The organism is bacterium (assembly GCA_021108215.1).
Lineage (GTDB): Bacteria > Oederibacteriota > JAAXVQ01 > JAAXVQ01 > JAUVAV01 > JAIORK01.
In genome coordinates this window covers 115,344-167,396 of record JAIORK010000026.1, presented here as the reverse complement: position 1 = coordinate 167,396, position 52,053 = coordinate 115,344, and the positions used below count along the sequence as shown (strand labels likewise).

Here is a 52,053-nt window from a genome sequence, read left to right as displayed (position 1 = left end):
GCATCACGAAAGTAGCTTTACATGCGGCTTGAGGTCAAACTCGCTGAAATACTCCGGTCCACTAAATCAGGGGAAGTTTAAATCTATAAAATGTTAAAACCAAAACAGGACATGTGTACAGAGCTAGTATTCGCCTGACACCCGGTATGTACCGGGCAGGCCTGGCCTTAGCTGGGGCGGAGTGATCTTCCCTCGATGAAATGGACATAATTTCAAGATGCTTTTCGCATCCTCTCATATTCAGCTGGATTTTTAAATCCCAAATACGAGTGACGTCTACACCTGTCTCGCTATAATCAAATAAATTTGTTGCGGCTTCTGATCTTGCTTGATAGTGGCGCCAGTACACGTGTTCCGTTTTCAGTGTATGACAAAATAATTTCACAACTGTGTTGTCCCGGCAATTACCTTGGTGATTCATGATTGCAACAAAACCGTTATCACTCCGGAACTCCCCCATTTTGACCTCAATATGCTCACTAAAAAAAATATAAATATGTGCTTTTATATGCATGGATTTCTTTAAAAATTAGTCTAACGGAATAGGAAGAAAAAACATTATTATAAGGGGGTATTGTATGTTTCGGATTTTATCATTCGCTAAAGGAGGAACGTATGAGAAATAAAAATATTCTATTAGGATTAATAGTTATTGTTCCACTGCTGAGTTCTTGTGCGTCAGTAGGATTGAATAAAAGCACGGTTAATCCCATTTACCTGCAGCAATTAAAAAAAATCGCGGTTATGACAGTTTACTGTGACAAACGAATTGATACAAGTGAGCTGACTTCAATTGTTTTTGATATCAATAAGCGCTCGAATCAGAAAAATTTTGATTTATTTCCCATGGCAATGAAGTTGCACAAGACTATTTTTACCCTATATCCTTCGATTTTACCCAGCGAAATTGCCGATGAAAAAAGTATTATTATGAAACCACATTATCGGGCCATCAAAAAAAATGAAAATTTCTTTTTAAAGCCATTTAATGTAGCGACTCCTCCCGGATATATTGCGATTTCAACCTTTGATTTAAATCCTATTAAAGCCAGTCTCGAACAGATGCCCGATATTGATGGTGTGCTTTTTTTATCCGCCGAATACCGTTTATCTAAAATAGGTGGAGAGTTTTTGGGTTTTGGTAAGTTGGCGGTTAAGTGCACTGTTACTTTATCAATTCTTGATCGGGAAGGAAACGTTGCGATTAATCATTCCGTCGAAGCTGAGTCCATGAGCAAAATTAAATATTCATTTGGAGGTGCATTTGATACTGCTAAAATTATTCCTCTGTGTGATGAAGCAACCGAACAGGCTGATTTGTGGATGCAATATTGGTTGAAGAAGAATGTCGTAAAATAAAGCGGGGATAAAAAGCACGCTTTGATAAATGATGCGTGTCGGAGTTCAAATGTCCGGTTAATACCTTATATTTGAACTCCGGCAGCAACAAAGAAAAGTCGAAAAGAGAAATCAGAGGGGTGGTGTGATCTTCCTCCGGTCCGTGGATGCCCGGAAATGAATGAAATACAACCAGAGAATTTGTTCTATATTATGTTGGTTTAATTTTGTGATTTTGCTACAATTTTGACACTTAAATGAAGAGGGATATCATGAAATATTTATTAGTTTTAATGTTGTTTCTAATTTCGTCTTCCGTCAGTGCGATGCAATCTGCGATTTATGTTATAGATGAGTCTATTCTCAATGCGGGTGGCAATACATCTACGTCGGCTACATATGATATTGTGGATTCGATTGGTGAGCCATTGATCGGTCAGTGCAATGATGAGATATCGATACTGCAATCCGGTTATTATAATGATTTTGTTGTTCCTCTGCCGACGGCGACACCCACAGCAACGATTACATCAACCCCCTCACCCACGCAAACACCTATAAGGAATTTTGGGGAAGAGATTTTATCGAAAAAATGGGTGTATGCAGCACCCAATCCGATTCGCGGACATACCGCGCATATTTACTTTCATTTATCAGAAGCCGCAGATGTTGAGATTAAGGTGTATACCACCAGTAATCAATTTGTGATTTCCAAGCGATGGGATATGAAACCGGCGGGGAAAAATTATTGGCGGTGGAATGTGTCCAATCTTGCAAATGGCGTTTATATCATGCTGATTAAGGCCAAAGGAAATAATGGTAAAACCACAATCGTGAAGAAAAAAATTGCCCTGGTGAAATAGGGACAAAGCGGAGGCTTAAAATGAAGAAAACCATAGTTTGGTCAATAGGCCTGGTGTTGCTCGCGACGCAGATGGCATTGGCGGCAATTCCCAATGTGATCAATTACCAAGGACGTTTAACAAATCATTCGGGCGATCCATATGCCGACGGTACGTATGCTATGACCATTACCCTATACAATGATCCGGTAGCATCAAGTCCATCCAATGTTATTGGGAGTGAAGTGCATAGTGTGGATACAAAGAACGGTTATTTTAATATTCAGATAGGTGCGGCGAGTTCACCCATGGATTTGTCGAGCTTTGATTTTAATGAAGAGTATTATTTGGGTATCACCGTTAATCCTGATACGGAGATGACGCCCAGGAAAAAGTTGACCAGTGTGGGGTATGCTTTTCGTGCGCGGAACGCCACCAGCGCAGATACCGCCACCAGTGCCACCAGCGCCACGAATGCAGGACAGCTGGATAATCTTGATTCAACTGATTTTTTAAGAGCGCTCGCAGGATCGGTCACACAGACCAACGCATCTTTTGCACCGAAGGTTTATGATAGTGCAGGCAGTGAATGGGTACAGCCAAAAATTATGGTGGGGACTGGAATGACAAATGAATTCGGAAATGCGACAATAACGTTTAGTAATGTATTTACACATAAACCGGTATTGATTGTTTCACGAAGATCATTAAGTAATGGTGGAGAAGCTGCTGGATACGTTGATGATTCTGATGATAATATAGCATATATTCATATTTTTAATTCAGATGGGACAGCTGGAGCTAATGCTGGTTTTAGCTGGATTGCAATCGGGTATTAATTTTATTCAGCAAAGATATATATTGCTTATTATAATGGTTATTTACGGCAAAAAAACGGAAGTTGATTTAAAAGGGCGACCTATTATTCATTTTAAGCACTAACTATAATTAGCAATAGTATTTAGATATCCCACCAAATTAGTAATAAAGTATATTTATTCAATTTGTATTGGTAGGAATAGAAATTAGGATTTAAAAATCCAATATGTAAAGAGGCAAGAGATGTTTAAAGTAAATAATACAATATTTTTGTTAATTATATTTTTTTCAGTATTCACGATATATTTTTCTAAAGCTGTTTATTGGCCTTATGATTCGCGGTGGTCTTTATATACCGCGATGAGCATTATCCAGGAACACAACACAGATATAGATGAATATATGGAATTTTTTGAGGACGAAGGAAAACGCGAGGTGGAAAAGCATTTCGGACACTATTATTCTCAGTATCCAATAGGTTCTTCTGTCATGGCATTGCCATTTGTTTTTGTTGCGGATTTGACTTTTCGTCGCGTACTGGCACTAGGGTCAACTACTGGCGCGACAGATAAATTTGATTTCAATGAGTACTTTAAAGGGAAATATCCTACTGGTTTGGAATTTTTTATAGCTTGTTTTTATATGTCTTTGACAGTCGTGCTGATGTTTGGGTTAATTCGTCTTTTTTTGGGCAGGAAAAGAAGCTTGCTGCTTACGGCCATATTTGCTTTTGGTACCGCAGCCTGGCCAACAGCAAGCCGCGCACTATGGCAACACGGACCATCGATGATGATGCTCATTTTGACTTTGTTCTTTATTATAAAGGCAAAGCAGCGTCCTGAGTTTGTTCAATTTGCCGGATTGACATTAGCGATGGCATATATAACACGTCCCACCAATAGTCTTTCGGTTATACTTCTTACTATATATATTTTTTGGCAACATCGAGAATATTTTTTGCGTTATCTTTTATGGGCATCCGTAATTGCTGTTCCGTTTTTATTACACAACTTAAGTGTTTATCATTCTTTGTTTTCGCCTTATTATCAACCTGAAATAGGGTTTGCCTGGTCTGAGTTTTTAGTGGGGTTATCCGGGAATATGTTTAGTCCAGCCAGAGGGCTATTAGTATTTTCGCCTATATTTATATTTTCAATAATTGGATTTATTATAAAAATAAAGTTTCATAAAGTTGAGAGATTAGATTATTTTCTTATTGCTATTATCATGTTGCACTGGATAGTGATCTCCATTTGGCCCATGTGGTGGGGAGGACACTCTTTTGGTTATCGTTTGTTTTCTGATATGGTTCCTTATTTAATCTATTTCATGGTCCCTTTCATGCAAATGGATATTCAATCCTGGAGATGGAAAAAAGCCTCTTGGGTAGTTTTTTTATTGCTGGCATTTACCAGCATTGTAATAAATGGTAATGGTGCAGTCCGGGAATCTGGACGATACTGGAATTTTGTTCCAACGAATATTGATCAAGATCCGAAGAGATTGTGGGATTGGCGTGATCCGCAATTTTTAAGCGGGATTTTAAATAAAAAAATGTTGAAATAAAAATCCGGTATAAGGAACATATACACATATAATATTATTTCTACTAAGAGCCTGAGCATTTAGTTTGTTTTATTATGTTGTCATTCCCGCATGCTCTTGTCGGGAATCCACACGCTTTGATTTTAAAGAAATTAAAAGTCACTGGATACCCGCTTACTGCGTGCGGGTATGATAAAAACGACTAAATATTCAGTCTCCTAGGACACACTGAATATTCGAATGAAAAAGTGAATCAAATAGAAATTGTGAAATATGTCATACTTGATTGGGAAAGAGACCTATAAAAAGAAAAAGGTTTAAGTCGTTTTTTTACACTTCTTGCTAGAAAAAAAGGAATAATCAGGAGATATATTGTGAAGCTGAGTCTAAAAACAATTATTCCAATTATCTATTTTGTTTTTTTCCTAATGATCGGAATAAGCATTTATAAGCATTACGGGCTTTCATGGGACGAACCTATACAGAAAGGTTATGGCGAAATCATATGGAATTATATAGCTGATCATGATGAACAATTATTAACGTATCGAGATAGGCACTATGGGGCTTTTTTTGAACTGGTTTTATATGCCAGTGAGAAAACGTTTCATCTAACAGATACTCAGAAGATATATCATAGTCGCCATCTGATTACTTTCATATATTTTTACATTAGTGTCATTTTCTTTTATTTATTGTGTCTGTTTTTTTTAAAAGATTGGCGATTGGCGCTTTTGGGCTGTACCATGCTTATTCTTAGTCCTAGAATATTTGCACATGCTTTCTATAATTCAAAAGATATACCCTTTTTATCGAGTTTTATTATTGCAATGTTTACTTTAGTTAAGTTTGCAGATAAAAAGACATGGTTCTGGGCATTAATTCATGCGGTCACAACTAGTATTTGTATAGATATTCGCATTTTGGGAATCCTGATTTTACCGTTAACTTTTTCAATGATGTTTTTTAATAGTTTGTTTAAAAAGGAAAAATTTTCAATCTTTATTAGAAATCATTTCCTTACTTACATTGTAGGGTCATTTATTTTTACAATATTATTTCAGCCCCCATTGTGGAATGATCCAATAAAGAGTTTTGTGGCTGCTTTTATAGTCATGGCGAAATTCCCCTGGGGCCAATCTGTTTTATTTGATGGTGAAATAATAAAGGCAACAAAATTACCTTTTTCTTATATTCCGATATGGATTTCGATTACGACACCGCTGGTTTATTTATTCTTTTTTCTTGTGGGAATTATTGATTTTGTCGTAAAAGTAATTAGTCGGAAAAATCGTGCTTATGCTGAATTTCATCCATTTGTTCTCCCGCTTTTATGGTTTTTTGTTCCATTACTATCAATTATTGTTTTTCGCTCAACTGTATATGATGCTTGGCGGCAAATGTTTTTTATTTATCCGGCCTTGCTACTATTAGCGATTTTAGGAATTCGGTTTTCTTACAAAGTGTTTTTAAAATTAATCCAATCACTTTCGTTTCGTTTTATAAAAGCAACTTCTTTTGTTTTTGTAGCAATCATTTTTTCACCAATTATTTTTTCAATGATTACATATCATCCTTATCAAAATGTGTACTTTAATAAACTGGTTGGTGGAATAAGTGGAGCGCGATTTAACTTTGAAATGGACTATTGGGGTCTGTCGAATAAGCAGGCTCTGGAATATATTTTAAAACACGACCAAAGTGATTCTATCAAGATATATGCAGATACTACACCCGCTAGAACCAATCGCTTTCTACTTAGTCCGGAACAACAGGCACGTCTTAGCTATGTCAAACTAAGAGAGGAAGCGGACTATATTTTTGGTGGATATCGTACCAGAAAAAATGAATATCATTATAAAAACGAGTTTTATTCTGTACGTGTTAAAGGTGCCAAGATTTTATCAGTTTTTAAAAAAAATAAAGGCCAAACTATCCTTTCGACTCCTGTTAAAATTGGGCAAAAGTAAATGCAATTAAATATGTTGCAACTAATCGGCCGCGTGGTTGTCCCGGGAAATGTCGGAGTAAGATTGGCGAAGAACGAAAAAACACAGAGAAGGACTGATTAAAGAGGACAGATTTGCTACAATTCAGTTGTTTTTTTTGAAGAGCGATCTCATGAAATATATATAGGAGCATTTGATGGAAAAAATGAATTATCCAACACTATCAGTCATTATACCGGCTTACAATGAAGAAAGAACAATTGCCGAGATAATCTATCGCGTCAGGGCAGTTGAGATTGAAAAAGAAATCATTGTGGTCAATGACGGCTCAAAAGACAAAACCGCTGATATTTTAGAAGGGCTCAAGGATCAGGATTTGAAAATAATCACCCTGCCTGGAAATTCCGGAAAAGGCGGAGCGATTCGTGAAGGGTTTAAACATGCTAAAAATGAAGTGGTGATTATTCAGGATGCGGATCTTGAGTATGATCCGCAGGATTACTATGATTTAATGGTGCCGTTTATAAAGGATGAAGCCGATGTGGTTTATGGCAGCCGGTTTATAACCGCCAAATACCGCCGGATTCATTTTTACTGGCATTATGTGGCGAATCAATTATTGACCACGCTTTGCAATATGATGTGTAATCTTAATTTGTCGGATATGGAGACCTGTTATAAAGCATTCAGAAGGGAACATATTCAGAGCATCAAACTCTATGAAAAACGCTTTGGGATTGAACCGGAAATGACGATTAAACTGGCTAAAAAAGGTTTGCGGTTTTACGAAGCAGGCATATCTTATCATGGTCGTTCATATGAAGAAGGAAAGAAGATAAGCCTGAAAGATGCGTTTCGGGCTGTGTATTGTATAGTTAAGTACGGACTTTTTTCATCATAGTGAATTTATATCATCTGTGGTTTATTGTGTTTTGGTTTTATTCTGAGGACTTAAATAATCCTGTTTTTCAATCGTTTTAGTGTGTTGGCTGCGGATGATGCGGGAGTGTAATAATGATTTTTTATAAAGCATAGCCTAATTCCCTGACAGGATAGATGATTGAAGTCCGGAACTTTCTTGGGTTGCCCGCTCTTTAGAGCGGGCAAATTGATTTTATTTGCGCCCCTATCATGCCTATGCTACTATAACCCTCAATATTTTCAATACAATGGCATTCGTGGATTTGGATGATAGTTGAGGGAGATGTGTATGCAAAAAGGGAGTAAACAATATTTTGGAACGGATGGGATCCGCGGGTTGGCGAATCAGGGTCCTTTGGATGTGGCGGAAGTGCTCCGCTTAGGCGAGATCACAGCCGAGGTTTTGTCCGCGCAATTTAAGCGGCGGGTGCATATCGGTCTGGGATGGGATACCCGGATTTCTTCACCCGCACTGGCTGCGGCGCTCAGCGCCGGGTTGGCCAGCGGCAATGCGCATGTGATGCGTTTTGGTGTGATTCCCACACCGGCGGTGTCTCAATTGACACGTCATTACAAGCTGGATGCAGGGATTGTTATATCAGCGTCACATAATGCCGCGGAAGATAATGGGATCAAATATTTTGCCGCCACCGGCGGGAAATTTCCGGAAAAAAGCGAGGCGGTTTTAGAAAAAAAACTGCACGCAGCCAGGCGGAATCATCCCCAAACCGGTATCCAAATAGGGACCATTGTTGATTGTTTTGGCGAGGCAGCCCGGGTGTATACCCGGGATTTGATCAAGCGTTTTGTTGACCGGAAATTAAAGGGGCTCAAGGTGGCGGCGGACCTTGCCAATGGCGCTACCTGTCGTACGGTGCCACCGGTGTTTGATGCCTTGGGTATCAAGGCCACCTATTTGCACGATCAGCCCGATGGGATCAATATCAATCACCATTGCGGGTCCTGCCATCTGGAAAGCGTGATCCGGAAAGTCCGCTCTGGTGGATTCCAGGCCGGTCTGGCGTTTGACGGTGATGGTGACCGGGTCATGCTTATTGATGAAAAAGGCGGGGTGGTCAATGGCGACCGTATTTTAGGGATCCTGGCAATGCATTACGCCCGGAAAGGGCAGCTGGCCAAACGGACTGTGGTCTCGACTGTGATGAGTAATTTGGGGCTGGAACTTTATTTAAAAGAAAAAAAGATCCATCTGTTGCGTACCACGGTAGGGGACCGCTATGTTTCTCAAGCGATGGAGAAAAAAGGATTGGTTTTGGGCGGAGAACAGTCCGGGCATATTTTACTGCCGCGTTTAAGCCAGACAGGGGATGGACTGCTGACCGCACTGGAAGTCTTGGATGTGATGAAAGCAACCAACCGGCCACTCTCGGCATTGGCAGGCGGATGGCGTGATTTTCCGCAACTACTGGTTAATATCCCGGTAAAGCGCCGCCCGGATTTAATGAAAATCAAGCAAGTAAGCGACGAGGTTAAAGCCTCAAAAAAAGCGCTTAAAGACCGCGGCCGGGTCAACCTGCGTTATTCCGGAACCGAAGCTTTGGCGCGTGTCATGGTGGAAGCTGAGACCGGTGAGCAGGCCGAGCTGTGGGCGCATCGTATCGGTGATGCCGTGGCTGCCAAAATCGGCCACGGCAAAAGGAGGATCATCACATGGCTAACCTCTGTGTAAATATTGATCATATTGCAACCTTGCGCCAGGCGCGTAAGGAATTGGAACCGGACCCGATTGCCGCGGCTGTTTTGGTGGAGCAAGCCGGCGGGGAAGGGATTACGGTGCATTTGCGGGAAGACCGGCGGCACATCCAGGATCGTGATGTTTTTTTATTGCGCGAAATTGTGAAAACCAAACTTAATCTTGAGATGGCGGCCACGCCTGAAATGGTTGAAATTGCGACAAAAATTAAACCGGAGGAATGCACTTTGGTTCCGGAAAAACGCGAGGAACTTACCACGGAGGGCGGTTTGGATGTTGCCAATCAATTGGCAAAGCTGCAACCTATGATTTTACGTCTTCAAAGAGCCGGGATAACGGTTTCTTTGTTTATTGATCCTACGCCGGAGCAGATTACTGCCGGCGCAGAGGCAGGTGCCAACTTTGTAGAATTACATACCGGCGCCTATGCCCGGGCGAAAAAAGAGGCGGATATTCGGAAAGAATTTCAGCTGCTTGTCGTTGGTGCGCGTTTGGCACAGGAAAAAGGATTGCGTGTCAATGCGGGTCACGGATTGACCTACCAGAATGTGGCCCCGGTGGCGGGGATTGCCGGGATCGAAGATTTGAATATCGGTCATAATATTATTGCGCGTTCAGCGCTGGTCGGAATTGATTGTGCGGTACGGGATATGCTGGATTTGGTGAAATGAATTCAGGCGTACGGGTCAATCGGGTTGCTCTTTCCCAAAGAAAAAAACGCAGCTTCAGTATTGATAGGACATTATGGCGTTGTATCGTCAAAACCGGCTCTATCGTGCGGATACAGGATCAGTTTTCTTTGAAAATCAGCACTCTAAGTGATTTAGAAACAGGGTCTTTAGGGAAACCAGCTGGTTAGTCGTGATTTTAAAATTTATTTTAATAGGATATATAGAAGAGGTGGGGTATGTGCGGGATTGTTGGATATGTGGGGCACCGTAATTCGGTTCCGATTTTGCTGGATGGGTTGCAAAGACTGGAATACCGGGGATATGACTCGGCCGGGTTGGCAGTCATTTCCAAAGGCAAGCTGACGCTGCGGCGGAGTGAAGGGAAATTGTATAAGCTGGTGCGCTTGGTGGAAAAAGCGCCGATGACAGCAGTGACAGGTGTGGGGCATACGCGTTGGGCAACTCATGGCCGGCCCAATGAAGACAATGCGCATCCGCATACGAATAATAAGGGAACGCTGGCTGTTGTGCACAACGGTATTGTTGAAAATGACCGCGGTTTGCATAAAGAACTTGAGAAGCAGGGCTATTGTTTTCTTTCAGATACGGATACGGAAGTGTTTGCCCATTTGATTGATAAATATTATCGCGGCAAGGTGCCGCTGGAAACAGCAGTCCGCCGGGCTGTGGCACGCATCAAGGGGACCTTTGCCTTGGCAGTGGTCAGCCAGCGTGAACCGGGAAAATTGGTCGCCGCCCGCCGCGGCAGTCCTTTGATCCTGGGGATCGGCAAGCAGGAAAATTTTATTGCCTCTGATATACCTGCGCTGCTGCCGCATACCCGCGATGTTTTATTTGTACAGGATGAAGAAATTGCGGTCCTGACAGACAAGGGCATTAAGCTTATGACCACGCAAGGCAAACGGGTGCGCCGCAAGCCAACCCATATTACCTGGAATGCCATCCAGGCGGAAAAAGGCGGGTATAAACATTTCATGCTCAAGGAAATTTATGAGCAACCCCAAGTGGTGGAAGACACGATTCGGGGACGGGTGGAAGGGCTGGGTGGGAAAATTGTCCTGGGTGATGCGGAAATTCCGTTGGCGTTTCTAAAACAAATGAAAAAAGTTTTTATTATTGCCTGCGGAACATCCTGGCATGCCGGTCAAGTGGGCAAGTTTCTGATTGAGAGTATGGCAAAAATTCCGACTGAGGTGGATTTTGCCTCGGAGTTTCGCTACCGGACACCTTTGGTGGATGCGCATAGTCTGGTGGTTTTAATCAGCCAGTCCGGTGAAACCGCAGATACCCTGGCGGCATTGCATGAAGCCCGGCGCCGCAAGGCACACACCCTGTGCATTTGCAATGTGGTGGGATCGACCATGACCCGGGATGCACACGAAACATTGTACACTCATGCCGGGCCGGAAATCGGTGTGGCTTCGACCAAGGCATTTGTGGCACAACTAACAGCACTGCATTTGCTGGCACTGTACCTGGGACAGCATCAAAAGATGATGACAGCCGCTGCGGCAACGCTGCATATGGACCATCTGCGTCAAGTCCCGCGTCTGATTGAGGCGATCCTGAAACAGGAAAACATTATTGAGAAAATCGCCGAAGAGCTCTACAAGCGCAAAGATTTTTTATATCTCGGACGCGGGATCAACTATCCGATTGCTTTGGAAGGCGCTTTGAAGCTCAAGGAGATATCTTATATTCATGCGGAAGGTTACCCGGCCGGTGAGATGAAACATGGTCCGATTGCATTGATTGACGGACGCATGCCGGTCGTGGCGATTGCCAATCAATCATCGGTTTTGGAAAAGATCATGAATAATATTGAGGAAGTGAAAAGCCGCAACGGTTCCGTACTGGCGATCGTGACCCGCAGCAACCGTGAGATTAAGCGGCGTGTGGATTGGGTGATTGAGATTCCGGCGGTGGCGGAGTCGATTAGTCCTTTGATTACAGTCATTCCCTTACAGTTGCTGGCCTATCACATCGCTGTGTTGCGGGGTGCGGATGTGGACCAGCCGCGTAATTTGGCCAAGAGTGTCACCGTGGAATAGGCATCATTGTTGTTGGGCTTTTAGAAATGGTATGATGTTGGTTGTTTGCAGCCATGCCACAAACAACCAGCCGAACACCGGGAAACAGTTTACAGAGTTCATGAGATCAAAAAGGATAAACGATGGTTAGTCAACTGATGGAAATCAATGTCGCAACCCGGCAGCGGGTGGAAATGATTGATGTCACCAGTCTGGTTAAGAAACATTTAAGCGAGACCGGAATTCAAGCCGGCATGCTGGTGGCACATGTGCTGCATACCACGGCCGGACTTACGGTGAATGAAAATGCAGATCCGGATGTGCTGCATGATCTCTTGCTTCAGCTGGAAACCCTGGCACCCAACCGGCGTGAATTTCGGCACGGCGAGGGCAATTCCGATGCGCATGTTAAATCATCCCTGGTGGGCTGCTCATTGACATTGCCGGTGGCGCACGGTGTACCGGTACTGGGGACCTGGCAGGGGATTTATTTTTGTGAGTTTGACGGACCACGGCAGCGCAAACTTGTACTCCGCGTCATGGGAGACTAATCCGGGCGAAAACCGGATGCTGTATGCAATTTTCAGATTACCGCTGGGTGTTTCCTGACAGGTGGACTCCATGGTGCATGAAATAATGAAATCCGTTGGAAGGGTCTTATTTCAAAAGAAAGGCGAAAATTTGTTGAAAAAAAAGATTTGTTTTTTTGTCATGATTGCAGTGATGCTTTTTTTATGGATGCCGGGCACCGTGGCAGCGGAATCACTCGTCATCGATACGGGAAAATCCGCTTATTGGCGGTATGAATTGGTGGATATTACCGCCAGTCTCAATACGCGAAGCGCCCAAGCACTCGGGACATTGCCGGGGACCCTGCAGGCAAGCATCTGGCGGGGCAAGAAAAAAATAGTGACAGTCGGTAATATGCCGACAGTCGCACTGGTTCATAACGGCACCGGTCACTGGCAGGGAAAATGGCCGATTCCGTTTAATCCGCGCTTGGGGACTTATACTGTCAAGTTGCAGCAACTACTCACGGATGGCAATACGCTGACTGCGGTCGGGACATTTAAGGTAAAAGGGCGCAAGCCGTACCAACTACCGGCCGGATTTTCCGTGGTAACCTATGAGGGCGGCAAGTACGGGCCGAACAGGACACCGGGATTACAAGCTGAGGATGCCTCCTCCTGGCGCAATTTGATTGTCTGGACTGACTATATGGGTGCCGATGCTTTTTGGCATTGTGTCGGCCAGACACAGATTTGGGGCAGACGCAAAGCCGAGCAGTATCCCTGGTCTGAATATACCGTGCGGCTCATGCATCGCGCCGCTGCGGCGGCGCATGACGCCGGGTTGCAGTACGGTGCCTGGATTACCGCTTTTGTTGTGATCGGGAACAAACCGGAGGAAACCGGCTACCGGTTTACACTGGGATACAATCGCGAGCAAAATGCCTTGCGCCAGCTTCGTTATGTTTCGCTGGGATGTGAGAAACGGACTAATCATATAATTGAGCTTCTGGAAAAATTTGAGGCGGACCCCAATGTGGATTATTTGGGATTGGATTATATGCGGACTGATTTCGGCGGGTATGAATTTGCCGGAAATTTTGTGGAGGATATGTCCATTGCTGTGCCCGGAGAATGGGAACGCTGGTCTGACTCGGAAAAAAGTCTTTGGATGGCACGGTTGATCGAGATTAAACGTGATCCAACAGCACGGGCGAAATGGCGCTGGTGGCGCGCGCACAAAGTCGGCTTGGTGATAGAGCATATTGTGGCCCAGGTCAAACCCACCAAACCGCTCTGGGTTTTTTCCCTGGGATGGCAGACCGGGCACCAGCATGGTCAGGATTTGCTTATGATGCTTGATGCCGGGGTTGGTTTTAATGCGCCTATGTTTTATTCCATTGACCGGCCTGATTTTCCCCACATGCTGACTTCCTGGAAAAACTATCTGTCCCGGGCAGATGCCAGTGTTGTGGTGGGAGAACCGGTTGACTGGAATTTACTTCAACGCACACTTGCTCCGGCCGGACCCCGGGAGCATCTGGACCGGCAGACGGCAGCTTTGCAGAAACTCAAGTCAGTCAGCAAATCCTTTGGGTTTTTCTGGCATGATTTGGCCCGGGCTTTTTTTGGCGCCCGTGGTCCCTACGGAAATCGCGAGTGGATCATGGCTGGGGCGGCATCGTTTACCCAGCTCAAGGCAGCGGCGGGCCGGATGCCGCTTTCCGTACGTTTGCAGGTACCGCAAGATATGGTTTTGGACCGCAAGACGAAGATCCAGGCGGAAATTGTCAATAGCAGCACCAACACTGTGACCGCCATTCGTGTGGAATTGGTGCCCATGCCGCGATTAACGAATTTGAATCCTGAGCCGGAAATAATTGAATCGCTCGCTGCCGGGGAAACCCGGACAGTGACACTGTATTGCAAAACCAACAGCATTTATGAAAAAAACGGGGGAAAACAAATGGTGGCGGTTCGGGTAACCAGTCTGGAATCCGGGCAGCATAATCCCTGGTTTGATTTTGTTTATTTACCGGTTTCAAAAACACTCGGGCCGCCGCTGCCCCAAGGGAATACACCAGTTGCAGTATCGCAAACAGACTCGAAAAATAGGCTGGTAAAAAAAGAAAAACCCGGTACAATACCCACCCCGAAAGTTAAAGGAGCAGCAAAGTAGTCGTTATGTCAAATCCGATGATTAGAAATTTCAGTATTATTGCCCATATTGATCATGGCAAATCAACCCTGGCAGACCGTATTTTAGAGTTCACCCAGACAGTTGCCAAGCGCGATATGCGTGAGCAGCTTCTGGATGATATGGATCTGGAACGGGAGCGGGGCATCACCATCAAAGCCAAAGCGGTACGATTGAAATACCGTCATCCCGATGGGCAGGTGTATCAGTTCAATCTGATTGATACACCCGGCCATGTGGATTTTAATTATGAAGTGAGCCGTTCTTTGTCAGCATGTGAAGGTGCCTTGCTGGTGGTCGATGCCGCCCAAGGCATTGAGGCCCAGACACTTTCTAATGCTGAGCTGGCGGTTTTACAAGATTTGATATTGATCCCGGTGCTGAATAAAATTGATCTGCCGGCGGCCCGGCCGGAAGAAATTAAGCAGCAGATAGAGGATGTATTGCAAATCCCGGGGGAAGAAGCTATTGCGGCATCAGCTAAGACCGGTGTTGGGACACAGGAGATTTTGCAGGCGATTGTGAATAAAGTCCCGGCACCCGGCGGTGATGAGAATGCAATTTTAAAAGCGCTGGTATTTGATTCTCACTTTGATACCTATCGCGGCGTGATTGTCTATATTCGTGTGATGGATGGTAGAATTAAAAAAGGCATGACTGTACGCATGCTTTCGACGCAGACCGCTTATGAAATTGATGAGGTGGGTGTGTTTACCCCCGCGTCAGTGCCGGTGGATGTGCTTTCAGCCGGTGAAGTTGGATACATGATTGCCGGGATTAAAACAATTTCCGATGTTAATGTAGGGGATACTGTCACAGATGACGTCAAACCAACAACCGAACCGTTGTCCGGGTTTCTTGAAGTCAAACCCATGGTGTTTTGCGGATTATTTCCCATCGAGGCGGGAGAGTTTGAAAATTTGCGCACAGCATTGAACAAGCTCAAACTCAATGACGCCTCTTTGTTTTTTGAACCGGAAAATTCGGCAGCACTGGGATTTGGATTCCGTTGTGGGTTTCTGGGTCTTTTGCATATGGAGATTATTCAGGAACGCCTCGAGCGGGAATTTGATCTTGATCTGATTGCGACGGCGCCCTCGGTGGTTTTTCGGGTCAATCAAACAGACGGCACAGTAGTCCGCGTAGACAATCCGGCCAAATTGCCGGCACCGGGAAAGATCGAGTCCATTGAAGAACCTTATATGTTTGTCACTATTTTGGTGCCTTCCGAATTTGTGGGTGCTGTGATGCAGCTTTCTCAGGAAAAACGCGGGACGTACCAGAATACGGAGTATATTGATGCTACCCGGGTCAAGATTACGTATCAGTTACCTTTGATTGAGGTGATTTCGGATTTTTTTGATCAGCTTAAGTCGCGTACCCGGGGCTATGCCAGTATGGATTATGAGCCCTCGGGATATCGCAAGGAAAAAATGGTCAAAGTGGATATCCTGGTCAACAAAGAGCCGGTGGATGCACTTTCTTTTATGTGTCACCGCGATTTTGCTGAAGCGCGCGGCCGCAGTCTGACAGAGAAACTACGCAAAATAATTCCGCGCCAGCAATTTGAGGTACCGATTCAAGCGGCGATTGGCGCCAAAGTCATTGCCCGCGAATCGATCCGGGCGGTACGCAAAGATGTGACTGCCAGATGTTATGGCGGTGATATTACACGGAAACGCAAATTACTGGAAAAGCAAAAAGAAGGCAAACGGCGGATGAAACATGTCGGCAATGTTGAAATTCCTCAGGCGGCATTCCTGGCGGTGTTGAAGCTGGATGAATGATGGCAAGCCGGTGTGAATGACAGTGTTTCAGTGTGTTGCCGAGGAAAGTATTTAAAATACAATTGTGCCGGGGGATATTCGGGCAACCGTGATTTTTTGTAAGCTATTTCCGGCAAGCATTCATTTTGTTCATGCGAGATACGATATAAAGATTAAGCACATATAAACATTTGGTAGCAGCAAGGGTCAATCTTACGGGTTTTCGTTTTCGGAGGAACAAAATGAATGCTTGCCGGGAATAGCGGTAGCATCAAATATTGATGAAACATTAGCACGATAAAATGATTGGAAAGGCGGCAAGTGTATGTGGGAGTGGATTAAAACTGCGGAAGCGGCAGAGTTGATTTTTTATGGATTGCTCGTGGGTCTGAGCCTGGCGCAAATTTTGTTGCGGTATGTTTTTAAAATAAATCCTAAAAGTATCCTTATGGAATATGTTGATTCGGGATTTATTGCCATTATTTTGGCGCTGGTGATTCGCACACTTTTTATCCAGGCATTCAAAATTCCTTCCGGGTCAATGGAGAGTACGCTTTTAATCGGCGATCATCTGCTGGTGAATAAATTCATTTACGGAACACAAATTCCATTTACCGATAAAACGATTCTCAAAATTCGCGACCCCAAGCGCGGCGATATTATTGTTTTTAAATACCCGGAAAATCCGCGGCGTGATTTTATCAAGCGTTGTGTGGGAAAATCCGGTGATATTATTGAGGTGAAAAATAAAATACTCTATGTAAACGGTGACCCGCAATCTGAAGGGTATGTTGCTTTTCGGGATATGCGCGTTTTTCCGCCGGAAGTAAGTCCGCGGGATAATTTCGGACCGGTCACGGTGCCGGCGGAGGCTTACTTTATGATGGGGGATAACCGTGATTATTCCGCAGATTCACGTTTTTGGGGATTTTTACCGAAAAAGCTCATTAAAGGCAAAGCACTGGTTATTTATTGGCCGTTTACGCGCTGGCGAATCATCCGCTAGCAGCTGTTCGGAGTCATGTTATGAAAAGCATTTATATCCATGTTCCTTTTTGTCGGGCGAAGTGTCCTTATTGCGATTTTTCTTCCGGCCCGGCAACCGATGCAGAAGAAATAAACGACTATTTTGCGGCACTGGAAAAAGAAATTGCATTCCGGGTGCAAGGAACATGCGCCTCGATTTTTTTTGGCGGGGGGACACCCTCGCTGGTTCCGGTGGAAAAAATCACGCATAGTTTGAAAAAAATTACGGATGTCATGCAAATTCCCGGCAATACCGAGATCACCCTGGAAGTCAATCCGGCAACCGTTGACGAAGAGAAGCTCCGGCAGTATAAATCTGCAGGGATCAACCGGATTTCACTCGGCGTTCAAAGTACACAAGACAGACAATTAAACCTTTTGGGAAGATATCATTCCAGCAGCCAAGCGTATGAGGCATTTCAAATGATCCGGCACGTTGGTTTTGAAAATATTTCATGCGATATTATCTATGGATTGCCGGACCAGAGTCTGGCTGATTTTCAAAATGATATGGAAACAATCACAGCGTGGCAGCCGGAACACTTTTCTTTATATGTACTTAGCGTGGAAGAAAAAACTCCTTTGTATGAAAAAATTTCTACAGGCGAACTTCCCATGCCCGACGATGATGTTGCGGCGGATATGCTTGCCTGGTCACGGAATTTTTTAGAAGAAAAAGGTTATTTTCAGTATGAATTGTGTAGTTTTTCGAAAAAAGGGAAGCAATGCAGGCATAATCTTGGTTATTGGAACGATAATCCTTATATCGGGCTGGGTACTTCAGCCCATTCTTTTATCGAGGGGATCCGTTCCTGGAATACACTCTCTTTGCAAGCGTATAATCAAATGACGCATTCCAAAGGTGAGGCCCGCGTTGGCCAGGAAGCGCTTGACGATAAGGGACGTGTCGCTGAAAGCATTTTATTAAGACTGCGTCTGACAGAAGGATTGAAAAAGAAAGACTATCAAGGAAAGTCTCCGTTTTGGGAAAAAGACTTTATTCCGATTTTAAAAAAATTTGAAATGCAAGGCTTGGTAACCTTTGATTCAGCCTCAATAAGGCTGACAAAAAAGGGCATGCTGCTTTCAGATATTGTTTTTAGAGAGCTTCTTTAATCGCTATGCTTTTTTGAGGGGATTAATAGAAGAATCGCGCTATTTTATAAGCAAAATTTTAGAAAATACGCTTGACGCATCATTGTTTCTTATGGTAGTTTACTCAAAAATGCACCAATTTCTCTACGAGGAGGTCCTGAATGACAAAAGTTGAATTGATTGATAAAGTGGCCGAAGGTTTGGGTCTGCCCAAGCGCGAAATTGAAAAAATGTTGGAAAAACTTATTTCTACCATCCAAAATGCGCTTAAAGCCGGGCAGAAAGTTTCTGTAGCAGGATTGGGAACGTTTGTTGTCAAAGAGAAAAAAGCCAGAATTGCGCGTAATCCTAAAACAGGCGAGTCTGTCAATGTGCCTGCGAAAAAAGCGCCCAAATTTCGTCCTGGCAAAGAACTTAAAGAGATTGTTCAATAAAAATAAAATTTTTAATATGTTAACTGTGAATTATCAGGATTTTCCTGATAAAAACCATCAGGACAAGTAAGCTGGGGACGGTTTGTTTGAGAAACAAACTGCGGGATAGTAATGCGGGAAAATTAAAGTTTTTTTGCTGTTTTGGCCGTTAATACATTTGGGTATAACTGCCTTATTTAAATGCTGCAACGTGGTTGGGAGGCTGGGCTATGGAAAAGAAAAAGCCGGCTAAAAAAGTGGTTAAAAAAGCAGCTGTTACTAAACGACCTGTAAAAAAAACAGTTGCTAAAAAAACCGCAAAAACAGGCAAACAGGTGAAATCACCGGCGAAAAAGGCGGTGGCGAAGAAATCTGTAAAAAAAGCTGTCGTGAAAAAACAGAAAACGGTTTCCAGGATTTCAGCCAAGGCCGGAAAACCTGTTTCTAAAGAAGTCGCTGAAAAAAAAGACCAGGCAATGTCATCATCGGCGATGCCGGTTTTTCAGGATAGCGGCGGAAATGAAAACGATTTTTGGCAGGATTCCTATGAGGATAATCGCATTGTTCTGATGATCCGCGATCCCTATTGGTGTTTTGTTTACTGGGATTTGTCCATGGACCGCCAGACTGAAGTAATCCGGGAAATTCAGAATGCTTCAGCCAAGATTGTTTTGCGGATCTATGATGTTACTGATATCGAATTTGATGGTTCCAATGCCCACCGGACGCAGGATATTGAAGTGACCGAAGAAGCCACCAATTGGTATATCAATGTTTGGGATGCGGACCGTGCTTATTGTGTTGATCTGGGATTGCTTTATTCAGATGGGCACTTTGTGACACTGGCCCGCTCCAATGTTGTCACCACACCCCGCGATTCGGTTTCGCCGGTCGTGGATGAAGAATGGATGGTGGTTGATGAGACTTTTGACCGGCTGTATAAATCAGCGGGTGCTTCAGCACCGGGTCAAACATCGGAAGGTATTACCAAGTATATGCTTAAAAGAGTCCGGGCTGATGTAACTTCCGGCGGTTTGGCAAGCATGGGATCTGAGGGCGGGAGACCGCAACCCGTGAAAACAGGGGATTTTTGGTTGGTCGTCAACACAGAGGTCATCGTCTATGGCGCGACTGAAGCGGATGCGAATGTTACCATTCAAGGCCAGCCCGTTAAACTGAATCAGGACGGGACCTTTTCCGTACGCTATGCCTTGCCTGACGGCAAACAACGGATTATCGTTGAAGCCGAAAGCAGTGAAGGCACACAACAACGTAAAATCACGCCTGTTATTGGAAAACATACCGAATAATTCGCGGGAGCAACCATGGCGGAAATTGGATATTTAATGATGGTACTGCATGCCCATTTGCCTTATGTGCGGCATCCTGAGCATGAAGACTTTCTTGAAGAAGACTGGTTTTACGAAGCGATTACAGAGACATACATTCCACTGATTGATATGTGTGAATCTTTGTCGGCGGATGGTGTTCATTTTCGGTTGACTCTGTCATTGACACCGCCGTTATTGACCATGTTTGCTGATCCGCTTTTGCAGGAACGCTATATCAAACACATCAATCTGTTGATTGAGCTGGCGGAAAAAGAGGTGGAGCGGACCCGCTGGCAGTCTGAATTCAACAATACAGCCCAGATGTATTTGGAGCGTTTTCGGCATTCCCGTTGGCTGTTTGAGGAAAAGTATCATCGGAATTTGATTGAAGCATTTCGGAAATTTCAGGATTTGGGATATCTTGAAATTATTACATGCGGCGCCACCCATGGTTATCTTCCCTTGATGGTCAATAAAACAGCCCAGCGTGCCCAGATTGCTGTGGCGGTCCAGACACATGAAAAGTATTTGGGGGTCAAACCCCGTGGTATCTGGTTGCCGGAATGCGGTTTTGAACCAGGGATGGATGAAATTTTACGGGATTGTGGAATTCGTTTTTTTTATATGGATACACACGGGGTTTTTCATGGAACGCCCCGTCCTAAATACGGTATTTATGCGCCGGTTTATACACGTAGTGGTATTGCGGCGTTCGGCCGGGATGTTGAATCTTCCAAGCAGGTCTGGAGCTCTAAGGAAGGATATCCCGGGGATTGCAATTACCGGGAGTTTTATCGCGATATTGGTTTTGATTTAGAGTATGACTATATTCGTCCGTATATTCATGGAGATGGATTTAGGATACCGACCGGGATAAAATATTACAAAATAACCGGTGAGCAGGATCACAAGGAACCGTATAATCAGGACCTGGCCCGCGCGATGACGGCTGACCATGCGGGGAATTTTATGTTCAACCGTCAAAAGCAGGCAACGTATCTCAAGGGGTTGATTCATAAAAACCCCTTGATCGTTTCACCCTATGACGCGGAGCTATACGGCCATTGGTGGTATGAAGGTCCGCAATTTTTGGAAAATCTTTTTAGGAAAATTCATTTTGATCAGGATGAATTAAGCGTGGTTACCGCGCCGGAATATCTGAAGGAAAATCCGAGCTTGCAGGTTGTGTCACCCAACATGTCATCCTGGGGATATAAAGGGTATCATGAACAATGGCTGGATGGGTCCAATGACTGGGTTTACAAGCATTTGCACAAGGCGGCGGAACGGATGATCGAGCTGGCCGATACCTATCAGGAACCCAGTTATCTTGAACGCCGGGCACTGAATCAGGCGGCACGTGAATTATTGTTGGCGCAAAGTTCGGATTGGGCCTTTATTATGAAGACCGGCACGATGGTGGAATATGCGATTAAAAGAACCAAAGATCATTTGGGCAGGTTTACGCGGCTTTATTTTGATATTAAACATAATCGTTTAGATCTCGATTGGATGTCCGATATTGAATATAAGGACAATATTTTTTCTGATATCAGTTATGAAGTTTACCAGTCTAAGAATGGGTGATCCCTGCGGGTGGTTATGCACGTCCGGTCTATGACTGGGCGGTATCTTTGCCGGCAGTGATTGAAGGATTGATGGAATGGAATTAGTCTTATCCAGAGAACAAACTGTCATGGTTGCCGTGATTGAGCAGTACATTGCATCAGCCGAACCGGTGAGCTCGCAGCAACTATGCCGGCACTATGGGTTCCCCTACAGGTCGGCCACTGTCCGGAGTATTCTCGCAACATTAGAGGAGAAGGGGTATTTAATTCACCCGTATACTTCAGCCGGAAAAATTCCTACGGTGAAGGCATACCGTTTTTTTGTGGAAGCCTTATTGCCCCCGTCGGGGGGGGATGGCATGGATCGCCGGCGGCCTTATTATGAATTGCTTAAACATGTGCAGGAAGAGGACAAGCTGATCGGTTTAACGGCCAAGGTGTTGGCGGTTTCTTCCCAATTGCTGGCCGTGACTTGGATGTCGAGCACAATCGAGGAACGGTTGGCCCATTTACAGTTGGTGTCATTGAGCCGGCATCGTCTTTTGGTGATCGTTCATACCATGGCGGGCGATGAATTTCATAAAGTGTTTTCTACGGAGGAGACACTGGGAACGCTGTTAATTAAACAGGTGGCGGATCTCGTCAACCGCAGGGCAAGAGGACGGACGGCGGATGAGTTGGAACGGCTGGCCAAGGTGGCCTGGCCGGGGTTGGAGCGCAACACCCTCAAGTTGTTAAGACGTGCTCTGCGCTGGACCGGAATGCATTTAAGCGGTTTGGACCGTGCCGTGCGCATTGAAGGGGCATCAAATTTAATGGAACAGCCGGAATTCAACAATTTGCCGGCGACACGACAACTGCTGACATTGCTGGATCAGAGGGAACAGTTCGTACGTTCTTTAGAAGCGCCCGGGATTGAACGGCAAGGTGTGCGTGTGGTGATTAATGAACGTGCCATGGCAGAGGCCATGCCGGTGTTGTCCCTGGTTTCCGAGGAAATTTTGTCGCGCAAAAGCAAAACAGTTCGTATCGGTGTGATTGGCCCGATACGTATGGCGTATGGAAAAATTATTCCGCTGATAAAAAATACAGCGGATGTATTGGCGGAAATAATAAACATCAAATAAGTGTTGGCTAAGATGGCGTAATCGTGTAATGAAAATTTACAGGTTTACCGGCATCCGCCGGGCAAGCCGGGCAGTCTGCCCGCCAATGAAGCGTTAGCACGATAAAGGCGGTGATACTATGTGGTATGAAAATTCAGAAGAAAAAAAATCTTCGAAAAAGCGGGAATCAACAAGTGATTCGGTCCAGGAGGGCACCATCAATACTCTGGGAAATGCTTTTCCCGGTTCTTCGGACCCGACCAAAGCCTTTGATGAGGATGATGGCGTTTCCGATGGTGCGGTGACCCATGATGAGATCAGTGCGCTGAAAAAAGCCATTAAAGAACAGGAAGAGAAGGCAAATTTAAATTATGATCGCTACTTGAGAGCCTTGGCTGAATTGGAAAACTATAAAAAAAGAATGAACCGGGATCGCACTGATTTGCTCCGCTATGCCGGCGAAGATTTACTCATGGAAATTCTCCCGGTGGTGGATAACCTGGAACGTACCTTGGAACACACGCAGAAGTCGACAGATGTTAAAAAAGTGATTGAGGGTGTGCAACTGATTTATCGTCAGTTTATAAAATCATTGGAAAAATCGGGTGTTACGCGAATTGAGAAAACACCATGTGTTTTTGATCCGGCGATCCATCAGGCATTGCAGCGAGTGGACGACAAAAGTGTGGCGGATGATACGGTGATTGCCATTTTACAAAAAGGCTATACCTTAAACGGCAAAGTCGTCAGACCTGCCATGGTCAAGGTCGCCAAGCATTAATGTTGATTTGCGGAAATAAATGAATACGGAAAGGAAGTAAAATAATGGGAAAAGTAATCGGAATTGATCTGGGGACAACCAATTCATGTATGGCAGCCATGCAAAGCGGCGAAGCGGTGGTTATTCCCAATGCAGAGGGGACGCGGACGACGCCCTCAATTGTGGGGTTTGCAAAAAGTAATGAACGCCTGGTCGGTCAGGTTGCCAAGCGTCAGGCAGTTACCAATCCGGAGAACACCATTTTTTCCATTAAGCGATTTATGGGTCGCCGGTTTGACGAAGCGAGTGACGAAGAAAAAATGGTGCCGTACAAAACCATGGCGGCATCCAACGGCGATGTCCGTGTTGAGGCGCAGGGCAAGGCGTATGCGCCGCCGGAAATTTCCGCCATGCTTTTGCAGAAATTAAAAACAGATGCAGAAGCCTACCTGGGCGAAGAAGTTACGGACGCGGTCATCACTGTGCCGGCTTATTTTAATGACAGCCAGCGTCAGGCGACCAAGGATGCCGGAAAAATTTCCGGGTTGAATGTGCTGCGTATTATCAATGAACCCACTGCGGCCGCGTTGGCATATGGTATGGATAAAAAGAAAAATCAGAAAATTGTGGTCTATGATCTGGGCGGCGGAACATATGATATTTCTGTTCTTGAATTGGGCGACGGTGTTTTTGAAGTAAAGTCAACCAACGGTGATACCCATTTAGGCGGCGATGATTTTGACCAGATGATTATTGATTGGCTGGCGGATGAATTTAAAAAGGAAAATGCCATTGATCTGCGTCAGGATAAAATGGCGTTGCAGCGGCTCAAAGAGGGCGCGGAAAAGGCCAAGTGCGAACTTTCCTCTACAACCCAGACCGAGATCAATCTGCCGTTTATCACTGCGGATGCCTCGGGGCCCAAACATTTGGTAATGTCTTTAAGCCGGGCGCGGTTTGAGCAATTGGCCGGCCATCTGGTGGATCGGACCATGGAACCGATGCAAAAGGCGTTGAAAGATGCCGGATATTCCGCAAGTGATATTCATGAAGTGATCCTGGTGGGCGGCCAGACACGCATGCCTATGGTACAGCAAAAGGTTAAAGAATTTTTTGGTCGTGAACCGAATAAGGGCGTCAATCCCGACGAAGTGGTTGCCTTGGGTGCTGCGATTCAAGCCGGAGTGCTCAAAGGGGATGTGAAGGATGTCCTTTTGCTGGATGTGACGCCCCTCTCTTTGGGGATTGAGACGCTGGGCGGGGTTTCCACCAAGTTGATTGAGCGCAACACGACTATTCCCAGCAAGAAAAGCCAGATTTTTTCCACAGCCGCAGATAACCAGTCCACGGTTTCCATTCGCGTCTTGCAGGGTGAAAGAGAGATGGCGGATGACAACCGTACTCTGGGCAGATTTGATTTAACCGGGATTCCGTCGGCACCGCGGGGTGTTCCTCAGATTGAGGTGACATTTGACATTGATGCCAATGGTATTGTGCATGTTTCGGCCAAGGATTTGGGAACCGGCCGGGAACAGAAAATTACCATCACGGCCAGCTCAGGTCTGGATGATACTGAAATTGATCGTATGGTTAAGGAGTCTGAATCCAATGCCGGGGATGACAAGAAAAAGCGGCATGCAGTGGAAGCAAAAAACCGTGGTGATTCGCTGGTCTACAATACGGAAAAAATTCTGGATGAGCACGGAGATAAAATTGAGGGTGCAGTCAAAGATCAGGTGAAGAAGTCGATTGAGGATTTGAAAAAGTCTTTAGAAAAACAAGATGCCGATGAGATCGAAGCTGCCTGCGATAAAGTTGAAAAAATGGCACAAAAAGTAGGGGAAGCTGTTTACGCCAAGGCTTCGGCCGACAAGGAAGGCGGCGCTGCCCAACAGGAGGCGGCTTCCGGCACGGCGGAGGATAAAAAAGAAGAGGATGTTGTCGAGGCGGAATACCAGGCTGAGGATGGTCAGGAAAGCAAGAAATAGTTTTTGATGATCCGGTACGCATGAGGATGATGTTTCAAGGCCGCGGCAGAAGATCCGATGACCTTCAAAGGACAATGCTGCGGTCTTTTTAATATTAATGATGTTTTTTTCAGCCAAGCGGCAGGGGAAAACAGAAGCGTTTTATTTGAGGTGAATTATGGCGACTAAACGTGATTATTATGAGGTGCTGGGTGTTGAGCGCGGTTCCAATGATGATTCCATCAAACGGGCCTATCGCAATATGGCTAAAAAATATCACCCGGATGCCAATCCGGGGAATAAGGGCGCGGAAGACAAGTTTAAGGAAATTAATGAAGCCTATGAGGTTCTCAAGGATTCCAAGAAAAAAGCGACCTATGATCAATTTGGACATGCCGGGGTCAATGCGCAAGCCGGTGGCGGTGGATTTTCAGGCGGCGGTTTCTCGGATTTTGGCGATATGGGGGACATGTTTTCGGAGATTTTCGAGGGTTTCTTTGGTGGTGCGGGCGGCCGGACAGGCCGGAGTACCCAGTCGCGGGCGCGACGCGGGTCTGATCTGCGTTATGATTTGACAATCAATTTTATGGACAGTGCCAAAGGCAAGGAAGTCAACTTGGAGATTCCGCGTATGGAGACTTGCGACACCTGCAACGGTCAGGGGACCAAACCGGGAACACACAGGAAAATCTGTCACACCTGTCAGGGTGCCGGACAAGTTCGTATGGCACAGGGATTTTTCTCTGTCATGCGTACCTGTCCTACGTGTGAAGGTACAGGCCGGATTGCAGAACAGCCCTGCACAACGTGTCGCGGTGAAGGTCGGCGGCGAACGATTCGGAAAATTTCAGTCAAAATTCCTACCGGGGTGGATACCGGGAGCCGTTTGAAGATATCGGGTGAAGGCGAGGCCGGTATGAATGGCGGTCCGCGAGGGGATCTCTACGTTGTGATCCAAGTCAGAAATCACGAACTTTTTATACGTGAGGACGAGAACGTACGGTGCGAGATTCCGGTTCCGTTTACCATTGCGGCATTGGGAGGGGAAATCGAGGTTCCCACGCTGCAGGGAATGGTTTCCATGAAGGTGCCGGCAGGGACACAGACCGGCAAGACTTTTCGCATGCGCGGCAAGGGATTTTCCAACCTGCGCGGGCTGGGCACCGGCGATCAGATGGTGACCGTGGTGGTCGAGACTCCGGCTAAGTTAAACAACAAACAGGCGATGCTGCTTAAAGAATTTGTTAAGATTACCGGACCTGAAGCGTATCCTGATGTTCGGCGGTTTAAGGAACACGTCCGCAAACTTTAAGGTTTGGCGTCTGCCGGTTGCCAATTCATGTCTTCGGCACTGGACAGATTTTTTATTCCAGGTTAAAATTTTAAATTGTCTATCTAGAACATGTGATGTTACAGGAGGCATGCGTATGGAACGTTTCATGGTGCGAAAGCGTTGGCGAAATATTCTGGTGATGATTCTTGTTGCCGGTTTTGCGGTCAGTTGTGTCCAGCAAACGGGTTCTTTTAAAAAACGTCTTTCCAAAGTTCGCGAGAAAAAACGTGAACTTAGTATGAAACAGAGCGGTATGAGTAAGTATTTGGAAGGAATTGATGATACGGCTCTAATCGTATTCGTCAGCGTCGTGGACGATTATACCCAGATACACACGATTACGCCTGCGGGCGAGGACATGAAGCAGTTGACCGATACACTGGAGTATAAGTGCCGTCCGGTCTGGAATTTGGAACACACTAAAATTGCTTTTTTTCAGTATGACAGTGATTCACCCATTGGGGATAAAATTGCGTTGATTGCCATGAATGCCGATGGTACGGAGATAAAGAGCGTTGCCAAAGATAAAAAAATCAAGGCCCGGGACATGCGGCTAAGCTGGAAACCGGACAGCAGCGTGTTGTATGTACAGGAAAAGGACTTTCCCACAATTTTATATGGTTATGATGTCCAGACCGGTTTGCAGAGGGAAACCATCCGCCTGCCTAAAAACAGTTTTATGACCGAAGTTCACTCACTTTCTCCTGATATGCAGTATTTGGCAGGTTCCGGTCCGAGTAAGCATGACAATGTCAGCCATATCGGAAATATCCGTAAGGATGGCAAGCTGGAAACGGACTTGATGAAGCCTTTTAATCAAGTGCCATATCATTTGGGGACGGTTGTCTGGGCCTATGACAGCCATTTGGTTGCCTTTGAACTGGATAAAATTATTATGGTTATGTCCAAACGTTTCAGCCTTGATTTCGAAGCGTATCCATTGACCCCCCAAGATTTTGCCGCAGAACTTTCCGGCCCGGCTTTCTCGCCCAGCGGTAAAAAGATGGCCTGTATTATGGAAAAGGTCAGCGAAGGTAATGTGGGGTCCGGAGATCAGGAAGTCTCCTCAGATGTATGGGTTATGAATTTGGACGGTACGCGGCAGCGGAAAATAACCAAAACGGGCAGCTGTTTTGATCCGCACTGGTAGTCGTCGATTCTGATGGGACTGCCGCGATTTATCCTGACACCGGAAGATTTTCAGACCCGGCCACTGCTGTTGTCCGGCGGTGATGCCCACCATTGCCGCATTCTTCGGCTTAAGCCCAATGATCCGGTATTGATTTCGGACGGCCGGGGCAAAGAATACCATGCCCGAATTATTCACTTTTTAAAAAATAGCGTTGAACTCATACTGGGTGAGGTATCCCAACACCAGCCCGAGTCTCCGCTTGCAGTGACATTGTTTCAGGGGTTTGCCAAGGGGAGTAAATTAGACTGGATTATTCAGAAAACCACAGAGCTGGGTGTTGCTGGGATTGTTCCGGTTATTTCCGGTTTTTCACAGATGAAACTGGTGGATGGACGGGAACACCGTTTCGACCGCTGGCAGGAAATCGCGCGGCAGGCAGTTCGTCAGTCAGGCCGTACGGTGGTACCGAAGGTCGCGCAGCCTATTTGTTTTACGAAGAGTTTAGAAACAGTTTCTAAGGAACATCTGAGTATTTTGTTTCAAGCATCGGAGTCGCCGGAGCAGGGATGGCAGGCACAATTGGCCGGTCTCAAACGTCCGGACGCGCTTTCGCTTTGGGTGGGACCGGAAGGCGGTTTTACCCAAGAGGAAGTAGTTGCCGCCCGGAAAAAAGGTGTTCGCACGGTCAAGCTCGGTCCCAGGATTTTGCGCTCTGAAACAGCCGGTGTGGCGGCGGTTACTTTGGCACAATTTTTTTGGGGGGACATTTCCTGAAATAAGGAGGCGTTTTTTTATGGCCCCGAAACATGCATTTATTACAGGGGAAACAAAATTGGCCGGCGTGATTGGCTGGCCTATCACGCATACCTTGTCGCCGGTGATGCAGAATATTGCTTTTATGTATTACAACTTGGCAGTAACCTATGTCCCATTGGGTGTTCCACCTCAGGGGTTGAAAATGCTGTTGATGAGTTTGCAGCAACTAGGTGCGGTCGGGGTTAATGTTACGATTCCTTATAAAGAAAAAGTTATGTCTTTTTTGGATCAACTTGCTCCCAGTGCCAAGGCAATTCAAGCGGTCAACACCATTGTTTTTCAATCCGGGAAAATGGTCGGCCATAATACGGATGGGTTTGGTTTTCTTGCCAGCTTAAAAGGGGTCCAGACGTTGCATCAGAAACAAGCGGTCCTACTTGGCGGCGGTGGTGCCGGCCGGGCCGTCGCAATTTCGCTGGCACAAGCCAATGTCCGGAAAATAACGATTGTGGATATTGACGAAAAGCGTTTGCGGAAATTAGTCCGGGAGGTTAAGGCGTTGGGGTGCAGTCACGTTGCGGGGATGCGTCCGGGGACGGAGGCGCTGAAACAGTGTTTGCAACAAACTGATCTTTTGGTTAATGCCACACCCTTGGGGCTCAAAGCAGGCGATCCCTTGCCAATCCCGCAGGATTGGATGCCGAAAAGAAAATGTGTGATGGATTTGGTCTATGGCAGGCGGCCTACGTCTTTTTTTACCGGGGCTGCGCGCAAACAAAATCGTGTGGTTCCGGGTTGGAAAATGCTGCTTTTGCAGGGTGCGGAATCATTCCGCTTGTGGACCGGAAAAAAACCACCGGTCGCAAAGATGGAAGCGGCATTGCTTCTGGCAGCCGGGATAAAAAAATAAAAATTTTTCACCACGGGGAACACGGAGTCCACGGAGAAAGGCAATAGTGAAGAAATGAAGAGAGAAGGAGGGTAAATCATTTTTGCTTTTTTGAAGCGTGGATTTTGATTTGAAATTATGTTGATTTGAAAAAAACAAAAGATGATATAATAAAAGACTATTCCGGTAAGGGAGGCGTTTTAATATGATCACCATTGAGATGCTTATTCGCCTGTTGTTTGAAAAAAAAGCGTCTGATTTACATATTACTTCCAATGCGGCGCCAACCTTACGCATTGATGGGGAAATTGTAAGCAGCGAGCTGGAGCGGCTTAAACCTGAATTGTGTGCGACTTTAATTTATCAGGTGCTGACCGACGAACAACGGGAAAAATTAGGCCGGGAAAACGAGATTACCATTTCATTTGGGATCGGAAATATCGGACGTGTTCGCATGAATGTTTTTAAGCAGCAGGGAAACATTGCAGCCAACCTGCGGCGTATTCCTGATGAGATCACCAATTTTGAAGAATTAGGGTTGCCGCCGATTGTGACGGACATTGTTCAGCTTCCCAAAGGACTGGTGTTGGTTACCGGCCCGACCGGTTCGGGAAAATCAACGACCTTGGCCGCCATGATCAATTGGATTAATCAGAATAAAGCGGTCCATGTTCTCACCATTGAAGAACCGATTGAGTATATTTTTAATCATGAGAAGTCAATTGTCAACCAGCGGGAGATTGGCACCGATTCGGAAAATTTCGGGAGTGCTTTGAAAAACGCACTTTGTTCGGATCCGGATGTTGTGCTGCTTAGTGAGTTTAAAACACCGCAAACCATTGCGGCGGCGCTGACCCTGGCTGAGACCGGGCATTTGGTTATTGCAGCTATGGAATCTACCGACTCTGTGCAGGCAATTTATCGGATTGTCAGTACGTTTGATCCGCATGAGCAGTTTCGCGTGCGTGTGCAGCTTTCCACGGTGCTGCAGGCCATCATGGCGCAGCAGCTTTTGCCGCGTGGTTATTCTTCGGGGCGCGCCATGGCCTGCGAGATTTTGATTCCCACTTCGGCGGTGCGTAATTTAATTCGTGAGGAAAAAGAGCAGCAAATTTCTGCAGTCATGCAGACTGGAAGTGAGTATGGCATGCAAACCATGAATCAGGCATTGTTTGATTTGTATCAGAAGCAACTGGTAACGTATAATGAAATATTTTCCAGAACCACTGATCCGCGTGACTTACAACAACTGGTTAAAGGCACCATGTAGGTGATCGTATTTATATAGAGGGGATTTGTATTATGCGACAATTGGCATCTCAGGAAAAAGGGTTTACGTATATTGAAATTGCGATTTTCATTGCGATACTTGGCATTGTCGCGGCATTGGCATATCCCTATTTTCAGGACTTGCGGGAGAAAGCGCGGGAGAGTACGACCAAAGCGAATATCAGCGCGATCAAGGCTGCGATCTCAATTTACTATGGTGATCATGAAGGGATTTGGCCGACAACCCTGGATGTGATGGATAAAACACCTGGTTATGGATTTGGTGATTATCTTCCGGTGATGCCCAAAGTTTTGGTGACCTATCCGGATGATACTGCTAAAAGTCCGGCCGGAAATCAAGTGATCTACAAGGCTTTCAATGAAGCGCCGGGTTTAAGCAAACCCGCTGTTCAAGGTATTGGCTGGCGCTATGACGGCCCTAACCAGTCCAATACCGGGCGTATCTGGATTAACAGTTCCTACACGGATACAAATGGTGTTTCTTATACAACCTATGGCTATTAATAATAAGTGATACACACGATCCTGTATTTCAAGCAGACTTTATTCGCAAATAAGACCTGAAGGGTATTATCTTCGGTTGTTGTTGGTTAAGAATTTTGTTTGTCCTGAATTGCTCTTTTTTTTCTTGCTTTTTCCGGCATTGCTCTTTATAATCCTGAAAAAAGAAGTATTTTCCAGATCCGGCCTAAGGCCTGTGAGGAAGAGATTGGTATATTAACAAAAAACTTAAAAAAGTGCTGGAATATTTCATTGCACATATTTTTTTTGTAGTCACTGTTTTATACGGTCCAGCAGTGAATTGATAAATCAGACGGGCCTGTCTTGGTTGAGAGATAAAAGGAGGCGTGGGTGCTCGACTTCCTCAAAAATCGTAAACTATTAGGTCTGGATATTGGCAGTCATACCATCAAAGCTGTTCAGCTCCAAAAACGGGGTGAACAGCTTCGTTTGACCCATCTTGTCATCAAGGAAATCCCCACTGAAATTCAGGAAGAAGCGGATCCGGTCGTGCGCGATGAAATGCTGGCGGCTACGATTAAGACGTTGCTCAAGGAAAATAAAATTACAACAAAAAATGTGATCTCTTCCATTGCGGGTGACTCGGTGATTGTGCGTTATGTTAAATTGCCCAAGATGAGTGAAGATGAGCTGAAAAATGTTATCAGTTATGAAGCAGAGCAATATATTCCCCTGGCCATTGACCAGGTCATTCTGGATTTTTCCATTTTAGGTGAGATCGAAGAAGAAGGTATTGAAAAAATTGAGGTTCTGCTGGTGGCTGCCAAAGAAGAAATTATTGATATGCATATCACACTGCTTCATTTGGCAGGCCTTAATCCGGTGCTCATCGATGTGGATACCTTTGCATTGCAAAATGCCTTTGAGGTAAATTACGGTGAAAACACCGGAGAGACAATCGGTCTGATTAATATCGGCGCCAAGTTGACCACGATTAATATTCTGGAAGACGGCGTGACCCATCTGACCCGCGACGTGGCTGTGGCGGGAAACAGTTTTAGCCGGGAAATTCAACGCGAGTTTGATGTCAGTTTTAATGAAGCCGAAATTTTGAAAAAAGAAGAGGGCGAGGTTTTAATTGAATCGGAAGATATCATGCAGATGGAAATTCCCAAGAACGATGACAAGTCAGCCCGAATCGGTGAGGCGATTACGCCTATTTTGAATAAATTGGTGGCTGAGATCCAACGCTCTTTTGATTATTATGAAAGTACAATCCGCCAAAAATCCATTTCACGGATTGTACTTTCCGGCGGCGCCGCAAAACTAAAAAATCTCGATAAATATTTGTCTGAAAAATTTGATGTCAGTGTTGAGCGAAATGATCCCTTCAAGGAAGTGATTATTCCGGAAAAAGATTTTGATCTGGAGTTTATTACACAGAACGCGCAGATGTTTAATATTGGCGTGGGTCTGGCATTGCGGGATGCGGAGTAGTCATGCTTAAGATCAATCTACTCCCCCTCAAAATTAGAAAAACCAAAGGCGTCATTCGGCTGTACACCTATTTGGTAATCGCCGGGTCGCTGGCGGCGATTGTACTGGTTATGGTATTATTAAATGTTTTGGCACAAACGCGGGGCGTGGAGAAAAAAATCGCGGACTTGCACGCTGCCGAAGCGGCTTTGGCGGATAAAACCGGGCCCTTGCTCAGTTTGGCGCGGCAGGAGGAAAAAATTGTCAAGCTCAAGGCGATGATCGGCCGCTTGACACAGGAACAGCCGATTTGGATCAAAATATTGGACGAGCTTGCCAATGTCGTGCAAGATGATATGTGGTTGACCAAATTGCTTTCCGAACGCCAGGCTGGGAAAAAACGTCTGGTGTTGACACTGGAAGGCGAGGCCTATCACAAAATTTCTGTCGCGGATTTTTTAACTATGCTGGAAAATTCGGATTTTTTTACGGAAGTAACACTGGAAGCACTCAATGAGACCCAGAGGGGGAATCGCTCCCAGGTACAATTTAAATTGAAAATGCATTTTGCTGAGGTCTTGCCAATGGAAGCGTCCGAGGAGAAAGAAAAGTGAACCGCGACATGATTCGCTATATCATCATTGGCATCGGGAGTACGGTTGTGCTGGTGCTGTACAGCCTGTTTGCTTTTTTCCCGCTTAATCAGCGGTTGGTTGAGAAAAAACAGGTGTTGCAGGATCAGCAAAAACAATTGGCCACAGCCCAGGAACTGGTAGCACGCTACGATGAGTTTATGGCACGCATGGGGAGGCTCCAAATTGAGATGCAGCAACTGGAGAACGAAGTTCCCAGTCAGCCGCGCATCCCACTTTTGCTTAAGGACGTGACCCGGGTGGCGGCCGAGTGTAATATCAAGGATTTTCAATTTGCTCCGCAACCGGTTATTGCCGGTGAAGGCTATGTATTTCAGCCGGTCCAGGTAACCATTACATGTGATTATCATGCTCTGGGGACATTTGTGAGCAAGCTGGCGGCTTTGCCGCGTTTGATCAACACCCGGGACCTTCAGATTACCGCGCGCGCGGGGGAAAAAAATATGGACTCGATAACAGCCCGGATGGTATTGGTGACCTATGTGCAACGTGATTAATAAAACCATTGGAATCGTAGGGATCTGTTTGGCAATCGGTATACCGGTTTCTTCTTTCGGAAGCAATGGGGGGAGTGTGGCGGATTCAAGTGAGACCCTTCAGGTGAAACCACAAGTTAAATATATGTCCAAAGGTCGGCGGGACCCCTTTGTCAAACCGCTGGCGGGACGGTTGTTTAATGTGATGCAGAAAGTGGATATCGAGACGCTGCGTCTCACCGGCGTGATTCGTAATTCCCGGCAGGCAGTGGCTTTGTTTGCATCGCAGTCAGGCCCGAAATTCGGATTTTTGCTAAAAAACGGGAAGCTCTACCGGGAAAATCATCAAACGGTTTCCGGGATTACGGGTAAGGTTGTCAATCCGGGAAAAGTAATTTTGAAACAAGGTGAGAAACAGATTGTTTTTAAGCTTCGCGCGAAGTAAATAAATGATGAATCATGAAGAAAGGAGCGTTGGCCGTCTTATGGAAAATTATCGTGCTAGTGCGAACACGATGGACAGCCTGCCCGGCGTACCGTGTCCGGCGAATGCTGGATGCCGGGTAAGTCCATCGATGAAGCAAGTCAATACCGCCGATTTAAGGTGGAGCACCGAATTGATAGTTCCGCAGATCGGTGCGACATCCTGCCGTATTTGGGGCAGGGCGAACCTCTCTCGACGCAAATACCGGCTTGTGACGCGATGGGCCTTAATGGTGTGGGTCATACTGTTTTTATTTTGTCCGTTCTCCAGCGGATTGGCGGCGGATGCTGTCGATGAGAGTGAAGGAACAATTGCCGTTGGGATTGAGGAAAATACTGCGGCGGAACAGGCTGAAGAAGTCAGGTCTGACAGTGCAGAGACGGAAGCTGATACGGACGAGGATGCGCAGGATGCAGAGGAAGCAATGGACTGGGCCGCGCGTCTGACACGCATCTCGGTCGAGACGATAAACGGTTTGCCGCAAGTGACCATCGTGACAACGAATAAAACGCAGAGTGCCATGACCTACCTTTCCAACCCCGACCGTTTGCTGCTGAAGGTTCGCAATACACTTTTGACCTGGAAACCCAACCGACTCACGGTGAATCAATCACCGCTTAACAGAATTCGCAGTGCACAACATGATGCGGATGTATGGGTCGTGTTTGATTTGGAGGAAAGCGTCAAGTGGGTGCGCGAGACGTATTCAAGCGGGATTACCCTCAAGCTTCCCCGGCGTTATGCATCCCGTTATGACCGGGAGCCGGATACAACGCAAGCGGCTAAAAACGCGTCCCGGCAAGAGCGTCCATCTTCCCGCAAAATGATGCCGGCCGGCGCATCTTATCATGTTGTTGATGTCGCGGTGTCGGACATTGGTGAGAAAACACGTCTGACGATCACGACAGATGGTCAGGCGAAGTACCGGGTCAAACGAGAACGCCAGGGACGGATTGTTTCTTTGCAGATTTATGGTGCGGCACTTACCTGGCAGGGGTCGCCTTCCGGATTGCCGGCCGGGGTGATAAAAAAAGTCAGGGCTCGCCAAAAAAAGGAAGACAACCAACCGGTGGTGGATATCCGGACCACACTTCATTCAACCAGTCCGTATTTGGTTTTCAAAGACCAGAATCAGGTTCTGATCGAGTTTGACAATCCGGGAACGCTGCAGCCCGGCCGCAAGCGCGGCAATCTTAATTCGCGGATTTCAGTTGATTTACAAAATGCTGATTTAAGTGCACTGTTGCGGGCCTTGGCGCAAGATGCGGGATTTGATCTGATTGTCACGCCGGGGTTGGAGATGCTGGAAGGGACGCAGTCGCAGGTGACGCTTTCCATTAATGAGCAGCCATTGAAAAATGTGCTGGATTTTATTCTCCGGCCGCGTCAGATGGCCTATGGGGTTGACGGCAATACGCTGCGTGTCGGCCTGGCCAAAGAATTTCCGGTTGAAACCCGGGTTTTTTCACTCAAGAATATTGAGGTGAAAAATTCAAATATTAAAACGTCGTTGGAAGGTGTGTTTACTGATGGGAGCAGGAGTCAGGTGGTGCTTGAACCGGCGGAAAACCGTGTCGTGGTTTCCGCCATTCCCAGCGACATGTCGCGTATCAAGGATGTTATCGCCGACATGGACCGGCAGAGCCGTTTGGTCACGCGATCTTTTTCACTTAGTTATACACAAGTTGAAAAGGTAGCACCTTTAATTAAATCAATTTTATCTTCACTCGGGTCACTGGAATCCAATAGCAATGAAAATGCTTTGGTCGTCAATGATCTTCCGGGCAATATCAATAAAATTGCGCGTATGCTAAGGAGTCTGGACACCAAAGCGCAGCAGGTCATGATTGAGGCGCGGATTGTAGAGGTGTCACACTCCTCGGAAATAGATTTAGGCGTGAACTGGAATGCAGCCCATACAGCGGCCACCCGGAATCCAAATATATCCCTTAGCTCCAATCCGGTTACAGGCGGCGTTGTGGGACAGTTGACAATCGGTACATTGCAGGCGGGGATGGATTTGGCTGCGACGCTTTCAGTACTGGAATCCAAGGGCAAAGTGAATACCATTTCCAATCCCAGAATTGCTACGTTGAATAATCAGACGGCAACGCTAAAGGCGAGCCAGAATATTCCCTATGCAACCAGCAATATTAGCAACGGGGTTGTGTCCAATGTGATTACATATCTTGAATTGCCGATTACCCTTACCGTGACGCCGCAGGTTACCCGGGATGGACAGGTGCTTATGAATCCGCTCACCCTGACTGTCACGACCGTGACAAATACAGGGACACCGCCTTCGACCAGCACGCGTTCAGCCACCACCCAGATGATGGTGGATGACGGAGAAACCATTGCCATCGGCGGCATGGTACGTGATGAGTCAATCACGCGGGAATCAAAGGTTCCCCTGTTGGGAGACATTCCGTTGCTGGGTTTTTTATTCAGGAGCAATGTGACCACGAAAAACAAGGTTGAATTGGTGGTTTTTTTAACCACGCATATTTTAGAATAATTGTAAAAAAGCAGGTCGTATAAAAAAAGTTTTTCAGTTGGGTCTTTTGGAATTTTAAAAAATACAGAAAGCGAGTATTTATTCATGTTTCGTTTTTTATCTGCCGGAGAATCACACGGTCCATCCTTGAGTGTTATTATCGAAGGGATGCCGGCCGGTTTGGTATTGCCGTTAGAGAAGATTAACCGCGAGTTGGCGCGTCGTCAAAAAGGATATGGTCGCGGTGATCGAATGTTGATTGAAAAGGACCGGGTCCGGGTTACCTCGGGAATGCGCCATGGTGAAACCCTGGGGAGTCCGATTACCCTGGTGATTGAAAATCGTGACTGGAAAAATTGGGAACAGGCTATGGATCCTGAAAAATTGGACAAGAGTGCAGCGTTTGACCGCATTCATCGTCCCCGGCCGGGTCATGCTGATTTGGTGGGCGGGCTTAAATATGACCGGAGTGATTTTCGCGATATTTTAGAACGCGCCTCTGCGCGCGAAACAGCGACACGGGTTGCAGCGGGTGCGGTGGCGAAAGTTCTGTTGGCGGCATTTGGTGTGGAACTCGGGTCCTGGGTGGATCAGATCGGCGGTATTCATGCAAACTTACCGACCGGGTCACCGGCCCGGCTGGCAAAAAAAGCGGATCAATCCGATACCCATTGTCCAGATGAGACGGTTTCCAGAAAAATACATACAGCGATTGACCGGGCGCAGCATCAAGGGGATACCCTGGGAGGGGTTTTTACAGTCTCAGCCTGGGGGTTGGTTCCGGGATTAGGTAGTCATGCACAATGGGACAGACGTCTGGATATGGCAATTGCCGGTGCGATGATGAGTATTCCGGCGATGAAGGGTGTTGCTTTTGGACTGGGATTTGATGCCGCACAGTTGCCCGGTTCGAAAGTGCATGATGTGATTACGTATCGCAAGGGTGGAAAAAACGGGGGATTTAGCAGGCGGACGAATAATGCCGGCGGGGTGGAAGGTGGGATCAGCACGGGAGAACCCTTGTTGGTCCGGGTGGCGATGAAGCCGATTTCCACTTTGCGCAAACCACTTAAATCAATTGATATGCAAAGCAAGCGCGCATTGGTGGCGGGGTATGAACGCTCCGATGTCTGCGCGGTCCCGGCGGCAGCCGTGGTAGGTGAAGCCATGCTGGCAATGGAATTGGTGAAAAAATGGCAGGAAAAATTTGGCGGTGATTCACTTTCCGAAATGCGCGCCAACTGGAAAACGTATCAGCGGTATTTAGATAGACGATGATGAATATTATTCTGGTTGGATTTATGGGGACCGGGAAAAGCATGGTCGGGCGCCGACTGGCGGACAACCTTCAGTTTTCATTTCTTGATACCGATGATTCAATTATTCGGCTTGCCGGGAAATCCATATCAGATATTTTTTCCCAGGACGGCGAAGGCGTTTTTCGCACATGGGAAACCCGTGTTTTAAAACAGTTTGTTGAGGCGGGGATGACACGGCAGGTTATCGCCACAGGCGGCGGTATCGTGCTGGCTGAACAAAATTGGTCTTTGATGCGCAAGCTGGGTTGCGTGGTCTGCTTGACTGCCGAGCCGGATGTTGTTTTAAAGAGAGTTGGCACGGCGTCGGATCGGCCGCTTTTGGCGGGTACCCAGGCGGAAGTTATCCAGCGGATCAGGGCATTGCTTGCGCAGCGGCAATCCGCCTATGCCAAGGCGGATTGGACCTGTGATACGGGTCCGTTGGATATTCACGAAGCGGCGGAAGCGATTAAAATTTATTACGAGAAAAATTTGGGTAGGAAAGGATTGGATGAGACCGTATGTTGAAAAATTTTGAAGAACTTGTAGAGCAATTGAAGGGTGGTCCGAAAAAAACAGTTTCCGTAGCGGTTCCCGAGACCCGGGAGATTCTTCAGGCACTGGACCGTGCCTGGCGAGCCGGGATTGTTGAGGTGGCATTGGCCGGGGATCAGGAAAAAATTGAGCGGCTGCGTACTGATTTGAAACTGGATTTTCCCATCAAACATCTGGTGGATGCCAAAGATGAGAAGACTGCGGCAATCGAAGCGGTCCGTATGATTGCCGAGGGCAAGGCGCAGGTATTGATGAAAGGTAATTTAAAGACCTCGACAATTGTTTCGGCATTGATCAATCGTGATTTTGGATTGCGGACAGACAAGCCTATTTCGCACGTCTTTATTTTGGAAAGCAAGCCCTGTGGACGTTTGTTGTTTGTGGCCGATTCGGCGGTAAACATTGCACCTGATCTTCAACGCAAGGCGGATATTTTGCAAAACACGATTGATTTCACACGTCGGTTGGGATATCAAAATCCCAAAGCAGCTGTGCTGGCAGCGGTGGAGTATGTCAACGAAAAGATGCCGGCAACGGTTGATGCGAAGCAGTTGGCGGAAATGGCGGCAGCAGGCAAAATCACCGGCGGTGTGGTGGACGGTCCGCTGGCATTGGATGATGCGCTGTCTCAGTGGGTGTGCGAGGAAAAAGGGTATACCGGACCGGTAAAAGGCGATGCGGATATTCTGTTGGTGCCGGATATTGAGGCGGGAAATATTTTTTCCAAAGCACAGACCTTTATTGCCGGTGGTCCTTTGGCCGGTGTGGCGATTGGCGCCAAAGTACCCATGGTACTCAATTCCCGGGCCGATACCCTGGAAAACCGTTACTATGCCATTGCGGCCGCCTGTCGGGCGGCATAATTGGAAGCACTTTTGAAACAAGTCGTGGTCAATGCCAAGGCGGCCAAGCGCCTGCTCCAGGGATATCCCTGGATTTTTTCCGGACAGATTGAAGAATGGCGGCCCAAACCGGATCCGGGGGAGCTGGTCTCTATTTTAGATACGCAGGGCATTTTGCTCGGGTTTGCCTATGCCAATCCAGATAATATTCTTGCCTTAAAATACCTTTACACACCGGCGGCAGCTTCACGCGGGCAGGCTGACCGACCGGATGAAGCACTGGAAATTGCGCGTAAACTTGATCGCTGTCGTTCACAACGCGCAGCACTCTCACTCGATTCCAATGCGTATCGTCTGGTCTGGTCCGAGGCGGACGGTCTTCCCGGACTTATTTGTGATGACTATCATGGATTTATAGTGGTTCAGTTTTTAACTCGGGGGATGGATCAGCGCCGGCAGTATGTTCTTGACTGGCTGATATCGCGTATGAAACCAAAAGGTATTTTTGAGCGTAGCGAAGGGCATGGCCGAAGCCTGGAAGGCTTGGCGCCCAAACGGCAGTGGCTATGGCAGCCTGATCCCGGGCACACGGTTGACCATTGTGAAATTAAAGAAGGACCGGATTTATTTCAGGTTGATTTTGAAAAAGGGCATAAAACGGGTTTTTATCTTGACCAGCGTGCCGCGCGCCGCGTGTTACGCGCCAAGACACTGAAAGGGAAAGTGTTGGATGCTTTTTGTCATTCAGGTGGTTTTTCCCTGGCAGCTGTTCGCGCCGGCGCTGCTCAGGTTGAGGCGATTGACCGGGACACATCGGCGTTGAAACAACTTGAACACAATGCACAGCTAAATCAGGCGGCGTCATCCATTCAACCGATTGAAGCGGATGTTTTCATCTATTTGCGCGCCGCAGCGATGCGTGCGGAAAAATACAATGCCGTGATTTTGGATCCACCCTCGTTTGTGCGTTCACGTTCCGCGATTGAGGATGCCATGCGCGGATACCGGGAGCTGCATCTTCAGGCGGGAAAGCTTCTGCAGCCCGGGGCACGGCTGTTGACCTGTACCTGTTCGCATCACATTGGGCGTACTCCTTTTCGGCAGATGGTGCTGGGGACGATGCAGAGCGCGGGCAAACGTTTGGAACATATCCGGGTTTTTGGTCCGGACAAAGATCACCCGGAGAAATCCCAGATACCCGAGAGCCGGTATCTGACTTGCCTGTTGGCCCGGGTAAAGGCGACGTGAGTTGTATGAGTTTTTTGCTCAGAAAAAAAATGAGCAAGATGATACTAAATATTCAGCAGGTAAACACTGCATATTCAGAAGCACTGGCAGAAAAGGTGGTTGCTTCAGGGTGATTTTCTTGATACCATCATTTAAACAATCGGCATGAAAAAATCCCTGTTTAGACGGGTAGGAATGTATTTTTAAAGAGTGGCCGCATTGACAGGGAAATAAAACGCGGTGATTCGTGTGCCGTTTTTTTGAATAACGTTTTTAATCGTTTCAGGGGTAATCATGGATACCTTAGAGTACAAAGATCTTTTTATCAGTGAATCACTCGAACATCTTGATCGTCTTAACCAGGCATTGCTTGCTCTGGAAAAAGATATTACCGACCAACATTCTTTGAATGAAATTTTCCGTACATCGCATACACTTAAGGGTATGGCTGCCACCATGGGATTCGATCAGATCACGGAATTGACCCATCAGATGGAAAATGTTTTGGAAAAGCTTCGCGTTAATCATGAAAAAATAACTCCTTCTGTGGTGGATGTTCTGTTTGAATGTTTAGATACCCTGGGTATTTTAATAGAAGAAATTTCTTCGGCAGAATCAAAAAATGTGGATATTTCAGGGCTCTTGGAGAAACTCAAGATCTTGGCCAGCGGAGAAACATTGCCGGCGGTTGCAGTGTCACAACCCCGGACAGCTGCACCGGCAGTGGCGCAGCCGAAAAGTGATCCAATGAAAATGGCGGACACGCCTGATACCGAGCAGGAATTAAGCAGCGAACATCTCGAAGAGTTGATAGTCAAGGCCGAGGCCGAGGGGTACCTGACCTATGGGGTGCGGGTCAAGGTTGATACGGCATGTTCCTTTAAAGGTGTGCGCGCTTTCATGGTATACAAGGCACTGTCTGAACATGGTGAGATTATTGCCAGTTTCCCGGATCCCCAAGCATTACAAGAAGGGGAATTTGATCTTGAGTTTTTACTGTTGGTGCTTTCACAGCGTAAGCAGGCGTTGCTGGAAAAAAGTCTGAAAAATATTTCGGAGATTGACGTTTTTGAGCTGGTGCAGTTGACCGCAGACAAAGTTGAAGATTTTTTTGGTGAGAGCAAGGTCAAGGCACGAATTCTGGTTAAGACGACACAGCCCGAGCAGGCAAGCAAGACCAAGACTGCGTCCGGTAGAACTATTCAGAGCATCCGGGTCAGTATTGAGCGGCTTGACAATCTTCAAAATTTGGTCGGTGAACTGGTCATTAATAAAATTCGATTGACCCAGATTTCCAAACAGTATGCCTTGAAGGAACTCAAAGAGGCACTGATCCAGTTTGACCGCATCACTAATGATCTCCAGGATGAAGTCACAGAAGTCCGTATGGTGCCGATGGAGCACATTTTCAACCGTTTTCCGCGGATGGTGCGTGATCTGGCCAAGGAAGGCGGCAAGGAGATTGAGCTGGTGATGGAGGGTAAGGAAATTGAGCTCGATCGTACGGTGCTTGATGAGATCAATGATCCCCTGGTGCACCTTTTACGCAATGCGGTGGATCATGGGATAGAGACTTCTGAGGTGCGTACACAGCAAAACAAATCGCGCCACGGACTGATCAGCTTAACCGCAATGCGCGAGAAAAATCATGTTATCATTAAAGTTTCGGATGACGGGCGGGGCATTGATCCGGCCCATATTCGCGCAGTTGCGGTGAAACGTGGTATGATGAGCGTTGAAGAAAGTGAACGGCTCTCCAGCCATGAAGTGATGAATCTGGTAAGTTTGCCCGGATTTACCACAGCCGAGAAGGTGACAGAGGTCAGCGGACGCGGTGTTGGTGTGGATGCGGTGCGTACCAAGATTGAATCTTTTGGCGGCAGTCTGAAGATTGAAAGTGAACCGGGCCAAGGCAGCATTTTTATATTACGCATGCCCATGACGTTGGCAATTATTCAGGCACTGCTTTTTTCAGTTGGCAAAGAAGTGTATGCATTGCCGGTGATTAATACGGTTGAAACAATTGAATTTGTAGAAGAGGATATCAAGCATGTTCAACAAGGGGAAGTGGTCATGTACCGTGACAGTGTGCTGCCGCTTTTGCGATTGCACCGTATTTTAGAAGTGCCGGGAGAGGAATCTCAAAGCAATGACCGCGCTATTTTGGTTACCGAGGTGGGCGAGATGCGTGTGGGATTGCTGGTGGACCAGGTTTTGGGGCAGCAGGAGATCGCAATTAAGTCTTTAAGTCCTATGCTGAAAAGCATCAAAGGGTTTTCCGGCGTCACCATTTTAGGTGACGGCCGTATTTCACTTGTTTTAGATGTTCCGAGTTTGGTGTAGGTAGGGGGGGAGTATGCCTGACATTCGCGCATTATCCGATATACAGTTGGATGCTGTACGTGAGGTTGGCAATATTGGTGCGGGTCATGCAGCAACTGCATTGTCCCAACTGATTGAAAAAAAAATTATGATTACGGTTCCCAAAGTTCTTTGTTTGCCGTTGAACAAAGTGGTTGATTTGGTAGGCGGCCCACAATCGCTCATTGCCGGTGTGACCATGCATGTGTTGGGCGATGTCTCAGCCAAGATTGTGTTGATTTTGCCGCGGAAAAGCGCGTTGCAGATGGCCGGGCTTTTGACCAAGCAAGATACCGAGGAACGTCAGATTCTCACCATGCTGGAGCACTCGGCGATTAAAGAAGCTGGGAATATTCTGGCCGGCGCTTACCTCAATGCACTGACGGAATTTTTAGGGCTTTTGCTGTTACAGTCCGTTCCCCAGCTCATTTTTGATATGGCCGAGGCGGTGGTTACGGAACTTTCCAAAGGGTTTCCCAGCAACACTGAGGTTATTTGTATTGAAACGGAGTTTATGGAATCGAACCGTGTCATTAACGGTTATTTCTTTTTAATGCCCGACAAAGTTTCTCTCGATGTTATCCTGCGGGCGACGCAGGTGCCGCAGTGACCCTGGGAAAACACCAGCCCATTCTTGTGTTGGATATTGGAACGCGCAAGGTTGCCGGTGTGGTGGTCAAACCCAAAGACAAGGGGCTTAAGGTTTTAGCGGCTCGGGTGTTCGAGCATCCGGATCGTGCCATGCTTGATGGCCAGGTACACAAGGTCGAAGCCGTCGCCAAGGTCGTTGCCCGGGTTAAAGCAGAGCTGGAAGCAGAGCTGGGGATTACATTGCATGAAGCGTCCGTGGCGGCAGCCGGGCGTGCCCTCCTGACGGAATCAGCTGAACAAAAAAGGAAATTACCCCACACAACAGAAATTACACGCGCTGATGTACTGGCACTGGAGTTGGCTGCCGCGCGCACGGCACAAACCTCTTTACAGGTCCACGGTACGAAGAATAATTTGCATTGTGTAGGTTTTTCTGTGGTTAAATTTTCTTTGGATGGCGAGGTTCTCGATGACCTGGTGGGTCATCAGGGACGGGAAATTTCCGTAGAAGTGCTGGCGACTTTTTTGCCCCGCCAGGTGGTGGACGCCTTGATGGCGGTACTGCGTCGAGCCGGTTTAAGTGCCCGAAGTTTGACCTTGGAGCCGATTGCTGCGATTGAGGCCACCATTCCACCGGATTTAAGACGGATGAATTTAGCGCTGGTGGATGTGGGTGCCGGTACCTCGGATATTGCGATTACACGCGACGGCTCGGTTTTTGCCTATGCCATGGTCACGCAAGCGGGGGATGAGATTACAGAAAAACTTTGCGAGCGTTATCTACTTGAGTTTCAGGAGGCGGAACAGGTTAAACGTTGTTTGCAGGCCGCAGACGGTAAGCCGATTTGTTTTAAAAATATTTTGAATCAGGACTTGCAATTCAGTGCGGAAGAAATAATTGAAACCTTGCTGCCGGCGATTAAGCGCCTGGCGGAATCCATTGCCTCGATAATTATTAAACTCAATGGTACTGCACCGCGTGCTGTGATTATGGTGGGTGGCGGCAGCGCCACCCCGCAGCTGGGTGAGCAAGTGGCACAGACCCTGGAGATTGAGGAAAACCGAGTAGGCAGCCGTGGACCGGAAACCATCATAGGGCTGGAGAATCCAACCACGGCATTACACGGTATTGAGGCCATCACACCGTTGGGCATTGGATTGCTGGCTGTTCAGGACAAAGGTCTGCGTTTTATGACGGCTCAGGTCAATGATCAACCTGTCCAGCTGCTGGCGTTGACATCCCAGCCAACAGTATTTGATGCCCTGCTCTCATCCGGCCGGGAAATGAAGAGTTTGCATGCCCGTCCGGGAGCGGCGATTACCTACACTCTGGCAGGGCAGTTCATGTCCGCGCCCGGCAGCTTGGGTCAACCGGCCAAATTATTTATTCAGGACGAACCGGTCGGTTTGGATACCGGGATACAGGAGGGGACGATCATCAAAATGGCCGAGGCAATTGACGGTGAGGACGTGATTTTAAATTCTGAGATGATACCCCGCCCCTCAGGACCTTTTTGGTGTACAGTGAATGGCGGCACACTGGAGCTTGAACTCCAGCTCGCGGACCAGGGAAACCTCGTGGCAGCCAATACGCGCATTCGTGACAGAGCAGAACTCGATTGGCAGTCGCATAAGCCGCTTATTGAGCTAGTGCCGGAGTTGGACACAAAAAAGGCGAAGCAAGAAAAAACTCGTTTTAAACTCAATGGTGAATTGCACAGTATGCAAAAAAACAATTCCATTGTCATCAAGGTCAATGGTAATGACGTGCAAGCTGATTATTATCCCCGGCCCAATGACCGGATTGAATGGGAGCAAAAGAACCAGCCGGTTTTTCGGCTTTGTGACTTGGGAGAATTGCTGCCCCAGCCCAGTCAGATCACCGTTAGGGTGAATGGCAAGCCGCGCATTTTGGATACAGGCGGGGGACGGATTTATCTCAATGGTCAACCGGCGCGTTATGAAGATCAAGTGCCTGACCTCGCGGAGATTGTGATTGAAAAAACCGATACGGAGCCGCCTATTCTTTCGCAGGCATTGGATGGAGTGGATATTGTTCCGCCGAAAAATGCCGGGCCGATCCAACTTTTGGTGGATGGCCAAAAAGCTGCATTTACCACACCTTTGCGTGACGGTGCGCGTGTTGAAATTTCCTTTGGAAAATAAAAATGTCAAAAAATGATCGCTCAGCTTGGATTGCACTCAGCCTGATATCCGGAATTGGCAGTGTGCTGTCCCATAAACTCTCAGAGGCTTTCGGATCGCCGCAGGCGGTTTTTGAACAGGCCCGCTCGGTTTTATCCGATCAGAAAAAAATCGGGAACCGGTTGGCAGCCTCCATTGCCAAGGCCGATTGGCAGGGTCTGGCAAAAGAGGAAGAGCATCGCTGCACAAGGCAGAGTATCAAAATTTGTACTCTGGCGGACGCGGACTATCCCGGTCTCTTAAAAGCGGTCCCTTTCGCACCCGTATTTTTTTATTATCGCGGATCGTTGCTGCCCGAGGACAAACAGGCGCTGGCTGTGGTAGGCAGCCGCAGACCCACAGGATACGGTATTGTCTCAACCCGGGAGCTTGTCAGCAACTTGGCCGGGGCAGGGCTGACTATTGTGTCGGGTCTGGCCATGGGGATTGATACGGTGGCGCATCAGAGTGCTTTAAAGCAGGGTGCCCGCACGCTGGCAGTTGTGGCGCATGGTTTGGATCGGGTTTATCCCCGGATTAATAAAAAACTTTTCGAGCAAATCACAGAACATGGAGCAGTCATTTCTGAATTTCGGTTGGGCGTACAGCCGTTACCGGCGCATTTCCCGCAACGGAACCGTCTTATCAGCGGTTTGGCACGGGGTGTGCTGGTGGTGGAGGCGGGAGAGACGTCTGGGTCACTGATTACAGCCCGTTGGGCCGGTGAACAGAATCGCGACGTTTTTGCTGTGCCAGGTATGTATCATTCTGCACTTTCCAAGGGAACCCATGCCTTGATACGTGATGGTGCTAAGTTGGTGACAACCGTAGAAGATATTTTGTCCGAGCTGCCGGATTGGAAACCAGACCCATCAATCCGTACCACAAAAATCACACATTCTCATTTGAAATTGCAGGGCCTTCAGGCTGATATTTATGGCAGCTTGCGTCAGGGCGGCATGCATGTTGACCAGATTGCATTGGCATGCCGAAAACCGGTCCAGCGGGTTATGCTGGATCTTTTGACCCTGGAAATACAGGGCCGGATCCGGAGCGAGGCTGGACAGATTTACCACTGGATTGGAGAAAACGCAAATTGAAAAAATGGTATTGGATCGTATTTTGTAGTGTTGGATTTTTGTTTGCGCACCCGGTTGCTGCACACGCTGAAATCAACTTTGGCGGCGGTATGGAGTATTTTACTACCAAGGCTATGATTGATGATGGTGCAAACGGTTTTTGTCATACCATGATTCAAAGTACTTTGATAGTAGCCAAAATTAATTGGTTGGAAGGTCCGTGGTATGTTGAGGTCAATGGCGGGATCTCGGATTGGAATGTGAGTGGCGATTGGGACGGCTCCGGGATTGATCCCATTCAGATGGATGTGATCGGATGGGCATGGCAGCAAAAAACGGAAGCAATCCTATCGTATCAGTTTTGGAAATCGTTGGGAGTGGGTTTGCGTTTTTCCGATCATGCTCTGGAGCACTATGATGGATTGACCAATTATCGGTTTACCCGGTATCGGAAACAAGGCTATTCAGTAATGTTCAACTGGCAGGCACTACGCGCTAAGGATATGTTGATTCAACTTGATCTGGTCTATGCGCCCAATGATCGTCTGGAACTTTCTCATGTTGTCCCCAAAGGAGAATTTGACTATTTTTTTTATTATGAAACCGCCGGAACCGGTCCAACCTGGTTGGGAAAAATAAAACTTGAATATCGCGATAGTGCCGGTTGGGGATTGGATTTGATTTATCAATTCGGCTGGTCGGATTTTTCCAATCCGGAAAATGTTGAGCATGTGACGATTAAAACCGGAAGCCTGACCGGGTATTTTGTCCTGAGGTTCTAAAGAGCGTCCTTGCTATGTGATCCGCATAAGAGAAGCTAAATAATTATGGAGGTATTTTGAAAACAGTACAGCAACTGAAACAGGCACTGCCTGAACAATTTGACCGGATGATAAAGTTTGATAAACGTGAGATTGATAACCCGGATGTCTATCATCATGCCCGGTTAAATTATTTGGATCGTTTGTATAAAACACTGGCGGTTTTTCGCGCGCGTTTTTCCAAACCGGAAGAAATTTTGGTGGCGGATATTGGCTGCGCCCAGGGGAATTTGAGTTTGTTGCTGGCGGAAGCGGGTTTTCGGGTTACCGCACTGGATATTGATCCGGATTATCTGGCCTATGCCGAGAAAAAGTATGAAAAAGGAAACATCCAATGGGTGCAGGGCAGCTTTGACAAGCAGGACCTGCCGGGGTTTTATGATGTGGTGGTATTAGGTGAGATCATTGAGCATTGCGCCTATCCTGAGGATTTTATTGAAAAAGCGCTGGCGTTTTTAAAACCCGGCGGTATCTTATGGGTGACCACACCCAATGCCTTGATGTTTCGCAATCACCTACCGACTTTTGGACAATTGCAACGCCGTGAAGACAGGAAATTTCTGGAAGAAAAACAATTCGGCCCGGATGGTGAGGATCACTTATTCCTGTTCACGTTGTCTGATTTAAAATTGATCTTACCCAAGGGGGTCGTGTTAAAAAAGGCAGGCTATCTAGGCGGCACAGTACTCATCAACCGTAGGACAACATTTTTTTTGCGAGTATTACCCAAAAGTTGGTTGTTGGGTCTGGAGCGCTTGGTGGCTAACGTACCAGTGTTAAATCGTTTGACCTGCCACGGACTCTATGCTGTTTTGGAAAAAAACAAAACCACTCAAAATTGATTGAAAATTGTGCTCCTAGTAACTCTGGGTGAATGACTTGGCCGACAGCGACTGGGAAATAGAGTGCACTAAAAAAAATAAGAAACGGTGTTAGGTAATTTGGGATTCCTGATAAAAGGTAAATTCCCTAACACCGTTTTTGGGATTTCTACTCGCTTAATTCTTTGTTGAGGGTCTCTGCGAGTGCGGTTGCACTCGCCTGTATGGCCTCATTATAAGATTTGATGGCCGCAGCATCATCGCCGGTAAAGTTTACCAAACCACCCTGCAGCATAGGCACCGCAGTGCCCTTGTATTCCAAAAGAACGCCTCGATAAACAGCACTTGTACCCGCTTTGGTGACAACCGAGATTGCAGTGCCCGCAACCGGGACGGCTTTGGTTTTTTTCGATGCAAGCAAGTTCCCCAATCCGCCTAGGAGCTGCAGGCCCTTTGGTTCATAGGCAAGTACCGTTCGCAGGACGATCACAGCATCGAGATCCAGCTGCTTACAAAGCTCGGTCAGATCCTGGAAGGTTTTTTGATTTTTTTCTTTATAAAGTGAATTTCTGAATGAATCAAAATATTTGGTCTCCGGCAATATGGTGACCGGGACAAAACCTTTCGCATCGGTTGCTTCACCTGACGATGCCTGATAGGCAGGCATTTTTTTGACTTGGTCAATGGGGAGGATATTCCAGTGCGAGATGGCTTTTAAAGCGTTGGTATAGATTGTGTCGGAATTAATCAGAATTTGTTCAATCGAGGCCTGGGTTGTATCAGTTGTTTTTCCAGTATATTCTTTCATTTCTTGCGCTTTTTTCCGGAGTTCATGAAGGTTTTTGTCTGAAGCTGGTCCGGCTTTGTAGTTGTAAATATAAGTGTTGGCGCTAAGACTCACAATGCCGATTTTTTTGATTGACTGGACTTCGGCCTTGCGTGAAATGGGGACGGCAGAGCAGCTTGCGAGTGTGACGACCAAAGAGAGTGCTATAAAATATTTTCCGGCAGTTGAAAAAGTTTTTTTAAAATTCAGGTAATCGTTTGGATTGGAAATAGTGTTTTTCACTTTTGTTGACTCCTTTTTTTATATACTTTTATAGCCACTTAAAAACACAGCTGAAATCAAACCCGCCTACAACCAAACACCTCCCCCGGAAGTTATTTTTGGTGAATAAGTATTTAAGCATATAATGTGTTGTCGTGCCAGCGCAAACACAATGGGCGTCAGCTGAGTGTGTTTGCGGGTTAATATCGTCAATTATTTTTGCTTTAATACTTGTGTGGTTTGACACCTCAAATGTCTGTGTGCCGTTTTTTTTAAGGGTATTAAAAAAATAGTGTTGACACCGTGAGGTGATAGGCGTATCTTTAAAGTTAGTTAATAATAACTAACTTGTGAGGTGGTCATTTGTTAATTTATACTCTGCGGCAACAACAAATCATGACAACGGCGATTGAATTGATTGCGGAACAGGGCATTCAGCATCTTACGATGAAAAATATTGCGCAATGCCTGGAAATATCCGAACCGGCGATATACCGGCATTTTACGAATAAAACCGGGATGCTGATGGCAACAGTGAAACAGTTTGGTCAGTATAACCAGGAGATATTTGAACAGCTCGCAACCAAATCTGGAGATATTCCGGCCATGTTGAAAAACATATTTTGTGGTCATGCAGAAATGTTTGACCGGCACCCGGCGCTGGCGGCAGTGACATTTTCGGAAGAAATTTTTCAGAATGAAAAAAAAGTAACTGCGCAGGTGTTGGCGATGAAACAGGCGAATGAAAAAAAGATATTGAAAATTATCCGGCAGGGACAAGATCAAGGAACTGTCCGGGCTGACTTGCCGGCAGAACATTTGATGATCCTCATTATGGGACCAATGCGGTTACTGGTCAGAAAATGGCGGCTGGCAAAATGCGGTTTTGATATTAAAAAATCCGCACAGGCACTGTGGCAAAGTTTGGCAGTGGTACTAAAAAATAAGGAAGACGCAATTTAGGAGGCGGAGAAATGAATGATAATTCATGGAAGATACGAAGAACACTCATCATGAGTGCAGGCGTAGTACTTTTTTTTCAGGGCGTGGCGACGGCCTGTGAGATTAATTTTGAGATTATAGAGCAGCCGCAGTCAAATCAGGCGGATAAAAATAAGCAGGCAGTTGCAGCGGACCAGGAAGTAATTGTAGGCAAAATTGACCAGAAAACTGAAAAAGAGCCAGCCAAGACGGATAAAAAATCGAAAAAGATTATCTACCACGCGGGGGATGTTTTTACCTCCCGGGTGACCGTGACGCTGACTCATCGTGTCTGTCCGACGGCGATTAATAAAACCAAATTTAAATTTAAAGGGCTAAAAGTTATCGGGGCCACCAAGTGGCAGCAATTATCAACCATGGTTTATACACGGAAATTAAAGATTGAGGTAATTGGTACAAAGAGTGGAAAACTTCTGGTGAATGCTGTTCGGACTTGTGATAAAGAAGGTGGTTACGGCAGTATGACGCTCAAATCCGAGCCGTTGAGCACCGCGAACAAATAATAAAAAGGAGCAAGGCTATGTTGGGTGTACCCTTAAAATTTCTTAAGTCACTTGGCTTCTTATTTGTTATGGTTCTTCCCTTTCTTGTGGGCAATGTGCTGATCGCTGCTGCTGACGCCGGTCTATCAGGAACCGTGATGGTTGACAGCAATAATACGGGGGATGAATTTGTCAATTCGGGCGGCGATGATGAATTCAGCTCAATGGAATTTGATGAGGAATTCAACGATAGCGGTGCAGAATCAGCGCCTGCTGAATCGGTGAGCTACTCCAAAATGTATTGGGCATTACTGGTTGTGGTGATGACAATTTTGTCAGGGATTATGGTGCGGTTCAAATTCACCCGCCGTTTCAAAGGGGTCATGCTGCTGTTTTCCCTGGTAGTGTTGGGGTTTTATCACGGTGGCGGTGCTTGCATGATCTCCAGTTTCCAAAATACCTGGCTGATGTTGATTGGCGTAAAAATAGAATGGCAAAGTCTTTTGTGGTTTCTGGTGCTGATTCCGCTGACCTATATTTTTGGACAGGTGTGGTGCGGTTGGGCCTGTCATTTGGGCGCTTTCCAGGAATTTCTTATGCTGCCGGGTAAATTAAGATTATTTCAAAGTGCTCGGGCGCAAAAAATTATGGGAATCATTCGGACAGTTGTGCTGGTTGTTTTACTGACACAGTTGTTTATAACCCA

45 protein-coding genes (1 of these 45 cut by a window edge) are annotated in these 52,053 nt (G+C 46.6%); 44 read left to right on the top strand and 1 reads right to left on the bottom strand.

Annotated elements, in window-relative coordinates; translation table 11 throughout:
* Positions 1-615: 615 nt before the first annotated feature.
* The 41 genes from K8S19_05330 to K8S19_05130 all read left to right on the top strand — a co-directional run bounded on the left by K8S19_05330 (position 616) and on the right by K8S19_05130 (position 48,836).
* Entirely contained in the window at positions 616-1,359 is a 744-nt protein-coding gene (locus K8S19_05330; GenBank protein MCD4813095.1) for a hypothetical protein, read from the top strand.
* A 251-nt stretch (positions 1,360-1,610) separates the two neighbouring features.
* A complete protein-coding gene (locus K8S19_05325) occupies positions 1,611-2,201 on the top strand; it encodes a T9SS type A sorting domain-containing protein (GenBank protein MCD4813094.1) in 591 nt (196 codons plus the stop codon).
* A gap of 20 nt (positions 2,202-2,221) precedes the next feature.
* The gene (locus K8S19_05320; protein ID MCD4813093.1) at positions 2,222-3,019 is read left to right on the top strand and encodes a hypothetical protein; all 798 of its coding nucleotides are present in this window, start codon (positions 2,222-2,224) and stop codon (positions 3,017-3,019) included.
* A gap of 223 nt (positions 3,020-3,242) precedes the next feature.
* Complete coding sequence (locus K8S19_05315; protein ID MCD4813092.1) at positions 3,243-4,565, top strand: glycosyltransferase family 39 protein; 1,323 nt, start codon at positions 3,243-3,245, stop codon at positions 4,563-4,565.
* 353 nt (positions 4,566-4,918) lie between these two features.
* Complete coding sequence (locus tag K8S19_05310) at positions 4,919-6,514, top strand: hypothetical protein (GenBank protein ID MCD4813091.1); 1,596 nt, start codon at positions 4,919-4,921, stop codon at positions 6,512-6,514.
* Positions 6,515-6,698: 184 nt separating this feature from the next.
* Complete coding sequence (locus K8S19_05305; protein ID MCD4813090.1) at positions 6,699-7,394, top strand: glycosyltransferase family 2 protein; 696 nt, start codon at positions 6,699-6,701, stop codon at positions 7,392-7,394.
* 309 nt (positions 7,395-7,703) lie between these two features.
* Entirely contained in the window at positions 7,704-9,104 is a 1,401-nt protein-coding gene (glmM, locus tag K8S19_05300; GenBank protein MCD4813089.1) for a phosphoglucosamine mutase, read from the top strand.
* Complete coding sequence (locus K8S19_05295; GenBank protein ID MCD4813088.1) at positions 9,086-9,799, top strand: pyridoxine 5'-phosphate synthase; 714 nt, start codon at positions 9,086-9,088, stop codon at positions 9,797-9,799. Before glmM ends, K8S19_05295 begins: the two co-directional genes overlap by 19 nt.
* A 236-nt stretch (positions 9,800-10,035) precedes the next feature.
* Entirely contained in the window at positions 10,036-11,871 is a 1,836-nt protein-coding gene (gene glmS, locus K8S19_05290; GenBank protein MCD4813087.1) for a glutamine--fructose-6-phosphate transaminase (isomerizing), read from the top strand.
* Between the two features lie 122 nt (positions 11,872-11,993).
* The gene (locus K8S19_05285; protein ID MCD4813086.1) at positions 11,994-12,401 is read left to right on the top strand and encodes a secondary thiamine-phosphate synthase enzyme YjbQ; all 408 of its coding nucleotides are present in this window, start codon (positions 11,994-11,996) and stop codon (positions 12,399-12,401) included.
* Between the two features lie 133 nt (positions 12,402-12,534).
* Positions 12,535-14,538, top strand: a complete 2,004-nt coding sequence (locus tag K8S19_05280; protein ID MCD4813085.1) for a hypothetical protein — start codon at positions 12,535-12,537, stop codon at positions 14,536-14,538.
* A gap of 5 nt (positions 14,539-14,543) precedes the next feature.
* On the top strand, positions 14,544-16,343 hold the full coding sequence (gene lepA, locus K8S19_05275) for a translation elongation factor 4 (protein MCD4813084.1): 1,800 nt from the start codon (positions 14,544-14,546) through the stop codon (positions 16,341-16,343).
* Between the two features lie 304 nt (positions 16,344-16,647).
* Positions 16,648-17,328: a signal peptidase I gene (gene lepB / locus K8S19_05270; GenBank protein MCD4813083.1), complete on the top strand. Its 681-nt coding sequence runs from the start codon at positions 16,648-16,650 to the stop codon at positions 17,326-17,328.
* Positions 17,329-17,348: 20 nt separating this feature from the next.
* A complete protein-coding gene (gene hemW / locus K8S19_05265; protein ID MCD4813082.1) occupies positions 17,349-18,464 on the top strand; it encodes a radical SAM family heme chaperone HemW in 1,116 nt (371 codons plus the stop codon).
* Between the two features lie 140 nt (positions 18,465-18,604).
* A complete protein-coding gene (locus K8S19_05260; GenBank protein ID MCD4813081.1) occupies positions 18,605-18,877 on the top strand; it encodes an HU family DNA-binding protein in 273 nt (90 codons plus the stop codon).
* 209 nt (positions 18,878-19,086) lie between these two features.
* On the top strand, positions 19,087-20,166 hold the full coding sequence (locus K8S19_05255) for a DUF4912 domain-containing protein (protein ID MCD4813080.1): 1,080 nt from the start codon (positions 19,087-19,089) through the stop codon (positions 20,164-20,166).
* A gap of 15 nt (positions 20,167-20,181) precedes the next feature.
* Positions 20,182-21,774 carry a DUF1957 domain-containing protein gene (locus K8S19_05250; GenBank protein ID MCD4813079.1) on the top strand — a complete coding sequence of 531 codons (1,593 nt, stop codon included), beginning with the start codon at positions 20,182-20,184 and terminating at the stop codon, positions 21,772-21,774.
* Between the two features lie 76 nt (positions 21,775-21,850).
* Positions 21,851-22,882 carry a heat-inducible transcriptional repressor HrcA gene (gene hrcA / locus K8S19_05245; GenBank protein MCD4813078.1) on the top strand — a complete coding sequence of 344 codons (1,032 nt, stop codon included), beginning with the start codon at positions 21,851-21,853 and terminating at the stop codon, positions 22,880-22,882.
* Positions 22,883-23,000: 118 nt separating this feature from the next.
* Entirely contained in the window at positions 23,001-23,642 is a 642-nt protein-coding gene (gene grpE, locus K8S19_05240) for a nucleotide exchange factor GrpE (protein ID MCD4813077.1), read from the top strand.
* Between the two features lie 44 nt (positions 23,643-23,686).
* Positions 23,687-25,609, top strand: a complete 1,923-nt coding sequence (dnaK, locus tag K8S19_05235) for a molecular chaperone DnaK (protein ID MCD4813076.1) — start codon at positions 23,687-23,689, stop codon at positions 25,607-25,609.
* 154 nt (positions 25,610-25,763) lie between these two features.
* Complete coding sequence (gene dnaJ, locus K8S19_05230) at positions 25,764-26,900, top strand: molecular chaperone DnaJ (protein MCD4813075.1); 1,137 nt, start codon at positions 25,764-25,766, stop codon at positions 26,898-26,900.
* Between the two features lie 115 nt (positions 26,901-27,015).
* Positions 27,016-28,071 carry a hypothetical protein gene (locus tag K8S19_05225; GenBank protein ID MCD4813074.1) on the top strand — a complete coding sequence of 352 codons (1,056 nt, stop codon included), beginning with the start codon at positions 27,016-27,018 and terminating at the stop codon, positions 28,069-28,071.
* A gap of 12 nt (positions 28,072-28,083) precedes the next feature.
* Positions 28,084-28,827, top strand: coding sequence for a 16S rRNA (uracil(1498)-N(3))-methyltransferase (locus tag K8S19_05220; protein ID MCD4813073.1), 744 nt, complete (start codon positions 28,084-28,086; stop codon positions 28,825-28,827).
* Between the two features lie 19 nt (positions 28,828-28,846).
* Positions 28,847-29,719, top strand: a complete 873-nt coding sequence (gene aroE, locus K8S19_05215; protein MCD4813072.1) for a shikimate dehydrogenase — start codon at positions 28,847-28,849, stop codon at positions 29,717-29,719.
* Between the two features lie 184 nt (positions 29,720-29,903).
* Complete coding sequence (locus K8S19_05210) at positions 29,904-30,968, top strand: PilT/PilU family type 4a pilus ATPase (protein MCD4813071.1); 1,065 nt, start codon at positions 29,904-29,906, stop codon at positions 30,966-30,968.
* Positions 30,969-31,000: 32 nt separating this feature from the next.
* Entirely contained in the window at positions 31,001-31,492 is a 492-nt protein-coding gene (locus tag K8S19_05205; GenBank protein ID MCD4813070.1) for a type II secretion system GspH family protein, read from the top strand.
* A 348-nt stretch (positions 31,493-31,840) separates the two neighbouring features.
* Positions 31,841-32,947 carry a type IV pilus assembly protein PilM gene (gene pilM, locus K8S19_05200; protein ID MCD4813069.1) on the top strand — a complete coding sequence of 369 codons (1,107 nt, stop codon included), beginning with the start codon at positions 31,841-31,843 and terminating at the stop codon, positions 32,945-32,947.
* 2 nt (positions 32,948-32,949) lie between these two features.
* Complete coding sequence (locus K8S19_05195; protein MCD4813068.1) at positions 32,950-33,540, top strand: PilN domain-containing protein; 591 nt, start codon at positions 32,950-32,952, stop codon at positions 33,538-33,540.
* Positions 33,537-34,076, top strand: coding sequence for a type 4a pilus biogenesis protein PilO (locus K8S19_05190; protein ID MCD4813067.1), 540 nt, complete (start codon positions 33,537-33,539; stop codon positions 34,074-34,076). The genes K8S19_05195 and K8S19_05190 overlap by 4 nt, the downstream gene beginning before the upstream one ends.
* Positions 34,077-34,152: 76 nt before the next feature.
* Positions 34,153-34,500 carry a hypothetical protein gene (locus tag K8S19_05185; GenBank protein MCD4813066.1) on the top strand — a complete coding sequence of 116 codons (348 nt, stop codon included), beginning with the start codon at positions 34,153-34,155 and terminating at the stop codon, positions 34,498-34,500.
* A gap of 40 nt (positions 34,501-34,540) precedes the next feature.
* On the top strand, positions 34,541-37,057 hold the full coding sequence (locus K8S19_05180) for an AMIN domain-containing protein (GenBank protein ID MCD4813065.1): 2,517 nt from the start codon (positions 34,541-34,543) through the stop codon (positions 37,055-37,057).
* A gap of 84 nt (positions 37,058-37,141) precedes the next feature.
* A complete protein-coding gene (gene aroC / locus K8S19_05175; protein MCD4813064.1) occupies positions 37,142-38,314 on the top strand; it encodes a chorismate synthase in 1,173 nt (390 codons plus the stop codon).
* Entirely contained in the window at positions 38,311-38,862 is a 552-nt protein-coding gene (locus K8S19_05170; GenBank protein ID MCD4813063.1) for a shikimate kinase, read from the top strand. The genes aroC and K8S19_05170 overlap by 4 nt, the downstream gene beginning before the upstream one ends.
* The gene (locus tag K8S19_05165; GenBank protein ID MCD4813062.1) at positions 38,856-39,752 is read left to right on the top strand and encodes a bifunctional enoyl-CoA hydratase/phosphate acetyltransferase; all 897 of its coding nucleotides are present in this window, start codon (positions 38,856-38,858) and stop codon (positions 39,750-39,752) included. The genes K8S19_05170 and K8S19_05165 overlap by 7 nt, the downstream gene beginning before the upstream one ends.
* Complete coding sequence (locus K8S19_05160) at positions 39,753-40,979, top strand: class I SAM-dependent rRNA methyltransferase (GenBank protein ID MCD4813061.1); 1,227 nt, start codon at positions 39,753-39,755, stop codon at positions 40,977-40,979. It begins immediately after the preceding gene.
* A gap of 273 nt (positions 40,980-41,252) precedes the next feature.
* Complete coding sequence (locus tag K8S19_05155) at positions 41,253-43,301, top strand: chemotaxis protein CheA (protein ID MCD4813060.1); 2,049 nt, start codon at positions 41,253-41,255, stop codon at positions 43,299-43,301.
* A gap of 13 nt (positions 43,302-43,314) precedes the next feature.
* The gene (locus K8S19_05150; GenBank protein MCD4813059.1) at positions 43,315-43,929 is read left to right on the top strand and encodes a chemotaxis protein CheC; all 615 of its coding nucleotides are present in this window, start codon (positions 43,315-43,317) and stop codon (positions 43,927-43,929) included.
* Positions 43,926-46,076, top strand: coding sequence for a pilus assembly protein PilM (pilM, locus tag K8S19_05145; protein MCD4813058.1), 2,151 nt, complete (start codon positions 43,926-43,928; stop codon positions 46,074-46,076). The genes K8S19_05150 and pilM (K8S19_05145) overlap by 4 nt, the downstream gene beginning before the upstream one ends.
* Before the next feature lie 2 nt (positions 46,077-46,078).
* Positions 46,079-47,194 (top strand): DNA-processing protein DprA, encoded by a 1,116-nt coding sequence (gene dprA / locus K8S19_05140; GenBank protein ID MCD4813057.1) that lies wholly within the window; start codon positions 46,079-46,081, stop codon positions 47,192-47,194.
* Complete coding sequence (locus K8S19_05135; protein ID MCD4813056.1) at positions 47,191-47,955, top strand: hypothetical protein; 765 nt, start codon at positions 47,191-47,193, stop codon at positions 47,953-47,955. The genes dprA and K8S19_05135 overlap by 4 nt, the downstream gene beginning before the upstream one ends.
* Positions 47,956-48,011: 56 nt before the next feature.
* Positions 48,012-48,836, top strand: a complete 825-nt coding sequence (locus K8S19_05130; protein MCD4813055.1) for a methyltransferase domain-containing protein — start codon at positions 48,012-48,014, stop codon at positions 48,834-48,836.
* A 148-nt stretch (positions 48,837-48,984) separates the two neighbouring features.
* Here K8S19_05130 and K8S19_05125 read toward each other — a convergent pair whose 3' ends face one another.
* Positions 48,985-49,884, bottom strand: a complete 900-nt coding sequence (locus K8S19_05125; GenBank protein ID MCD4813054.1) for a hypothetical protein — start codon at positions 49,882-49,884, stop codon at positions 48,985-48,987.
* Positions 49,885-50,226: 342 nt separating this feature from the next.
* Between K8S19_05125 and K8S19_05120 the strand changes: the two genes are divergently transcribed.
* The 3 genes in view from K8S19_05120 to K8S19_05110 are tightly spaced (at most 17 nt apart) and all read left to right on the top strand, a layout consistent with a single transcriptional unit that may run on beyond the window.
* Positions 50,227-50,826: a TetR/AcrR family transcriptional regulator gene (locus K8S19_05120; GenBank protein ID MCD4813053.1), complete on the top strand. Its 600-nt coding sequence runs from the start codon at positions 50,227-50,229 to the stop codon at positions 50,824-50,826.
* Positions 50,827-50,837: 11 nt separating this feature from the next.
* Positions 50,838-51,368 carry a hypothetical protein gene (locus K8S19_05115; GenBank protein ID MCD4813052.1) on the top strand — a complete coding sequence of 177 codons (531 nt, stop codon included), beginning with the start codon at positions 50,838-50,840 and terminating at the stop codon, positions 51,366-51,368.
* A 17-nt stretch (positions 51,369-51,385) separates the two neighbouring features.
* A protein-coding gene (locus K8S19_05110; protein ID MCD4813051.1) for a 4Fe-4S binding protein crosses the window boundary here: on the top strand, positions 51,386-52,053 show its 5' portion. The gene runs 406 nt beyond the window's last position; only the first 668 of its 1,074 coding nucleotides appear in the window; it begins with the start codon at positions 51,386-51,388; its stop codon lies beyond the right edge, outside the window.

Excerpts from the sequence above, each read along its gene's own strand:
- K8S19_05330 (MCD4813095.1), top strand. The coding sequence starts at position 616 with ATGAGAAATAAAAATATTCTATTAGGATTAATAGTTATTGTTCCACTG.
- K8S19_05325 (MCD4813094.1), top strand. The coding sequence starts at position 1,611 with ATGAAATATTTATTAGTTTTAATGTTGTTTCTAATTTCGTCTTCCGTC.
- K8S19_05320 (MCD4813093.1), top strand. The coding sequence starts at position 2,222 with ATGAAGAAAACCATAGTTTGGTCAATAGGCCTGGTGTTGCTCGCGACG.
- K8S19_05315 (MCD4813092.1), top strand. The coding sequence starts at position 3,243 with ATGTTTAAAGTAAATAATACAATATTTTTGTTAATTATATTTTTTTCA.
- K8S19_05305 (MCD4813090.1), top strand. The coding sequence starts at position 6,699 with ATGAATTATCCAACACTATCAGTCATTATACCGGCTTACAATGAAGAA.
- glmM (MCD4813089.1), top strand. The coding sequence starts at position 7,704 with ATGCAAAAAGGGAGTAAACAATATTTTGGAACGGATGGGATCCGCGGG.
- K8S19_05295 (MCD4813088.1), top strand. The coding sequence starts at position 9,086 with ATGGCTAACCTCTGTGTAAATATTGATCATATTGCAACCTTGCGCCAG.
- glmS (MCD4813087.1), top strand. The coding sequence starts at position 10,036 with ATGTGCGGGATTGTTGGATATGTGGGGCACCGTAATTCGGTTCCGATT.
- K8S19_05285 (MCD4813086.1), top strand. The coding sequence starts at position 11,994 with ATGGTTAGTCAACTGATGGAAATCAATGTCGCAACCCGGCAGCGGGTG.
- lepA (MCD4813084.1), top strand. The coding sequence starts at position 14,544 with ATGTCAAATCCGATGATTAGAAATTTCAGTATTATTGCCCATATTGAT.
- lepB (MCD4813083.1), top strand. The coding sequence starts at position 16,648 with ATGTGGGAGTGGATTAAAACTGCGGAAGCGGCAGAGTTGATTTTTTAT.
- hemW (MCD4813082.1), top strand. The coding sequence starts at position 17,349 with ATGAAAAGCATTTATATCCATGTTCCTTTTTGTCGGGCGAAGTGTCCT.
- K8S19_05260 (MCD4813081.1), top strand. The coding sequence starts at position 18,605 with ATGACAAAAGTTGAATTGATTGATAAAGTGGCCGAAGGTTTGGGTCTG.
- K8S19_05255 (MCD4813080.1), top strand. The coding sequence starts at position 19,087 with ATGGAAAAGAAAAAGCCGGCTAAAAAAGTGGTTAAAAAAGCAGCTGTT.
- K8S19_05250 (MCD4813079.1), top strand. The coding sequence starts at position 20,182 with ATGGCGGAAATTGGATATTTAATGATGGTACTGCATGCCCATTTGCCT.
- hrcA (MCD4813078.1), top strand. The coding sequence starts at position 21,851 with ATGGAATTAGTCTTATCCAGAGAACAAACTGTCATGGTTGCCGTGATT.
- grpE (MCD4813077.1), top strand. The coding sequence starts at position 23,001 with ATGTGGTATGAAAATTCAGAAGAAAAAAAATCTTCGAAAAAGCGGGAA.
- dnaK (MCD4813076.1), top strand. The coding sequence starts at position 23,687 with ATGGGAAAAGTAATCGGAATTGATCTGGGGACAACCAATTCATGTATG.
- K8S19_05225 (MCD4813074.1), top strand. The coding sequence starts at position 27,016 with ATGGAACGTTTCATGGTGCGAAAGCGTTGGCGAAATATTCTGGTGATG.
- K8S19_05220 (MCD4813073.1), top strand. The coding sequence starts at position 28,084 with ATGGGACTGCCGCGATTTATCCTGACACCGGAAGATTTTCAGACCCGG.
- aroE (MCD4813072.1), top strand. The coding sequence starts at position 28,847 with ATGGCCCCGAAACATGCATTTATTACAGGGGAAACAAAATTGGCCGGC.
- K8S19_05210 (MCD4813071.1), top strand. The coding sequence starts at position 29,904 with ATGATCACCATTGAGATGCTTATTCGCCTGTTGTTTGAAAAAAAAGCG.
- K8S19_05205 (MCD4813070.1), top strand. The coding sequence starts at position 31,001 with ATGCGACAATTGGCATCTCAGGAAAAAGGGTTTACGTATATTGAAATT.
- K8S19_05195 (MCD4813068.1), top strand. The coding sequence starts at position 32,950 with ATGCTTAAGATCAATCTACTCCCCCTCAAAATTAGAAAAACCAAAGGC.
- K8S19_05180 (MCD4813065.1), top strand. The coding sequence starts at position 34,541 with ATGGAAAATTATCGTGCTAGTGCGAACACGATGGACAGCCTGCCCGGC.
- aroC (MCD4813064.1), top strand. The coding sequence starts at position 37,142 with ATGTTTCGTTTTTTATCTGCCGGAGAATCACACGGTCCATCCTTGAGT.
- K8S19_05170 (MCD4813063.1), top strand. The coding sequence starts at position 38,311 with ATGATGAATATTATTCTGGTTGGATTTATGGGGACCGGGAAAAGCATG.
- K8S19_05165 (MCD4813062.1), top strand. The coding sequence starts at position 38,856 with ATGTTGAAAAATTTTGAAGAACTTGTAGAGCAATTGAAGGGTGGTCCG.
- K8S19_05155 (MCD4813060.1), top strand. The coding sequence starts at position 41,253 with ATGGATACCTTAGAGTACAAAGATCTTTTTATCAGTGAATCACTCGAA.
- K8S19_05150 (MCD4813059.1), top strand. The coding sequence starts at position 43,315 with ATGCCTGACATTCGCGCATTATCCGATATACAGTTGGATGCTGTACGT.
- dprA (MCD4813057.1), top strand. The coding sequence starts at position 46,079 with ATGTCAAAAAATGATCGCTCAGCTTGGATTGCACTCAGCCTGATATCC.
- K8S19_05115 (MCD4813052.1), top strand. The coding sequence starts at position 50,838 with ATGAATGATAATTCATGGAAGATACGAAGAACACTCATCATGAGTGCA.